58 protein-coding genes (2 of these 58 cut by a window edge) are annotated in these 57671 nt (G+C 42.9%); 25 read left to right on the plus strand and 33 right to left on the minus strand.

Annotated elements, in window-relative coordinates; all coding sequences use genetic code 11:
- Both J8Z24_RS15270 and J8Z24_RS15275 read right to left on the minus strand, forming a co-directional pair.
- Window positions 1-247: the 5' portion of a radical SAM/SPASM domain-containing protein gene (locus tag J8Z24_RS15270; RefSeq protein ID WP_147389088.1), read on the minus strand. The gene continues 1154 nt to the left of window position 1, outside the view; only the first 247 of its 1401 coding nucleotides appear in the window; it begins with the start codon at window positions 245-247; its stop codon lies off the left edge, out of view.
- 474 nt (window positions 248-721) lie between these two features.
- On the minus strand, window positions 722-871 hold the full coding sequence (locus J8Z24_RS15275; RefSeq protein WP_161972740.1) for a hypothetical protein: 150 nt from the start codon (window positions 869-871) through the stop codon (window positions 722-724).
- Between the two features lie 422 nt (window positions 872-1293).
- Here J8Z24_RS15275 and J8Z24_RS15280 point away from each other — a divergent pair, with 422 nt between their 5' ends.
- Together J8Z24_RS15280 and J8Z24_RS15285 are read left to right on the plus strand one after the other, a co-directional pair.
- A complete protein-coding gene (locus tag J8Z24_RS15280) occupies window positions 1294-3354 on the plus strand; it encodes a winged helix-turn-helix domain-containing protein (RefSeq protein WP_252094943.1) in 2061 nt (686 codons plus the stop codon).
- Between the two features lie 34 nt (window positions 3355-3388).
- Window positions 3389-3562, plus strand: coding sequence for a hypothetical protein (locus tag J8Z24_RS15285; protein WP_167508221.1), 174 nt, complete (start codon window positions 3389-3391; stop codon window positions 3560-3562).
- Window positions 3563-3683: 121 nt separating this feature from the next.
- Here J8Z24_RS15285 and rsmI read toward each other — a convergent pair whose 3' ends face one another.
- The gene (rsmI, locus tag J8Z24_RS15290; RefSeq protein WP_252094944.1) at window positions 3684-4541 is read right to left on the minus strand and encodes a 16S rRNA (cytidine(1402)-2'-O)-methyltransferase; all 858 of its coding nucleotides are present in this window, start codon (window positions 4539-4541) and stop codon (window positions 3684-3686) included.
- A gap of 60 nt (window positions 4542-4601) precedes the next feature.
- Between rsmI and J8Z24_RS15295 the strand changes: the two genes are divergently transcribed.
- The 4 genes from J8Z24_RS15295 to dolP are packed head-to-tail and all read left to right on the plus strand — an operon-like array spanning window position 4602 to window position 8014.
- Entirely contained in the window at window positions 4602-6488 is a 1887-nt protein-coding gene (locus J8Z24_RS15295; protein ID WP_252094945.1) for a penicillin-binding protein activator, read from the plus strand.
- An 8-nt stretch (window positions 6489-6496) separates the two neighbouring features.
- The gene (locus J8Z24_RS15300) at window positions 6497-6862 is read left to right on the plus strand and encodes a YraN family protein (RefSeq protein ID WP_125251155.1); all 366 of its coding nucleotides are present in this window, start codon (window positions 6497-6499) and stop codon (window positions 6860-6862) included.
- A 1-nt stretch (window position 6863) separates the two neighbouring features.
- Window positions 6864-7451 carry an SIS domain-containing protein gene (locus tag J8Z24_RS15305; protein WP_252094946.1) on the plus strand — a complete coding sequence of 196 codons (588 nt, stop codon included), beginning with the start codon at window positions 6864-6866 and terminating at the stop codon, window positions 7449-7451.
- A complete protein-coding gene (gene dolP, locus J8Z24_RS15310) occupies window positions 7448-8014 on the plus strand; it encodes a division/outer membrane stress-associated lipid-binding lipoprotein (RefSeq protein ID WP_125251157.1) in 567 nt (188 codons plus the stop codon). Before J8Z24_RS15305 ends, dolP begins: the two co-directional genes overlap by 4 nt.
- Window positions 8015-8127: 113 nt before the next feature.
- Here the strand turns inward: dolP and J8Z24_RS15315 are convergent, their stop codons facing one another.
- The 8 genes from J8Z24_RS15315 to zapE all read right to left on the minus strand — a co-directional run bounded on the left by J8Z24_RS15315 (window position 8128) and on the right by zapE (window position 14672).
- A complete protein-coding gene (locus J8Z24_RS15315) occupies window positions 8128-8553 on the minus strand; it encodes a ClpXP protease specificity-enhancing factor (protein ID WP_125251158.1) in 426 nt (141 codons plus the stop codon).
- On the minus strand, window positions 8553-9179 hold the full coding sequence (gene sspA / locus J8Z24_RS15320; RefSeq protein ID WP_125251159.1) for a stringent starvation protein SspA: 627 nt from the start codon (window positions 9177-9179) through the stop codon (window positions 8553-8555). Before sspA ends, J8Z24_RS15315 begins: the two co-directional genes overlap by 1 nt.
- A 96-nt stretch (window positions 9180-9275) precedes the next feature.
- On the minus strand, window positions 9276-10013 hold the full coding sequence (locus J8Z24_RS15325) for a cytochrome c1 (RefSeq protein ID WP_125251160.1): 738 nt from the start codon (window positions 10011-10013) through the stop codon (window positions 9276-9278).
- Window positions 10010-11311 (minus strand): cytochrome b, encoded by a 1302-nt coding sequence (locus J8Z24_RS15330; RefSeq protein WP_252094947.1) that lies wholly within the window; start codon window positions 11309-11311, stop codon window positions 10010-10012. The genes J8Z24_RS15325 and J8Z24_RS15330 overlap by 4 nt, the downstream gene beginning before the upstream one ends.
- On the minus strand, window positions 11311-11901 hold the full coding sequence (gene petA, locus J8Z24_RS15335) for a ubiquinol-cytochrome c reductase iron-sulfur subunit (protein ID WP_125251162.1): 591 nt from the start codon (window positions 11899-11901) through the stop codon (window positions 11311-11313). The genes J8Z24_RS15330 and petA overlap by 1 nt, the downstream gene beginning before the upstream one ends.
- 502 nt (window positions 11902-12403) lie before the next feature.
- Window positions 12404-12796, minus strand: a complete 393-nt coding sequence (rpsI, locus tag J8Z24_RS15340) for a 30S ribosomal protein S9 (RefSeq protein ID WP_161568695.1) — start codon at window positions 12794-12796, stop codon at window positions 12404-12406.
- Between the two features lie 8 nt (window positions 12797-12804).
- Complete coding sequence (gene rplM, locus J8Z24_RS15345; RefSeq protein ID WP_010376694.1) at window positions 12805-13233, minus strand: 50S ribosomal protein L13; 429 nt, start codon at window positions 13231-13233, stop codon at window positions 12805-12807.
- Between the two features lie 350 nt (window positions 13234-13583).
- Window positions 13584-14672 (minus strand): cell division protein ZapE, encoded by a 1089-nt coding sequence (gene zapE / locus J8Z24_RS15350; RefSeq protein WP_128731596.1) that lies wholly within the window; start codon window positions 14670-14672, stop codon window positions 13584-13586.
- Between the two features lie 122 nt (window positions 14673-14794).
- On the opposite strand from zapE, the gene J8Z24_RS15355 reads away from it, so the two are divergent.
- The 3 genes from J8Z24_RS15355 to J8Z24_RS15365 all read left to right on the plus strand — a co-directional run bounded on the left by J8Z24_RS15355 (window position 14795) and on the right by J8Z24_RS15365 (window position 17896).
- The gene (locus J8Z24_RS15355; RefSeq protein ID WP_125251164.1) at window positions 14795-15250 is read left to right on the plus strand and encodes a Z-ring associated ZapG family protein; all 456 of its coding nucleotides are present in this window, start codon (window positions 14795-14797) and stop codon (window positions 15248-15250) included.
- 110 nt (window positions 15251-15360) lie between these two features.
- Window positions 15361-16713: a DegQ family serine endoprotease gene (locus tag J8Z24_RS15360; RefSeq protein ID WP_147389370.1), complete on the plus strand. Its 1353-nt coding sequence runs from the start codon at window positions 15361-15363 to the stop codon at window positions 16711-16713.
- A gap of 103 nt (window positions 16714-16816) precedes the next feature.
- Complete coding sequence (locus J8Z24_RS15365; RefSeq protein WP_125251166.1) at window positions 16817-17896, plus strand: trypsin-like peptidase domain-containing protein; 1080 nt, start codon at window positions 16817-16819, stop codon at window positions 17894-17896.
- Window positions 17897-17960: 64 nt separating this feature from the next.
- Here the strand turns inward: J8Z24_RS15365 and murA are convergent, their stop codons facing one another.
- The 7 genes from murA to J8Z24_RS15400 are packed head-to-tail and all read right to left on the minus strand — an operon-like array spanning window position 17961 to window position 22618.
- Window positions 17961-19220, minus strand: coding sequence for a UDP-N-acetylglucosamine 1-carboxyvinyltransferase (gene murA / locus J8Z24_RS15370; protein WP_125251167.1), 1260 nt, complete (start codon window positions 19218-19220; stop codon window positions 17961-17963).
- Window positions 19221-19232: 12 nt separating this feature from the next.
- Entirely contained in the window at window positions 19233-19490 is a 258-nt protein-coding gene (locus J8Z24_RS15375; protein ID WP_099643171.1) for a BolA family protein, read from the minus strand.
- A gap of 5 nt (window positions 19491-19495) precedes the next feature.
- Window positions 19496-19801: an STAS domain-containing protein gene (locus J8Z24_RS15380; RefSeq protein ID WP_125251212.1), complete on the minus strand. Its 306-nt coding sequence runs from the start codon at window positions 19799-19801 to the stop codon at window positions 19496-19498.
- Window positions 19788-20474, minus strand: coding sequence for an MlaC/ttg2D family ABC transporter substrate-binding protein (locus tag J8Z24_RS15385; protein ID WP_125251168.1), 687 nt, complete (start codon window positions 20472-20474; stop codon window positions 19788-19790). Before J8Z24_RS15385 ends, J8Z24_RS15380 begins: the two co-directional genes overlap by 14 nt.
- Before the next feature lie 2 nt (window positions 20475-20476).
- Window positions 20477-21022: an outer membrane lipid asymmetry maintenance protein MlaD gene (gene mlaD, locus J8Z24_RS15390; RefSeq protein WP_125251169.1), complete on the minus strand. Its 546-nt coding sequence runs from the start codon at window positions 21020-21022 to the stop codon at window positions 20477-20479.
- A gap of 13 nt (window positions 21023-21035) precedes the next feature.
- A complete protein-coding gene (gene mlaE, locus J8Z24_RS15395) occupies window positions 21036-21815 on the minus strand; it encodes a lipid asymmetry maintenance ABC transporter permease subunit MlaE (RefSeq protein ID WP_128730851.1) in 780 nt (259 codons plus the stop codon).
- A 2-nt stretch (window positions 21816-21817) separates the two neighbouring features.
- Window positions 21818-22618, minus strand: a complete 801-nt coding sequence (locus J8Z24_RS15400) for an ATP-binding cassette domain-containing protein (RefSeq protein WP_176033140.1) — start codon at window positions 22616-22618, stop codon at window positions 21818-21820.
- Between the two features lie 174 nt (window positions 22619-22792).
- On the opposite strand from J8Z24_RS15400, the gene J8Z24_RS15405 reads away from it, so the two are divergent.
- The 12 genes from J8Z24_RS15405 to mgtE all read left to right on the plus strand — a co-directional run bounded on the left by J8Z24_RS15405 (window position 22793) and on the right by mgtE (window position 32426).
- Window positions 22793-23752, plus strand: a complete 960-nt coding sequence (locus tag J8Z24_RS15405) for a calcium/sodium antiporter (RefSeq protein WP_125251172.1) — start codon at window positions 22793-22795, stop codon at window positions 23750-23752.
- 9 nt (window positions 23753-23761) lie between these two features.
- Complete coding sequence (locus J8Z24_RS15410; RefSeq protein WP_128730850.1) at window positions 23762-24733, plus strand: KpsF/GutQ family sugar-phosphate isomerase; 972 nt, start codon at window positions 23762-23764, stop codon at window positions 24731-24733.
- A complete protein-coding gene (gene kdsC / locus J8Z24_RS15415) occupies window positions 24733-25284 on the plus strand; it encodes a 3-deoxy-manno-octulosonate-8-phosphatase KdsC (RefSeq protein ID WP_125251213.1) in 552 nt (183 codons plus the stop codon). Before J8Z24_RS15410 ends, kdsC begins: the two co-directional genes overlap by 1 nt.
- Complete coding sequence (lptC, locus tag J8Z24_RS15420; protein WP_176033138.1) at window positions 25281-25835, plus strand: LPS export ABC transporter periplasmic protein LptC; 555 nt, start codon at window positions 25281-25283, stop codon at window positions 25833-25835. Before kdsC ends, lptC begins: the two co-directional genes overlap by 4 nt.
- Entirely contained in the window at window positions 25825-26379 is a 555-nt protein-coding gene (gene lptA / locus J8Z24_RS15425; protein WP_128730848.1) for a lipopolysaccharide transport periplasmic protein LptA, read from the plus strand. The genes lptC and lptA overlap by 11 nt, the downstream gene beginning before the upstream one ends.
- A complete protein-coding gene (lptB, locus tag J8Z24_RS15430; RefSeq protein WP_125251176.1) occupies window positions 26376-27101 on the plus strand; it encodes an LPS export ABC transporter ATP-binding protein in 726 nt (241 codons plus the stop codon). Before lptA ends, lptB begins: the two co-directional genes overlap by 4 nt.
- Window positions 27102-27147: 46 nt before the next feature.
- Window positions 27148-28647 carry an RNA polymerase factor sigma-54 gene (locus J8Z24_RS15435; RefSeq protein WP_252094948.1) on the plus strand — a complete coding sequence of 500 codons (1500 nt, stop codon included), beginning with the start codon at window positions 27148-27150 and terminating at the stop codon, window positions 28645-28647.
- A gap of 29 nt (window positions 28648-28676) precedes the next feature.
- Window positions 28677-28964, plus strand: coding sequence for a ribosome hibernation promoting factor (gene hpf / locus J8Z24_RS15440; protein WP_010376661.1), 288 nt, complete (start codon window positions 28677-28679; stop codon window positions 28962-28964).
- Window position 28965: 1 nt separating this feature from the next.
- A complete protein-coding gene (locus J8Z24_RS15445) occupies window positions 28966-29424 on the plus strand; it encodes a PTS sugar transporter subunit IIA (RefSeq protein ID WP_125251178.1) in 459 nt (152 codons plus the stop codon).
- The gene (rapZ, locus tag J8Z24_RS15450; RefSeq protein WP_128730847.1) at window positions 29417-30289 is read left to right on the plus strand and encodes an RNase adapter RapZ; all 873 of its coding nucleotides are present in this window, start codon (window positions 29417-29419) and stop codon (window positions 30287-30289) included. Before J8Z24_RS15445 ends, rapZ begins: the two co-directional genes overlap by 8 nt.
- Window positions 30279-30551 carry an HPr family phosphocarrier protein gene (locus J8Z24_RS15455; protein WP_252095643.1) on the plus strand — a complete coding sequence of 91 codons (273 nt, stop codon included), beginning with the start codon at window positions 30279-30281 and terminating at the stop codon, window positions 30549-30551. The genes rapZ and J8Z24_RS15455 overlap by 11 nt, the downstream gene beginning before the upstream one ends.
- Before the next feature lie 516 nt (window positions 30552-31067).
- The gene (mgtE, locus tag J8Z24_RS15460) at window positions 31068-32426 is read left to right on the plus strand and encodes a magnesium transporter (protein ID WP_125251181.1); all 1359 of its coding nucleotides are present in this window, start codon (window positions 31068-31070) and stop codon (window positions 32424-32426) included.
- Window positions 32427-32479: 53 nt separating this feature from the next.
- Here mgtE and pmbA read toward each other — a convergent pair whose 3' ends face one another.
- Window positions 32480-33829, minus strand: coding sequence for a metalloprotease PmbA (gene pmbA, locus J8Z24_RS15465; protein ID WP_176033134.1), 1350 nt, complete (start codon window positions 33827-33829; stop codon window positions 32480-32482).
- A 137-nt stretch (window positions 33830-33966) separates the two neighbouring features.
- Between pmbA and yjgA the strand changes: the two genes are divergently transcribed.
- A complete protein-coding gene (yjgA, locus tag J8Z24_RS15470) occupies window positions 33967-34485 on the plus strand; it encodes a ribosome biogenesis factor YjgA (RefSeq protein ID WP_125251183.1) in 519 nt (172 codons plus the stop codon).
- Window positions 34486-34552: 67 nt separating this feature from the next.
- Here the strand turns inward: yjgA and tldD are convergent, their stop codons facing one another.
- From tldD to J8Z24_RS15515, 9 genes are all read right to left on the minus strand, one after another.
- Window positions 34553-35992, minus strand: a complete 1440-nt coding sequence (gene tldD, locus J8Z24_RS15475) for a metalloprotease TldD (protein ID WP_128730845.1) — start codon at window positions 35990-35992, stop codon at window positions 34553-34555.
- Entirely contained in the window at window positions 35989-36804 is an 816-nt protein-coding gene (locus J8Z24_RS15480) for a carbon-nitrogen hydrolase family protein (RefSeq protein WP_252094949.1), read from the minus strand. The genes tldD and J8Z24_RS15480 overlap by 4 nt, the downstream gene beginning before the upstream one ends.
- Entirely contained in the window at window positions 36797-40723 is a 3927-nt protein-coding gene (locus tag J8Z24_RS15485; RefSeq protein ID WP_252094950.1) for a YhdP family protein, read from the minus strand. Before J8Z24_RS15485 ends, J8Z24_RS15480 begins: the two co-directional genes overlap by 8 nt.
- A gap of 13 nt (window positions 40724-40736) precedes the next feature.
- Window positions 40737-42209 carry a ribonuclease G gene (rng, locus tag J8Z24_RS15490; RefSeq protein ID WP_125251187.1) on the minus strand — a complete coding sequence of 491 codons (1473 nt, stop codon included), beginning with the start codon at window positions 42207-42209 and terminating at the stop codon, window positions 40737-40739.
- Window positions 42202-42777, minus strand: a complete 576-nt coding sequence (locus tag J8Z24_RS15495) for a Maf family protein (protein ID WP_147389362.1) — start codon at window positions 42775-42777, stop codon at window positions 42202-42204. Before J8Z24_RS15495 ends, rng begins: the two co-directional genes overlap by 8 nt.
- Complete coding sequence (gene mreD, locus J8Z24_RS15500) at window positions 42777-43256, minus strand: rod shape-determining protein MreD (RefSeq protein ID WP_125251189.1); 480 nt, start codon at window positions 43254-43256, stop codon at window positions 42777-42779. Before mreD ends, J8Z24_RS15495 begins: the two co-directional genes overlap by 1 nt.
- On the minus strand, window positions 43249-44091 hold the full coding sequence (mreC, locus tag J8Z24_RS15505) for a rod shape-determining protein MreC (RefSeq protein WP_128730842.1): 843 nt from the start codon (window positions 44089-44091) through the stop codon (window positions 43249-43251). The genes mreD and mreC overlap by 8 nt, the downstream gene beginning before the upstream one ends.
- Complete coding sequence (locus J8Z24_RS15510; protein WP_010376642.1) at window positions 44091-45134, minus strand: rod shape-determining protein; 1044 nt, start codon at window positions 45132-45134, stop codon at window positions 44091-44093. Before J8Z24_RS15510 ends, mreC begins: the two co-directional genes overlap by 1 nt.
- 67 nt (window positions 45135-45201) lie before the next feature.
- Window positions 45202-47214 carry an SUMF1/EgtB/PvdO family nonheme iron enzyme gene (locus J8Z24_RS15515; RefSeq protein WP_176033131.1) on the minus strand — a complete coding sequence of 671 codons (2013 nt, stop codon included), beginning with the start codon at window positions 47212-47214 and terminating at the stop codon, window positions 45202-45204.
- A 299-nt stretch (window positions 47215-47513) separates the two neighbouring features.
- Here J8Z24_RS15515 and J8Z24_RS15520 point away from each other — a divergent pair, with 299 nt between their 5' ends.
- Window positions 47514-48419 (plus strand): 1-aminocyclopropane-1-carboxylate deaminase/D-cysteine desulfhydrase, encoded by a 906-nt coding sequence (locus tag J8Z24_RS15520; protein ID WP_176033130.1) that lies wholly within the window; start codon window positions 47514-47516, stop codon window positions 48417-48419.
- A gap of 72 nt (window positions 48420-48491) precedes the next feature.
- Here the strand turns inward: J8Z24_RS15520 and J8Z24_RS15525 are convergent, their stop codons facing one another.
- The 4 genes from J8Z24_RS15525 to J8Z24_RS15540 form a co-directional block, all read right to left on the minus strand.
- The gene (locus J8Z24_RS15525) at window positions 48492-49964 is read right to left on the minus strand and encodes an EAL domain-containing protein (RefSeq protein WP_252094951.1); all 1473 of its coding nucleotides are present in this window, start codon (window positions 49962-49964) and stop codon (window positions 48492-48494) included.
- A 502-nt stretch (window positions 49965-50466) separates the two neighbouring features.
- Window positions 50467-51117 (minus strand): single-stranded DNA-binding protein, encoded by a 651-nt coding sequence (gene ssb, locus J8Z24_RS15530; RefSeq protein ID WP_125251194.1) that lies wholly within the window; start codon window positions 51115-51117, stop codon window positions 50467-50469.
- A 17-nt stretch (window positions 51118-51134) separates the two neighbouring features.
- Window positions 51135-52502: an MFS transporter gene (locus J8Z24_RS15535; protein ID WP_176033128.1), complete on the minus strand. Its 1368-nt coding sequence runs from the start codon at window positions 52500-52502 to the stop codon at window positions 51135-51137.
- A 109-nt stretch (window positions 52503-52611) separates the two neighbouring features.
- Window positions 52612-53358, minus strand: a complete 747-nt coding sequence (locus J8Z24_RS15540) for a substrate-binding periplasmic protein (RefSeq protein WP_125251196.1) — start codon at window positions 53356-53358, stop codon at window positions 52612-52614.
- 180 nt (window positions 53359-53538) lie between these two features.
- On the opposite strand from J8Z24_RS15540, the gene uvrA reads away from it, so the two are divergent.
- Both uvrA and J8Z24_RS15550 read left to right on the plus strand, forming a co-directional pair.
- Entirely contained in the window at window positions 53539-56361 is a 2823-nt protein-coding gene (gene uvrA, locus J8Z24_RS15545; RefSeq protein WP_147389515.1) for an excinuclease ABC subunit UvrA, read from the plus strand.
- 50 nt (window positions 56362-56411) lie between these two features.
- Window positions 56412-57485: a hypothetical protein gene (locus tag J8Z24_RS15550; RefSeq protein ID WP_125251198.1), complete on the plus strand. Its 1074-nt coding sequence runs from the start codon at window positions 56412-56414 to the stop codon at window positions 57483-57485.
- Here J8Z24_RS15550 and J8Z24_RS15555 read toward each other — a convergent pair.
- Window positions 57475-57671, minus strand: partial view of an acyl-CoA thioesterase gene (locus tag J8Z24_RS15555; RefSeq protein ID WP_252094953.1) — the 3' portion only. It continues 193 nt past the right edge of the window; the window shows 197 of its 390 coding nt (coding positions 194-390); its start codon lies beyond the right edge, outside the window; the stop codon is at window positions 57475-57477. The genes J8Z24_RS15550 and J8Z24_RS15555 overlap by 11 nt on opposite strands.

Below are 57671 nucleotides of genomic sequence, written 5' to 3' on the forward strand. Positions count from 1 at the left end.
AAAATCGATTAAGAAGTGTTTCGACAATATCAACCGCTGCTTGCGGTTCGATACTCATTACCTCTGCTATCACTTGTGCAACTTTGCTTTTGTCGTTCTGTCCATCAAATAACACCATAATGAACGCTTGAATTGGATGTATTCTAATTTCGGCTTTTGACCCATTTGGTAACTCACGACAAAGAACAACTAATCCCTCTTCTTCGCGTGGCACAAATTGAATATCCTTTTTGAGCAATGGAACCATTGCAAACCCCTTATTATTGTTTTACACGGCGCGGTATTTTCCCTAACAATCACCAAGTGACGGCTGATAATCATTAAGATAACGGTGAACAACAGCACCAATCTATTGATAAAACTGATGCTGTATTGGGAGCGGATTGATGACATCAGTCGCCTAAGCACTCTCCCTGAAATAACTCAGTGTGGTCTTAACCCACTTTGCTACTTCATTTCTTGCGAGTTACCACCGCCACTGAAACTACAGCAGCTTGAGCAACCTTGTGTACGCATAATGCTTAAAGCATCTTTGCTTACTTGAACTTGTTTTAGTTTTGATAATTTCTTTAGTTTTTGAATACTCATTATTCTTCTCCGAATAGTATTTATCTCAATGCTAAGTACAGTCCCTATCCACCATTGAATTAACATGCCGACCAACATGGTGTGTGACGGCTTGTCGACACAAAGAGAGTAGCGGCGACTGGCTTAAGGATGCTTACTGAATATTTTTCGCTTCTTGTGAGTTACCACCTTCACTAAAGCTACAGCAGCTTGAACAGCCTTGAGTACGCATGATCTGCAGTACTTCTTTAGAAGCATTGATTTTTTGTTTTTGTGCAATTTCTTTAAGTTTGTTGATAGACATTTTTGTATTCCTTTAAATCTCACCCATCTTGTTTAAAACAATGCACGCTGGGTGATAAAACATGCACTGCTATTTGGAAAATCGATTTAGCTGTTAGGCGCCTCGGGCGAAGGCTCTGATGATTTACACTGACCAGACTCGGGACATTCACTACAACCATTTTTAAACCACTTAATCTCATTCATTTTTTGCTGTTGAAATATTTTGGGTTGAGATAGCGCTATTGATTTTAGTTTCTCGAATCGCTTCATATTCACACCCCAATAACAAGCGTTAATCTTTGTGATAATTTATGTTTCACAAACAAACTTATATCCCTTAGAATCATTAATGGAATAACTAAATCCTAATTTTTCAAAAACCGAAACGTACGATATTGTTTTATATGGTTTTATTTTTTAACTCTTACAAGAATGACAATTATGAAAAGAATAATCTTGTTAAAGGACGAGCATAAATTATGTATAGAGGAAGAATTAATAGAGCTAGAGCCGAAGGTTTTTGAAGTTTTAGAGTACTTATATAACAATCAAGATCGATACATTAGTATCAATGAGCTACATGATGAAGTATGGGCCGGGGTGCTTGTCAGTGACGCTGCTGTAAGGCGCTGCATTAGTAAACTTCGTCAAGCATTTAAAGACGACCCTAAACAACCACACTTTATCCAGCATGTATCAAAAAGAGGATATAAGCTGGTGTGTAATGCCAACACCTGTAAAACAACACAGTGCCCTTCACAAGGGCATGGCAATCACCAATGTTCACAGTGGCAAGCAAAAAAGTCGTCTCATCTGTCCCCCTATTTACTGTTGCTTGCATTACCCCTATTGGCGTTATTTATTCCACTTTCGCAACAAACCTCAATTTCAGCTCAACCACTAGTACAAACAACCGTAGGCGCAGATCAGCTGTCATTTGCTGAGTCAACTTCGGGGCTTTCTGCCTATGCAGCAAAGCTTAATGGAGAACAGGATTATTCCATCATACTGAGCAATCAAGGCACAGGTACAGAAAGTGTCATCATGGAGAACGTTAATTGGCCTGATGCAATGGCATTTTCTCACTCTGGTGAGCGTTTATTTATCTCTGATGTTGTGAAAGGCAACTCGACTATCATCGAGTATAATATTCAAACTGGTCAAACGCGGCATATTATTGACCCTCAATTTCTTATTGCTGATATTTTCCTTGGACCAACTGAAGACACCTTATACTTTCTCGGCGCTTCACACGCACAAAGTGCGTTTCATCTTTATCAGTACAGCCATAAAACAGGCACGATTGAGGCGGTAATTAAAAATGCGGAATCCTATATTAACTTTTTCGCAGGCGCAGTTTCGACACAGCAAGATAAAATCGCGCTGCTTGTTTTCGATAGCTTAGCTGAGCACTCTTATATAGAAATATATGACCTTCGCAGTTTACAACGTATCGGGTTAGTGCCACATTCAAGTAAACTGATAGACCTTGACTGGCGAGACAACAACACCCTCTTAATCGCAACAGAGCAAGGCCTCATAGAGCACAACTTAGAGCAACAAATGCAAACCCATCTTGCCGATGACTTTGTGTACATGTTGAGTTATCAGCCTCAGAGCCAGCAGCTTCATATGCTGTCAGAGCTAAAAAAAGGGGCGTTCTTTTTGGAGCTAACACTACCTCTTAATAGTACTCCAAAACGTAAGCTGTATCACTTTGATAGCGACATTCAATCACTTATCAACATAAGTGATGACGGTAGCTTTATTGCCAAAATTCAACATCAAGACAATACACAAATAGTCAAGTTTCAAAGCTCAATACCAAATGAGAAAGGTGTTTTATTGCAAAGCACAGATAAATTAACCGACCTGAGCCACGCTCGTAAAGCTCAAGCATTTGCAGTCAAACAAGATAAAACCATTATAAAAGTTGACTACACTCACTCCTCCCCGATAACTGAGTCTATCCGCCATACTGCGACCCCTCACAGCGTAGTGATCGCCAGTGATGGGAAAGCCGTTTATTTTACCGCTAAGTCAGACTCCCAATGGCTGGTATATCGCTGGGAGCATAACGAGTTAACGCACCTCTTCAGTGGTTTTAAGTTTGTGCGAGAATTTGAGGGAAACTTATTGCTGGCGAATATAGAAGGTGAGCTGTTTATCAAACCAAAAGATGCAAGTATTCTTCCTCTACATACTAGAGCAGTATTAGAGTCCAATTCAGAAATACAGCTATATGAAGATCTGGTCATCTGGACTGAACATGATTTATCACGTGTTAGCTATCATCAACTCGATATATCAAAAACCGAACCAGAGCACAAAAAGTTTGAGCTACCGTACGACTCAAGCGCTACTAATTTTTACATAAGTAACAGAAACAATGCGTTAATCATCAAAAAAGACACTCAGACCCAAAGTAGCCAACTGATGGCTCAGGTAAAAGTTACAAAAAAGTTCACTCTTAATTATTTATTGGAAGCATTAGAAATGTAGAGATGTGGTGGTAGCAAAAAACAAGGAAAAACAAATGAAAAAGCTAACTGCCATTTACATCATATCTCTGTTCTTTACCTCAATGACCCAAGCTAGTTCTCTTGGTATGAAACAAAGCGAGCAAGTACTACCAACACATAAGTACAACAGCACTCTACAATCTGGTATGTGCCTTGTGACACCATGGAAATGCAGTAACGACAAGTGATCTGAGTTTGGAATAACAAGGTGTAGTTACGTTGTTGTTATTCCGTCTCTATAAAGTAGATAACTTAAGCTTTGAACAATAAAGTTTCTCTCAATCCAATATTGTTCAAAGCAACCGGTTATTACGCTCGAGTTTCCAGCCAAGCTTTATATAACGCATTCTTTTTCAGTCCTAGGTATTCAGCCGCAACCCCACATGCTTTTTTAAGTGGCATTTCGGACTCCAGTAACGCAATCAACTTACTTGCCTCTGGAGTCAGAGCTTGCTCATCGCGCTCCTCACCAGGTAGCATCAATACCAGCTCACCTTTTTGCTTTTCTGGTGTGTCATGCAAAAAAGTGATGAGCTCTGTTACCGTACCACTAAAAAAAGTTTCATACGTTTTTGTTAATTCTTTTGCAAATACTACCTTTTGTGTTTCGCCAAGGGCTGCTTTTATATCTTCGAGGCTGGCCATAATCCTATGGGTGCTTTCGTACATGATGCTAGTGATCCCTGACGTCACAACCTCTTTAAAAAACTGCTGACGCGCTTGGCTCTTTGCTGGAGTAAAGCCGACGAATTGAAATTTATCGGTTGCGAGCCCAGAGCAACTCACCGCAGCAATAGCTGCACATGCCCCAGGAACAGGGGTGACATTTGCCCCCGCGTCACGACATAAATTAACCACCGCATAGCCAGGATCGCTGATAAGTGGTGTGCCTGCATCTGAAACCAGCGCAATATCCTTGCCTTCATTAAGCCAATCCAAAATTTGCTGCGCTTTTTGCTTTTCATTATGATCATGTAGGGCAAAAGTTTTTGCTTTAATACTAAAGTGGCTTAATAATTTACCCGTGTGACGAGTATCTTCAGCAGCGATTAAATCAACTTGACTTAATACTTTCAGTGCACGTTCACTGATGTCCTCTAAATTACCTATTGGTGTTGCAACAATATAGAGGGTGCCGATTTTATTTTCGTTGTGAAGATTAGCCATTGAGCTCTCCAATGTCAGTCAGTAAGATGTCCACTTAGTCGTGAAATAGAAGGTTTGCCAGTGCAGTTTAAAAAGATAGCGCTTTTAGTTGCCATATTGTCGGGGTTATCCGCCTGCAGTACAAGCACAAATGTCACCAAATTGCCTCAACAAAGCGAAACAGCAACCACCATCAATCAGACAGATGATAGTGCTGCCTCACTCTTTGCCAAAGCAAAAAGTAAATCTGGCATCACAAAAATTCAGCTACTTTACGTAGCCAGAGACGCTGCGATTGAAGAAAAAAACTGGCTCATGCTAGAGCAGATAAGCTTGGCAATGGGAAGCAAGGCCAGTGTCGATCACGTACAAAATAAATTATATGTAGCCTATGCTCGTAAAGAGCTGAAGCAATATGAAAGCGCCTTGGCTATATTGCATACATTAGAAGGAAGGTTAAATACACCTGAACACCAAGCATGGTATGAATATCTACTCGGTAGCATTTATGCTTCACAACAACTTCCTAAAAAAGCGCTCGTTGAATTTTTCAAAGCGGCAGACATTGCTCAACAAAACAACCTTAATGTCGCAGGGCTAGACGATGAGATTTGGCGAGCCCTGCAACAGCTCTCTAGTTATGCACTAGAGCGCTTTGATTCTGGAAGCGTATTGCAACGTGGCTGGGTCACATTGGCTAAATATCAGCAAATTTATCTCGGCTCTAGCATTGAATTAGACCAGGCTATGAATAACTGGCGCCGTCGCTTTGCTAACCACCCAGCCGCAGCCTTGCTACCAAAAGATCTACAGGGTGCGGTTGCACTAGAGCCTTACGATGTAAGAAAGCTTGCGGTACTCATTCCACAATCAGGAGCAAGCGAGCGTCTTGGTACCGCGCTTAAAAATGGTTTTTTAGCAGCAACGGATAGTAGCACCATTGAAGAAGTTTTTTTTATTGATGAAATGTCGTCAGAGCAAGATATTCTGGCACAACTTGCCAAAGCGAATGCGGACTTCGTTATAGGTCCTTTGCTGAAATCTAACGTCGAAAAACTAGTTGATAATCCTGATTTCTCTCTCTACCCGACACTCTTTTTGAACGCTCGAGAGAGAATTACCCCACGCACTAATGAGCAGTACTTTTTTGCGCTAAACCCAGAGCATGAAGTCGAGCAAGCGATGAAGCACTTTTTAGCTAAGGCATACAAAAAGCCAATGCTACTGGCACCAGCTAGTGCATCGGGCAAGCGTTTAATTGAGCATTTTGTTGAGGGCTGGAAGCACTATTCTGAAACTGCACCTGAGATTGGCTATTACACGAACAGCGAAGACATGGCTGAGGTGATCACCGACCTACTTGAAGTCGATGCCTCAAAAGCCCGTACCAACGTAATCAAAAACCTCTTTCGCAAGGAAGTAAAAAGTGAAACTCGCTCACGACGCGATATAGATGTGGTTTATATCTTAGGCGATGCGATGGAAACGCGCCTACTTAAGCCTTATTTAGATGTGAATGTAAGTACTTTTGCCAATAAAATTCCTCTGTACGCAAGTTCACGTAGTTACAGTAAACAAATTGATGTAACTGATAAAGGGGATTTAGAAGGGCTTTATTTTACTGAACAGCCTTGGATGCTACCAGGAGCGATAGATAGAAATGCCATTAGGGAGACATACCAAGCGCTTTGGCCTGAGCAAGCTGACTTGGAGCAACGCCTATTTGCCATGGCATATGATGCGACTAACCTTATATCAGAGCTGCGCCAACTTGCTTGGTTATCGGGTAAAAGCTTTGAGGGCCTGACCGGGCAGCTCAGCATCCGTGATAATGCCGACATTGTACGCAGCCTCAGCTGGGCACAATATCGCAACAAGCAGATCCGTTTAGTTAGCTTGGATGAGCAACCCCCACTGCCATTGTTTATGCAAAAAGAGGAAGCACAGAGCACCTCACTAATAAGATAGGATTTTGTATGTTTAAGGGACTATTTAATAACACACGGAATAAAGGTGAACACTTTGAGTTAATTGCGGAACAATACTTGGTAAAGCAGGGACTAACACCTGTAACGAGAAACTTTCATTGCAAGTATGGTGAAATTGACCTCATTATGAGAGAAGCGCAAGTGTTGGTGTTCGTCGAAGTTAAATACCGTGACAGTAAAAATTTTGGTGGTGCAATTAATGCACTTTCCAAAACTAAGCTTCAAAGATTAAAGCGTAGTATTTATAATTACTTGGCACAACACAATTTGCATAACACACAGCTGAGAGTCGACTTTGTTGCAATTCAAGGGGTAGCTCCTTCTGAAATAAACTGGATTAAGAATATTTTTTAGCATGCAAGAATCTATTAAGTCTATATTTACAGAATCAATTCAAGCGCAGATTGCCGCTGGGGAAGTGCTACCTAAGGCCCTGGAGATGGCAGCAATGACAATGGCGCAAAGCCTTATTAATGGCAATAAGATAATCTGCTGCGGCGCGCCAAGCAATCATATGCTAGCGCATCATTTGGCAACAATACTTAGTAACTTTTATGAAACAGAGCGCCCTTGCCTACCAGCACTCGCACTGACCAATGAACAGTATAACTTAGCAACACCCGAAAATGACAAAGCGCGAGAGCGCTTTGCCAAACAAGTACGCGCTTTTGCACAACCAGGTGACTTACTTGTCGCATATGCCATTAATGGACAAGAAAAGGCAGTAATTAGCGCGGTTGAAGCCGCATTAACTCGAGATATGAAAGTGATAGCATTAGTCGGGGATGACGGCGGAGAATTAACAGGCCTACTTGGCCCTCAGGATGTAGAAATCCGGATCCCCAGTAAGCGACCTAGCCGGATCATTGAGTCACAACTATTTAATACTCACTGTCTCAGTGAATTAATTGATGCCATTTTATTCCCTCAGGATGAAGTATGATGATGAGAATAGCTTCCTTACTTGCCGCGGTATTACTCTTGCAGGGCTGTGCTGCTGCTGTGGTAGCAGGTACTGCTGGCGCAGTATCCGCTGCCAATGACAGACGCACGATTGGTGCGCAAATTGACGACAATAATATCGAGATTAAAGGCACATTGGCGATTAAAGAGGTTAAACGTCTTGCCGATCATGCCAATATCACACTCGTTAGTGTCAATGGTGTTGTACTGATGATTGGTCAAGTAGCCAATCAAGAAATGAAAACTGAAGCCGAACGTGCATTACACAATATCGCGGGGGTCAAGCAAGTCCATAACCAGCTTAGAATAAGCACCAATATAGGCATCACCACAAAAACCCATGACACTTGGCTAACTTCTAAGGTAAAAACCAAACTATTGGCGGCTGATGAGGTCAATGGTGCAAATATTAAAGTGGTTACTGAAAACTCAGAAGTATTTTTGATGGGTTTAGTATCAAAGCAAGAAGCTAACTCAGCTGTTGAGATAGCTCGTCACATTAATGGCGTCAAACGGGTGGTTAAGGCCTTTGAATATATTTAACCTGAGATTTAGATATTAGTCTTAATACTTGCTCTACTTGAAAGAGTGACCAATAACCACATGGTAAAGAGCATAAAATGCTGACATAAAAAAACCTGCATTCGCAGGTTTTTTTATTTTATTACTCTAAGATGCGAGCCTTTCTTCTTTTCTGGCTCAGGTTTAGCGTCAAGCTCTGGTGAGACTTCAGTCTCTTCTACCAACTCTAAAGCTTCATCTTCAAAGACTTCTTCTTCAGGCGTGAATACGGTGCCTTCACCATTTTCCCGTGCATAGATAGCCAATACAGCACCATTAGGCACATACACCTGCATAGGCTGTCCGCTAAAGCGCGCATTAAAGCTGATTGCATGGTTATCCATGGAAAAGTTCGTTACCGCCGACGGATTCACATTCAACACAATTTGCCCCTCTTGAACAAATTGTGCAGGAACCTGTACAGAGGGATAGTCTGCATTGACCACTAAATGTGGCGTGCATTCGTTATCTACTATCCACTCGTAAAAAGCGCGGAGCAAGTAAGGACGATTAGACGTCATTATGATCTTATCTCACGCTCAGCATCCGTTAGTGATGCTTGGAATGAATCACGCTCGAATAAACGTAACATGTACTCTTTAAGCTCTTTGCTTCCAGCGCCATTTAGTTCAATACCAAGTTGTGGTAAACGCCATAACAGTGGTGCTAAGTAGCAATCTACAAGACTAAATTCTTCACTCATAAAGTAAGGCGCTTCAGTGAAGATAGCCGCAACAGCGAGTAAAGCTTCAGTTAACTCTTTGCGAGCTTGAGCAGCATCGTCACCACCGTCACTAATCTTTTCAGCTAGTGAGTACCAATCAGTTTCAATACGATGCATCATTAGACGACTACGACCACGCATTACCGGATATACAGGCATCAGCGGAGGGTGCGGGAAGCGCTCATCTAGATATTCCATAATGATATTTGCTTGATACAAACCAAGCTCACGATCGATTAGCGTAGGTACAGTACCATACGGATTAATCTCATGTAACGCTTCCGGTAAGTTGTCCTTTTCAGCCTGATGAATATCAACACTTACACCTTTCTCAGCAAGTACGATACGTACTTGGTGACTGTACATACAGTTTGACCCAGAAAAAAGTGTCATTACAGGGCGCTTATTGGCAGCAACGGCCATGCCTACCTCCATTAAAAAACTAAAAGTAATTAAATCACTTTAAACAGCAAAAGGGGCGAACGCCCCTATTGCAAAAACTACCTTTGAATATTCAAATTAATGAACATCTCTCCAGTATTCTTTCTTCAAGAAGAATGCCAAAATGAAGAAGATAACCAAGAAGCCAATTACTTTGATACCTAGCGCTTCTGACTGTAGGCGAGATGGCTCACCAACATACGCTAAGAAGTTTGTAATATCTCGAGCTGCTTGATCGTATTCATCAACACTCATCTCACCAGTACCGTCAGTCTCTACGCCAACCACTTTAGTTACTGTCTGACCATTTTCTTCCACTTCTTCAGTGATAGGTGTTGGTAAACCCTGTAACTCTTGTAATACGTGAGGCATCCCCACCAGTGGGAAAACAACATTGTTTACACCAAATGGGCGAGAATCATCTTTGTAGAATGACTTCAAGTAAGTATAGATATAGTCCGGTGACTTAACGCGAGAGATAAGCGTTAAGTCTGGAGGAGGAGCACCAAACCACTTAGCGGCGTCATCCTGATCCATTGCGTTCAATATGTGGCTACCCACTTTTGAACCATCAAAGATAAGGGTTTCTTTACCAATTTCGGTTGGAATACCAATATCTCTGAAAGTACGCTCATAACGCTGATACTGCATTTGGTGACAGCCTAAGCAGTAGTTCATAAATAGCTTAGCGCCACGCTGCAAAGATGCGTTATCAGTTAAATCATTATTTGCTTCCATCAGCGGTACTGACGGGCCAGCTGCCATCGATAGTGTTGGCAACAATGCGAATAAACCGATTACTAGCTTTTTCATCATTTCGTCAACCTCGTTGGTAGTGGCTTCGTCGTTTCATTCTTCGAGTACACGAATAGTAAAACGAAGAACATGAAATACGTCACAGTACAGATCTGCGACAAAATTGTCGAGAACGTTGTCTGCGGTGTTGCACCTGCCCAACCTAGGATTAAGAAGGTAACAACAAACTGTGCGATGTTCACTTTATGGAAACCACAGCGGTAGCGAATTGAGCGAACTGAACCACGGTCAATCCACGGTAGCAACGCTAACACTACGATCGATGCACCCATCGCCGCTACCCCTAATAATTTATCAGGAATTGCACGTAGAATCGCATAGAATGGTGTGAAGTACCATACTGGGAAAATATGCTCAGGTGTCTTAAGCGGGTTCGCAGCTTCAAAGTTTGGCGCTTCAAGGAAGAAACCTTTCATCTCTGGAGCAAAGAATACAACAGCACAGAACAAAATTAAGAAACCAGCAACACCCAGCACATCTTTTACTGTGTAGTAAGGGTGGAACGGAATTGCATCCACAATATCTTTCCTACTTGTGTAGTACTCGTGGAACTTGAACTTAGGCTTGTCTTCTTCAGCTACTGAACCTTTCTTGCGCTTGATCTCAACGCCATCAGGGTTGTTGGAGCCAACTTCATGCAATGCTACGATATGCAAGAATACTAAGATAACCAATACCAGAGGAAGTGCGATTACATGTAATGCAAAGAAACGGTTTAGTGTGGCACCTGAAATTACGTAGTCACCACGGATCCACTGTGTTAAATCTTCACCAATTACTGGGATAGCACCGAATAGTGAAATAATTACCTGAGCACCCCAGAATGACATCTGACCCCATGGTAATAAGTAACCCATGAAAGCTTCAGCCATTAGTGCAAGGAAAATAAACATACCAAACAACCACAGTAGTTCACGTGGTTTTTGGTAGGAACCGTAAATCATGCCTCGGAACATGTGGAGATAAACCACCACAAAGAAAGCGGATGCACCGGTAGAATGTAAGTAACGCAGTAACCAACCGTATTCAACATCACGCATGATGTATTCAACAGACGCGAACGCACCTTCGGCTGAAGGTACGTAGCTCATGGTTAGCCAGATACCAGTAACAATCTGGTTTACTAGTACTAGAATGGCAAGCGAGCCAAACAAGTACCAAAAGTTAAAGTTTTTTGGTGCTGGGTACTGTGCGATGTGCATATTCCAGACGCGAGTCATAGGAATACGATCGTCAATCCAATCAACAACTTTACCAACAACACCCGTATTTGCAGCTTTATCTACTTGACCAGACATTATGCAACCCCTTCTTCTTCACCTACCAAAATGGTAGTGTCGTCAATAAAGGTATACGGAGGGATTTCTAAGTTTAGAGGTGCAGGTACGTTTTGGAATACGCGCCCTGCCATATCAAATCTTGAACCATGACATGGACAGAAGAAGCCACTATCAGTACCTTCAACTAACTCACCAAAACTACCATTTAAGAAGGTTGGTGAACATCCCAAGTGAGTACAAATCCCAACCGCAACGAAGATTTCAGGTCGCTTAGAACGATACCCGTTCTGAGCTGATGCCAACTGTTGTGGCTCTTCTGAGTTAGGATCACGAAGATTACCTTCGTGTTGCTTCATTTGTTCTAGCATTTTTGGTGTACGATTAACAATCCAAACTGGTTTGCCTCGCCACTCAACACGAATAAGTTGTCCAGACTCAAGCTTGCTGATATCTACTTCTACAGGCGCACCTGCAGATTTAGCTCGCTCACTTGGATTCCAGGACGCAATAAAAGGAACAGCAGCTCCAACCGCACCAACGCCACCTACAACAGAGGTAGCGATAGTTAAAAAGCGACGTCGGCTGTTGTCTACAGGCGCATTGCTCATCCACTTATCTCCACTTGATTCCCAACACTTGCTATATTGAGAACATCAGTTACAGCAGGTTAATTTAAGAAATTACAAAATAGACGCGATCATAAATAAATACCTTGATTAAAACAAGGTTATTCCAGATCCATGCCCGAATAAACCGGAAGAAAGTCATCTATGATTACTTCGAGCATGGAACCGCGTATTTATAATATCGCATCTGACACAACAATATACTGACTAAGATCAACCCCCGACTAAGGATACGCACCAAATCGCATGACTGGATCTCAGGTCTTTCTACTTGCTCCGCCAATTGTAGCAAAAAAAACCGTCAAGTTACCGTTCGATTTGCACTAATTATTATATTTATTGAACTTTTTTAATCTGACACGATATTTTTAGGCAAAATTAAGCGGAATTTTGTAACAGTGCTCACTTTGATGTGAGTATTGAGAGCATAGAAAACAAAAAACCCAGCATAAGCTGGGTTTTTGAATTCTTGAAACGTAATAAATTAACGCTTTGAGAACTGTGTCTTCTTACGTGCTTTCTTAAGACCAACTTTCTTACGCTCAACTTTACGAGCATCACGAGTAACAAAGCCAGCTTTACGTAGAGTTGGACGTAGAGACTCGTCAAACTCCATTAGTGCACGTGTGATACCGTGACGGATAGCACCTGCTTGACCAGTTGTACCACCACCTGCAACAGTGATGTATAAGTCAAACTTTTCTGTCATTTCAACTAACTCTAGAGGCTGACGAACAACCATGCGAGAAGTTTCACGACCGAAGAACTCTTCTAAAGAGCGCTTATTGATTACGATGTTGCCAGTGCCTGGGCGTAGGAATACGCGAGCACTTGAACTTTTACGACGACCTGTACCGTAGTATTGATTTGCCATGATAGTGCTCCTTAAATGTCTAGAACCTGAGGCTGCTGTGCAGCGTGGTTGTGCTCGTTACCAGCGTAAACTTTAAGTTTACGGAACATTTCACGACCTAGAGGACCGCGAGGTAACATGCCTTTAACCGCTTTCTCGATGATCATTTCAGGCTTTTTAGCTTGAAGTTTCTCAAAGTTGATAGACTTAAGGCCACCTGGGTAACCAGAGTGAGCATAGTACATTTTGTCCTGAGTTTTGTTACCAGTTACAGTAACTTTCTCAGCGTTGATTACGATGATGTAGTCACCAGTATCAACATGTGGAGTGTACTCAGCTTTATGCTTACCGCGAAGGCGACGAGCGATTTCAGTAGCGATGCGACCTAAAGTTTTACCTTCAGCGTCAACTACGTACCAGTCACGTTTTACAGTTTCTGGTTTAGCAACAAACGTTTTCATTATAAAAATCCAAAGTTTTCAATTTTAAAACCACAGGCAGTCCTTGGACTACCGCTCTACTTGTATTTGCTTTAACCCCTTCGAGTTGAAGACTTTTTTGCCGCTCAAGTCAGTGGCTAAGCCGACGAGGGCAATAGAACGCAACGTGGCAGGCCGCGGATTATAGCAAGCCTTCTGGGTGAAAACCAGCGCTTGATGTTTTTTTCTACAAGAAAATCTCAAGAATTTTGAAAAAAATCAAAAAGACGAAAAATCCGTCAGTGCGACGTTGCGGGTATGCTGCAAGCTGCGTTTACAGTACCTTTCAACTGACACCCCACACAGCGCTGCAACATAAAAAAATGCACACCTTAAGCTAAGTGTTCTCTCGCAAGGTACTCATGCGACTGCATCTCTTGCAATCGACTAACACAGCGTTTGAATTCAAATGTGAGTGTACCCTCGCTGTATAACTCTGTGATCGGTGCAGCAGCAGAGATAATAAGCGTCACATTGCGCTCATAAAACTCATCGACTAAAGCAATAAAACGCCGCGCTGCATCATCGTTTTGCTGCCCCATTTGCTTCACATTAGACAAAATCACTGTGTTGTATAAGCGGCTGATTTCCATATAGTCAACTTGGGAGCGCGCCGTTTCGCAGAGTGCCGAAAAGTCAAACATCACGATACAATCTGAGACCATACGAGTTTGGATCATTCGCCCTTCAATTTCTATCGCTTGGTTTTCTTGGCCCGGCTCAGGTGATAATTTACTGAAATACTCAAATAAATTTTTATCTGCTTGCGCATCTAACGGGCTGTGGAATATTTCAGCTTGCTCCAAAGTACGCAATCGATAATCAATACCAGAATCTACGTTAACGACTTCAGTGTTTGCCTTTACCAAAGCAATTGCAGGTAAAAATCGTGCTCGTTGCAGTCCATTTCGATATAACTCATCGGGAATGATATTAGAAGTCGCAACCAATACAATGCCTCGCTCGAACAAGGCTTCCATCAAACCACCTAACAACATAGCGTCTGTTATATCTTGAACAAAAAACTCATCGAAACAGATTATGTCGGTTTCTGACTTAAAAGTATCAGCGATACTTTCAAGTGGGTTTTTAACATCTTTGAGCTTTTTTAACTCGTTGTGTACACGATGCATAAAACGGTGGAAGTGCACGCGCATCTTACGCTCTGTTGGCAATGCGTCATAAAAAGTATCGACAAGGTATGTTTTGCCTCGCCCAACGCCTCCCCAAAAGTACAAGCCCTTCACTTTTGGTTGCTCAGCCTTGCCAAACAGGCGCGAGAAGAAACTCTGCTTGACCACTGGCTGATTGATAAGATCATCGTATAAGCGCTGTAAATGCTTTACCGCATTTTCCTGTGCACTGTCATATTGAAAATCATCACGTTGTAGATCTTGCTGATATTTTTCCCAAGGCGTCATCGACTTAAATATTTTTTACGATTTGTTTGTGGGTTATATTAACACGACTGCATTCACAGCGTATATTTAACTCTATCAGAGTTTTTATTTTTATTTGCCTTAGGGCATACAGGGAGAAACCTATGACTACCGTTACTTGGCTTGGATTACTGATCATTGTTGCCGTGGCTGCATTTTTTCTTGGTGGTTTTGTCACTAAGAAGCAATTCAAGCATGACGAGTTAGAAGTACAAGCACAGCAAGCAAAACATGATTTAGAGCAATATCGACAGGATGTTTCTGACCACTTAGCTAGCACTAAAAAGCTAGTGAACAGAATGCAAGACAGTTACCAACAACTGCTGACTCATGTTGAAGAGACCAATCAGCTACTAACGCAAGAACGCCCTTCTCATCCTGCTGATCCATTTTTCTCAAAGGAAACTACTGAGCAATTACAAGCTTCTCTTCAAGCTCGTCCAGAAAGACGACGTAAGCAAGATCCGAGCTTTGAAGTACCTCCTAGTGACTACGCAGAGGGCGAAACTGGGTTGTTTTCTGGTCAAAAAAAAGAAAGTGAGCAAATTAAAGCCTCTTGATGAAACTTTTTGTAGACCCCATAGTCTTTAAAAGAAGTTATTGATTCTAGGGGCTAGTTAGCAGCCCCTTACGAACTATATAAACGCTAATAGCGGAGTACTTCACGACTATGAAATTTAATTTATCTTTGTTATCGGCCGCTTTACTTTCTTCAAGCCTGTTGTTAATACCACAACAGAGCGTGGCCAAACTTCCTGTTGCCGTTGATGGTCAACAATTACCGACACTTGCACCTATGTTAGAAAAGGTAGCGCCGGGTGTTGTTAGTATTCAAGTAAAAGGTGCAAAAGAGGTGCGCCGCCGTGTTGACCCATTTGACTTTTTCTTCGGTCAACCCCAACCTCGCAGCCAAAAGCGACCTTTCAGTGGATTAGGTTCGGGTGTCATCATTGACGCAAATAAAGGATACGTGGTTACTAATAACCATGTAATTGATGATGCCGACGAAATGCTGGTAACTTTAAAAGATGGCAGAGAATTTGAAGCAAAGCTCATTGGTAGCGATGCAGAATCTGATATCGCGTTGTTGCAGATCGATGGTGAAGACCTTACAGAAGTTAAGTTGGCGGACTCAGACAGATTAAGAGTGGGCGACTTTTCGGTAGCAATAGGTAACCCATTTGGCTTAAGCCACACAGTAACCTCAGGTATCATCAGCGCACTTGGTCGAAGTGGCTTGAATATAGAAGGCTATGAAGACTTTATTCAAACCGACGCTGCTATCAACCAAGGTAACTCTGGGGGAGCGCTTGTTAACCTCAATGGCGAGCTAATTGGTATTAATACCGCTATTCTTGGTGCATCCGGTGGGAACGTAGGTATTGGCTTTGCTATCCCATCAAATATGATGAAAAGCCTAGTCGATCAAATCATTGAATACGGTGAAGTGCGTCGCGGCTCTTTAGGGATCCATGGTCGTACTCTTGATGCAGGTCTTGCTAAAGCACAAGGCTTTGATGTTAAGCGCGGTGCTTACGTAATGCGCGTTGTTGAAGATTCAGCTGCAGATAAAGCAGGACTAAAAGCCAATGATGTAATTGTCAGCCTCAATGGTGATGAAGTCGAAAGCATGGCAGAGCTTGCTAGCAAGGTTGCCACTTTAGGTGAAGGCCGAGAAGTCAGGCTGGGCGTTTATCGAGATGGCAGAACCAAATTTATTGACGTAGAACTTGGCGGCAAACAAGAAGAGCAAGCCAATGCTGAAGATGTGCATCCAAACCTTCGTGGTGCCGTGCTTGAAAGTGGCGAGCGTGATGGTAATGAAGGAGTCGTAATTACTTCAGTTGAACCTCGCTCTCCTGCGGCTCGCGTCGGTCTCGAAGAAGGTGATGTGATCATGCAAGTGAACCGCAAGCGTGTCACCAGTGTCAAAGAGATGTCCAAACTAATTGATGGGATCAGAGGCAATATTGTACTTGGGATCAAACGCGGTCGTGAAACTGTATTCTACCTAATTCAGTAACACTTTGACCCAATATTAAAAAATGAAACACAGCGAAGCTTGTCGCTGTGTTTTTTTTTGTGTCATTATTAGTAATATTAAATAACGATAAATATAAACACGCGTGTTCAAATTAATTAAATTCATTTTTCCACCTCTACTAGCTGGACTTGGGATAGCGTTCATCATCATTTGGTTTAACCCTGAACTCAGGGCAAATCTACCAACACTTGAAGCGCCCCGTATTAAATCTCAGCATATGAGCTTTGCCGATGCTGTTGAAAAAACAGCTCCTGCTGTGGTAACGATTTTTTCTGAGGGGTTTAGTACGCAGCCAAGGTATCAACGCCAAAGCACGGTTCGAGAGCTCGGCTCCGGTGTTATCATGAGTCGTGACGGCTATATTCTCACGAACTACCACGTAGTGAATAATGCCGATCAGATAATTGTATTGCTTCCAGATGGCCGCCAATACAGTGATACTCAACTTATTGGTTTTGACACCATTACGGATTTAGCGCTACTGAAAATTCCTGGTGAAAACCTTCCCGTTATTCCCATTGACCCGAGCTATCAACCGCGGGTCGGGGATGTCGTACTTGCCATTGGTAACCCGCTCAATATAGGACAAACGATTACACAAGGGATTATTAGTGCGACCGGCAAACAAACGCTGACAGAGAGCCAGTTTAATAGTTTGCTGCAAATGGATGCTGCCATCAATGTTGGTAACTCAGGAGGAGCGGTCGTCAACTCAAACGGCGCACTTGTTGGGATCACCTCAGCGCAGTTTCGTACCCGCCTCAATATTGATATTCAAGGCATATCTTTTGCGATCCCTTATGATCTCGCCATGGATGTAATGCATAAACTCATCATGGACGGTAGAGTTATCCGGGGTTATCTAGGGTTTAGAGGTACACCTGTTGATAGCACAGGAAAAAGCGTCACCGACCTTTACACACCAATCATCGGCCTAGCCGTCAGTGAATTAGATCCATTGGGACCGGCGTGGCAAGCTGGTATGAAAGAGCATGATATTGTGGTGAAAGTCGGTGGGGAGTCTGTCACTAACCCACAAAGAACGTTGAAGCGAATAGGTAACACAGCCCCAGGCACAGAGCTCGAGTTTGAAGTGCTAAGAGCAGGTCAGCGCCTTACTATTACAGTTGAAGTCGCAGAGCTAGAAACGGGACTATATTGACCTGAACTCAGGTTATATTAAGCAAAAAGCGTCCAAGTGGACGCTTTTACTCAGACGATTAAGTTCAAGTTTTACGGCGCTTTATATTAGCTCCTAACCGACTCAATTTATCTTCTATCTTTTGATACCCTCTATCAACATGATAGATACGGTCAACAATAGTCTCACCTGTAGCGACGATCCCTGTGAGGATCAAACTTGCTGATGCACGTAAGTCCGTTGCCATTACTTGTGCACCAGACAAAGAAGCAGTATCGCCACAAATCGCTGTATTCCCTTCTAAGCGAATATTCGCTCCCATACGCTGCAATTCTGGCACATGCATAAAGCGATTTTCAAAGATGGTTTCTGTAATTGTTGCGCTCCCTTCTGCTACTACGTTTAGTGCAGTAAACTGAGCTTGCATGTCTGTTGGAAACCCTGGATGTGGCATAGTCTTAATATTTACCGCTTTCAACGCGCGCTGACGCATGTCCACATAGATACTATCATCATTGACTTCAACGATAGCATTGGCAGCTCGAAGCTTTTCAAGAACGGGTTCAAGACTATGATAATCCGTGTTTTTACAAAGCACCTCGCCCTTTGCCATCGCCGCTGCAACAAGGAAAGTCCCCGTTTCAATGCGATCTGGAAGGATCTTATGCTCACACCCGCTGAGATGTTCTACACCTTCGACTTCAATTCGGCTAGAACCTGCACCACTTATTTTTGCTCCCATAGCAACCAAGCACTGGGCTAAATTGATGATTTCAGGTTCTCTGGCAGCATTTTCTAATACGGTTTTACCATCAGCAAGTGTGGCAGCCATCAGCAAGTTTTCGGTCGCACCAACACTGACCGTTTCCATGAAGATCTCTGCACCACGCAATCGCCCTTCTGTCGTTGCATGAATATAACCATTCTCAACTTTGATGGTTGCACCCATTTTCTCTAGGCCTGAAATATGTAGATCAACAGGACGAGCACCAATAGCACAACCACCGGGTAACGATACCTGTGCATTACCAAATCTAGCCACCAAAGGACCGAGCGCCAATACCGATGCGCGCATCTGCTTCACCAGATCATAAGGAGCAAGCACATTGTTTACCGTCGCGCCGTTGATTTCAAGCGTGTCGCCATCCCACTCCACTTCGGCACCTAGAGTCTTTAGTAATGCTTCTGTCGTACCGATATCACGTAAGTGCGGTACATTAGAAAAACGGCTTTTACCTTCGCCTAATAGCGCAGCAAATAGGATAGGAAGGGCTGCATTTTTAGCCCCAGAAATAGTGACTTCACCGGCAAGAGTGGTGCCACCTTGGATAACAAACTGATCCATTGCGGCACCCCGTTATTGTGGAAGAATAAATTTACGCTCTTTTTGCCACTCATCAGGCGTGAATGCGCGAATGCTCACCGCATGGATAGTCCCATCTTTGATGGTATCCATTAGTGGTCCATAAATTAACTGTTCCCTTTTTAGCCTTCTTAATCCGTCAAAACACGTTCCAACAGCAATGACTTCGTAGTGACTACCGTTTGCTTTTACGATAATTTCGTCAAGCGATAGCGCATCTTTTAATAAAGTTTCGACTTGATTTGTTTCCATTAGACTCACTCAAATAGGGTTGTCACCTGCCCCAACTCCATTAAATTTTGCAGTTGCTCAGGTGTATTTCTCAGCTCGAGACGAATGTCGCGCTGCTTTAATTGACCTAAAGAGTGAATTAACCAAGCTAAGCCCGCGGTGTCAACCCTTGAGACCTTAGAAAGGTCAAAATAGACGGTTGATTGTGCATTTTTCAGCAATTGAACGATAGCCGACTGTTTCAGTGCGCTTGGTAAACTCGCTCTTGTTAGTTCACCAGTTAACACGATTTCACCTTTACTTTCGGTGAATGAAATTTTAGGCGTCACCATCATCCCCTCTAAATTGCACAGGAAGCTTGCTCTTTTTGTCCAACAACTGGATCACATGTTCAATACCTTGTTGGCGCAAGATACCATGTAACTCACTTTGTTTGGCATCTAATAGGCTGATCCCTTCTGCCATCATATCAAAGGCACGCCAATCATTGTCTTTACCGCGCCTAACTTTAAAATCAATTTTAATATCCGGTTTACCAGCCTCAACTATTTTTGTTTTTACAATAGCAATATCTTCTTTATCAAATGGCCGATGTTCACCGAATTCTACTTTTTGATCTTTATACTGAGTAAACACACCTGCATACGTTGCTACTAGATAGCTTTTAAACACCTCAATAAAGGTTTTAATATGCTCAACTGCAGCTGCTTTTTCCTGTTTATCTTCAATGTTACGTACTGTTTGAATGTAGGATCCCAAAACGCGATATGCGGCATATTTGTAATCGATGTAAGGCAAAAGCTCTTCTTCGACGATAACACGTAGGTGCTCTTTATCCTTTTCGATAATGCTCTGCTCTTTTGTTACACGCTGAAAAGTTTGTGCTGCAACTTGCTCAACCATTTTATATGGATCGCTTGAGTCCACTTCTTTTGCCTGCAATGACATCGTAACCATAATGGCAACTAGCCAAATCAGGCATTTGGTATAAAGATTCATTAACATATTTACTCGCTCCCTTGATTAAATAGGAACTGACCAATCAACTCTTCTAATACAAGCGCTGACTTTGTGTCTGTGATCATATCGCCGTCTTTAAGCGCTTTTGTTTCCACCCCGAAGAGAGACTCAAGATCAACACTATCTTCGCTCGTCACTTCTTGACCTAAACACTTTTGCTTAGCTGACTCAGCGGCAATTACTGGAGAAATACCAAGATATTGCTCACCTAAAATGCCCGACGTTAATATGGAAACTGATGAAGTATCAGAAAACTGACATTCATAGTTTTTGTCGATACTCATCGAAACCACAGGTACAAATTCCTGCGGGTGTATCTGAATGCCATCAACACGGCCAATAACAACTCCGCCCACTTTGATTGGTGCACGTGTTTTCAGTGAACCGATATTCTCAAACTTAGCTTGCAGCATGTAGGTTTCACCATTACCACTCAAGCCTGAGTTTGCCACTTTGAGCGCTAACATGATAAATGCAGCGACACCCAACGCTACAAATAGCCCAACTAAAATTTCAATTTTCCGTGTATTCATTTTTTAAAACCTTTTAACTTGAGAACATAACCGCTGTTAATACAAAGTCGAAGCCAAGTACAGCCAGTGAAGAGTGTACTACTGTCTCTGTCGTCGCCTTACTTATCCCTTCAGATGTAGGGACACAGTCATAGCCTTTGTACAACGCGATCCAAGTCACCAATAGTGCAAATACGAAGCTCTTAATAAGACCGTTTAAAATATCTTTTTGGAACGATACCTGTGATTGCATGATAGACCAGAAGCTACCAGAATCGACTCCTAACCAATCCACCCCAACCAAATGTGCACCTAAGATAGCGATTGCTGAAAATATCAACGCAAGCAGTGGCATACTGATAAAGCCTGCCCAAAATCGTGGTGCAATAACGCGCTTTAATGGGTCAATAGCCATCATCTCTAAACTAGATAATTGCTCAGTTGCTTTCATTAAACCAATTTCAGCAGTCAGTGCACTACCCGCACGCCCAGCAAATAACAGCGCCGTAACAACGGGACCTAATTCTCTTAGTAGACTCAACGCCACCAACGGCCCAAGGCTATCCTCAGCGCCATATCCTACTAATACGGTATAGCCTTGTAGCGCTAAAACCATACCAATAAATAACCCCGAGACCATAATAATTAACAGTGACTGATGACCTACCATGTAGAGTTGTTTGATTAATAGCGGTGTGCCTTTGCGAAAGTTAGGTAAACTAAATAACGCCCCAAATAGCATATTGGTTGCACGACCAAGAGCAGCAAAGCGACTTAGTGTTTTATGACCTATTTTTTGTAGAAAATCGACCAACTCTACTCTCCTTGCAACAGTGCTTGTTGATAATCAGGGGCATTGAAGTGAAATGGTACAGGGCCATCGGCAAGCCCTTGTAAAAACTGCTGCACTAGCGCTGAGTCATGCTTTAGCATTTGCTCAGGCGTCCCTTCACCTATCACGCCTTGCTCAGCGATAATGACAACATGATCCGCGATACTCAGTACCTCTGTCACATCATGGGTTACGATTAAGGATGATAGACCTAACACTTCATTTAGTGACTTAATTAAACGTACCAACACCCCCATCGAAATGGGGTCTTGCCCAGCGAATGGCTCATCATACATGATAAGTTCGGGGTCAAGCGCTATCGCACGCGCTAGAGCAGCGCGCCTCGCCATGCCGCCAGAAAGCTCTGCAGGCATTAAATCCTTTGCACCACGAAGTCCTACTGCTTGCAGCTTCATCAATACTACTAACTGAATGAGCTCTTCTGACAATTCCGTGTGTTCGCGCAAAGGAAAAGCGACATTGTCAAAGACACTCATGTCTGTGAACAACGCACCGCTTTGAAACAACATGCTCATGCGAGTTCTTGCTTGATATAATTCACTACGGGACATACTTGGGATACTGTTTCCAGCAAAAAGAATATCACCACTATTAGGTTTTAACTGGCCACCGATCAATCGCAGCATAGTCGTTTTACCTATGCCACTTGGCCCCATTATTGCGGTGATTTTGCCTTCTGGTACGGAAAAGCTCATGTTTTTGTAGATGATCCTTTCACCCCTGGAAAAGGTTACATCCTTGATTTCTACAATTGATTGCGACAAGTCGCTCTCCAGATCAAGACTATATTCATCGGAGTATGATACTTTTTTTTCAAACAAGATGGAAAATCGTTTTGGTAAAATTTTGTAAGTCGTTAAATGTGACGGTTTGCTTATACTTTCCAAGGCGCATTTGGTAGTATCTAACGAAATTTTAATCCTATTGGCTAGAGGTTCATGGTTTTATCGTTTGTTATTCTCATTCTTGGCTTTATTGCACTGGTTTGGAGTGCCGACCGCTTCGTTTTTGGCGCAGCAGCTTTAGCTCGAAACTTTGGTGTACCAACATTAATTGTTGGCTTAACCATTGTCGCCATGGGCTCTTCAGCCCCCGAAATGATGGTTGCTGCACAGGCCGCTCTTGCAGATAAAACAGACACAGCCGTTGGTAACGCCGTAGGTTCTAACATTGCCAATATATTATTAGTCCTTGGGATCACCGCCTTACTCCGGCCACTTTCGGTTGGCTCAGGAATTTTACGTCGAGAAATGCCACTTCTTATCATTGTTTCCTTGGGAGCTTGGTATATTGTCAGTGACAATAACTTCAGTTTTGTTGAAGGTATATTACTGCTTATTGGCTTCGCAGCATTTCTCCTTACCTTAATTATCATTACCAAACGCAGCGGCAACAGCAATGACGATCCTTTCGTTAGTGAAGCGTGTGAAGAGGTGCCGGATAATGTCCCCACACAAAAAGCTATTTTTTGGCTTGTTGTTGGTATGATTTTGCTCCCCGTTAGCGCCGATTATCTGGTGGGTGCAGCTGTTGATATTGCAAAGTACTTTGGGATGAGCGACTTATTGATTGGGTTAACTATCATCGCGGTAGGAACCAGTTTACCTGAACTCGCAGCCTGTGTAGCTGGCGTATTAAAAAATGAAGACGACTTAGCGCTAGGTAATATCATTGGTTCGAATATTTTTAATATCCTTGCGGTACTGTCTATTGCGGGGATCATCAATCCCTCCGTATTAGATACCAATATCGCGGCTCGTGATATATTTATTATGCTTGGTGCAACACTATTGCTACTTATTATGAGCTTAAGCATTACTGGTAAACGTCGTATCAACCGCTTTGAAGGTGGTTTGTTACTCGCCTGCTTTATCGGATATATTTACTACATCATTTAAGGAATACACGTGACAACGACCCCATTTATTGAATCTGCTAATCAAGTGTTTGCTACTGAGCTTGCAGCAATAGAGGAAGTGCAGCAGTTTGTCGATCAACAGTTTGAGCAAGCTTGTAAAATAATGTTTAATTGCCAAGGTCGAATTATTGTTATTGGTATGGGTAAGTCAGGTCATATTGGAAATAAAATTGCCGCTACACTCGCCAGCACAGGAAGCCCTGCTTTTTTCGTGCACCCAGGTGAGGCTAGTCATGGCGATTTAGGTATGATCACCAAAGATGATGTGGTTTTGATGATATCAAATTCAGGTGAAACCCAAGAAGTTATCTCAATCTTACCGATAATTAAACGTTTAGGTGCACCTGTGATCTCTATGACAGGCAACCCAAGCTCAACCATGGCTCGCAACGCTAGTGTTCACCTTTGCGTTAAAGTGTCAAAAGAGGCGTGCCCACTAGGATTAGCGCCCACAGCAAGTACCACAGCAACGCTGGTTATGGGAGACGCATTAGCAGTTGCTCTACTTGAAGCCAGAGGATTTACTGCCGATGATTTCGCGCTTTCTCACCCGGGAGGAAGTTTAGGCAAACGACTATTACTCACAGTCGCTGACATCATGCACAAAGACAGTGCCATTCCTATGGTCAGTAGCAACTGTACCGTCAAAGAAGCCCTTTTCGAAATGTCTGCAAAAAGTCTTGGAATGACAGCGATTGTCGACGAGCAGACACAATTGCAAGGTATTTTTACAGACGGTGACTTGCGCCGTATCATAGAACAAAAAGTAGACATACACACAACGCCAATCACACAAGTTATGACCGCAAAAAGTACCACCGCACGCGCCGATATGCTCGCTGCTGAGGTGCTAAATATTATGGAAAATAAACGCATCAATGGACTAATTGTGGTTGACGAGAATAATGTCCCTGTGGGTGCATTGAATACCCAAGATTTACTTAGAGCGGGAGTGCTATGATGCAGTTTAGTGACCTTTATCAAGATATCTCAACAGATGCTTGGCAAAAAGCAACTCAAATTAAACTCTTAATTTGCGATATTGACGGTGTATTCTCTGACGGACGCATTTATCTAGGTAACAACGGTGAAGAATTAAAGGCATTCAATACCAAAGACGGCTTCGGTATCAAAGCGCTAGTAAACTGCGGTATTGAGGTTGCGGTCATCACAGGTAGACATTCACAAATAGTTCAGCAACGCATGACTAGTTTAAATGTAACGCATATTTACCAAGGTCAAGAAAACAAGCTAGTGGCATATGAAGCACTAAAAACGCAGCTTAATCTGAAGGATGCAGACATTGCCTATATTGGCGATGATGGCCCTGATCTGCCAGTGATGGAGCAAGTTGGCTTTGCTGTCGCCGTGAATGATGCACATCCGCTGATAAAACGCATTGCCCACTATACCACTTTGATGCCGGGAGGCTTTGGCGCCGTCAGAGAGTTAACAGATCTGCTCATGCTCAGCCAAAACCACCCTCTTACCACTACAGGGTCAAGTACATGACTGTGCTTCGTGTCATTCTGCTCATTACTTTTAGTGCGCTGATGATTTGGCTGTGGTCGCCGATGTTTAACGCATCAGAAATCAACAAGAAAAGTGACGATGAACCACTTGCTAAACCCGATTATGTGGCGACCGCATTAGAGCAGACTACCTACAGTGAAAATGGCTTACTAAACTACCATGTGACTGCTGATAAAATGGAACTTTATCAAGACCTTGGTTTTAGCCACTTTGCAAAACCCATTTTTACATTATATAACGGTGAGCAAAATTGGCAGATAAGCGCATTGGAAGCCACATTATACGAGAACAACACCCTGATTTTAGAAGGGGATGTTTTAGCAAAAAACCTCACACCAGACGCAATGATCAGTACTATCAATGCCGACAATGTCAGGGTTGAAATTAAACAAAAGTTGATGAAATCAGAACACCCCGTCATTATCACAGGCCCTAGCCTTAAAATTACCGGTAAAGGCCTACATGCAGACTTGCAAAAACAGCTGATTGAGCTCATCAACCATACAAAGACAATTTATTATGACCAGTAAAATAATTAACAAATTAGTTTTCGTCGGCTTGCTCGCAAGTTCCACTTTCGCAGCTGCTGCAGAGCAAAATGAAGTCATTATCGATGCTGGCCGTCAGCAAGCTCAACTGCAAAGTAACATAGGCATTTTCGAGCAAAACGTTGTCATTATTCATGGCACAAGAAAAATCAATGCTGATCGTTTGGAAGTGCACCGCCGCGCTGAGCTTGGTTCAAATAAGCAGCTACTAATTGCTACTGGCAACCCTGCGGTTTTTGAAGAAGCTCAGGCAGATGGTACAACCTTACGCGCAGCGGCTAATGAAATTCGCTATGATGTTGCCGAATTAAAATTAGTACTTACTGGCAATGCTGAAATATCGCAAGCGGGTCAAAAAAGTAGTGCACAAGTCATTACTTATCATATCGAAAAGCAACTCATTAGTGCCGAGCGCTCTGAACAGGGCGACTCTCGGGTTAGAACAATTCTGGTTCCTGTTGAAAAGAAATCTGACACCAGCGTGGAAAAAAGTGAAGATCCACAGGAAAAAGGTAACAATTCATGAGCGAGCTCAAAGCAACAGGCTTGGCAAAAAGTTATAAAGGTCGCCAAGTTGTCAAAAATGTAGGACTGAGTGTCGAAGCAGGTAGCATCGTTGGTTTACTTGGCCCTAATGGTGCGGGGAAAACCACTACTTTTTATATGATTGTGGGCTTAGTACCAAGTGACAAAGGCTTTATACAAATCGATGATGAGGATATCACCCTACTCCCGATGCACAGTCGCGCACGCCTAGGGATTGGATATTTACCTCAAGAGTCATCCATATTTAGGAAGCTAACGGTATATCAAAACCTCATGGCTATTTTGGAAACCCGCAAAGATTTGTCTAAAGTTGAAAGAGAAGCTCAGCTTAATGAGTTGTTGGATGAATTTAATATCCAACACATCCGTGATTCTCAAGGGATGGCATTATCTGGAGGAGAGAGAAGACGGGTAGAAATTGCTCGTGCTTTAGCCGCTAATCCTAAGTTTATCTTGTTAGATGAACCTTTTGCTGGCGTTGATCCAATTTCAGTGTTAGATATAAAGACAATCATTGAGCACCTTAAAAATCGTGGGATCGGTGTACTGATCACCGACCACAATGTAAGAGAAACGCTGGACGTATGTGAAAAAGCCTACATCGTTTCACACGGTGAATTAATCGCCGCTGGTACGCCAGAACATGTTTTAGCGGATCAAACCGTAAGAGATGTCTACCTAGGCGAACAATTCAAGCTATAGTTAAGACGTAGTATTAATAACTGTTAAAAGGGATTGTTAGAGATACATGAGGCAATCATTACAGCTGCGCATGGGGCAGCAACTTACAATGACTCCACAACTGCAACAAGCCATACGCCTGTTGCAGCTTAGTACGTTGGATCTACAGCAAGAAATACAAGAAGCGTTGGACAGCAACCCACTATTGGAAGTGGAAGAAAGCGATACCGCAGACGCAGAAAGTACTGAACAACACAGCCAAGATAAAAATAATACGGACGATAGTCAGCAAAGCTCAGATGAAGCGCCTGTCAGCGAGTATGAAATGGACTCAGATACCGCCATGAGCAAAGAAACGGTTAGTGATGATCTTGCCATGGATGTGACTTGGGATGAATATATGAGTGCTGCACCAGCATCAAGCGCAGCTCCTTTACCTGATGATGATAACGTCTACCAGGGAGAGACTTCCGAATCACTACACGACTACCTAATGTGGCAGTTAGAACTTACGCCATTTAGCCCAACAGATAGAGCCATTGCTATTGCCATCATCGAAGCGGTAGATCTGTCTGGCATTTTAACGCTTTCCTGTGAAGATATTTTAGAAAGTATCAATGATGAAAACAGTGAAGAGCCGGTAGAGTTGGATGAAGTCGAAGCCGTACTTAAACGTATCCAGTTGTTTGACCCTGTCGGTATTGCTGCACGAAGTTTGCAAGAATGTTTATGTATTCAGTTAAATCAATTTGCACCTGACACACCGTGGATCACCGAAACCAAGATGATCCTGACCGAGCACATTGATTTACTTGCGAGCCGTGATTACCGTACCTTAGCGAAAAAAACACGCTTAAAAGAAGCTGAGCTAAAAGAAGTTATGACGCTGATCCACAGTCTTAACCCTAAGCCAGCTGCGAGTATTATTCATGAAGAACCAGAATACGTTATTCCAGATGTGTCGGTAAAAAAAGTGAAAGGCCGCTGGGTTGTAGAGCTAAACCCTGATGCGATGCCTAAGATTAGAGTAAATGACCACTACGCTGCGATGTCGAGAACTGCTAAATCGAGTACTGATAGCCAGTTTATTCGCTCACACCTTCAAGAAGCAAAGTGGTTTATTAAGAGCTTAGAAAGTCGCAATGACACTTTATTGAAAGTTACCAATTGCATTGTGCAACAACAACAGGCATTCTTTGAACATGGCCCCGAAGCGATGAGACCTATGGTGTTAAACGATGTCGCAGAGATGGTTGATATGCACGAATCTACGATTTCTCGTGTCACCACCCAAAAGTACATGCACACACCAAGGGGCATATTTGAGCTGAAGTATTTCTTCTCAAGCCATGTCAGTACCGAAAATGGAGGTGAGTGCTCCTCAACAGCAATACGAGCACTCATCAAAAAGCTAATAGCTGCGGAAAACACTGCTAAACCATTAAGTGATAGCAAAATTGCAGATATTTTAGCTGAACAAGGAATTAAGGTAGCGAGACGCACGATTGCAAAATATCGTGAATCCCTAGCCATTCCACCGTCAAATCAGCGTAAAAGCTTGATATAAGACGTTAAACACAAGAAGGAAAAATGCTTATGCAACTAAATTTAACTGGTCGCCATGTAGAAATCACTGACTCTTTAAGAGATTATGTCACCAACAAGTTTGCGAAGCTTGAGAGGCACTTTGATCATATCAATAACGTTCATGTGATCCTTGATGTCGAAAAACTAGTTCAAAAAGCAGAAGCAACATTGCACGTAAATGGCGGCGAGCTATTTGCATCAACAGAGCATCAAGACATGTATGCAGCAATTGATGGCCTGATTGACAAACTAGACCGTCAAGTAATTAAACACAAAGAGAAGCTCACTCGACACTAAAATGAAATTAAGTGAATTAGTGAATAAGGACTGTAGCAAAGCTGCGGTCCTTTTTAGTAGCAAAAAACGTATTCTCGAGTACATTAGCGAATTAGCGCATAGCCAAATCCCTGATACCAGCCAGCACACTATCTTAGATGCCCTTATGGCACGAGAAAAGCTGGGAAGTACAGGTATAGGTAAAGGGATCGCAATTCCTCATGGGCGACTTGAAGGTATTGATAAAATACTGGCGATGGTCTTGGTAAGCGAACAAGGGATCCCGTTTGAGGCGATCGACAAACAGCCTGTCGATATTTTTGTCGCATTCATCGTACCTGAAGGAGATAATCAACAACACTTAAAGACCTTAGCTGCGATTGCTGATACACTCAAAAATAAGTCATTTTGCAAAATGCTCAGGCAAGCGAAAAATGACGATGAGTTATATGCAGTGATCCAAGGTGAATTTGATGAGTGATGAAGAAAAAGGACTCGAGCTTATCATTATCAGTGGCCGTTCTGGTTCTGGTAAGTCTGTAGCACTTCGAGTATTAGAAGATTTAGGCTACTATTGTGTCGACAATATTCCGGTTAATTTACTCCCCTCTTTAGTTCGTAGTGTTTCTGACAACTACAACAAAGTTGCTGTTAGTATCGATGTCCGCAACCTCCCCAAAGAACAAGATGAGTTCAACGATATACTCGAGTACTTACCAGGTTTTGCTAAACCAATCCTGTTTTATCTAGACAGCGATGATCAGACGCTCATTAAACGTTTTTCAGAAACGCGCCGTTTGCATCCATTATCAATACACAACCTGCCTTTAGACGTTGCAATTAAAAAAGAGCGTGAGCTGTTAGATGTATTGACGACTAGAGCTGACTTCTTAATTGATACTACCAGCCTTAGCGTGCACCAACTGGCAGAAGATATTCGTGAAAAGATTTTAGGTCAGAAAAATAAACAACTTATCATTACCTTTGAGTCTTTTGGCTTCAAGCACGGTATTCCAAAACAAGCAGATTACGTATTTGATGCGCGTTTTTTACCAAACCCGCACTGGGAACCAGAGCTAAAGCCATTAACGGGGCTAGATCAGCCGGTAAAAGACTATCTCTCAAGTCATAGCATAGTGCAGAAATTTACTTGGCAAATTCAAACGTTTGTCCAAACTTGGTTGCCACACCTTGAACGAAACAACCGTAGCTACTTAACCATAGCTATAGGCTGTACTGGTGGCCAGCACCGCTCTGTTTATTTAGCACAAACGATTGGTGAGCGCTTTGCAAAAACACACTCTAACGTAAAAATCCGCCATCGTGAGCAAGAGAATAATGTGTGAAGATACATTTTTAATCCAAAATAAGCTTGGATTACATGCTCGAGCAGCGACTGAACTGGCTCAGCTTGCCGTTCAGTTTGATGCAGAGGTGACTTTATATCAGGGCGATAAAAGCGCGTCAGCGGATAGCGTTCTGGCACTGCTACTTCTGGAGAGCAGCCGAGGTAAAGAAGTTAAAGTTGTGTGTAGCGGCCCTGATGCGCAGCCCGCACTGGATGCTATCGGTATGCTGATCCATAATAAGTTCAATGAATCAGAATAACTCCCCACAACCGTAACAGGTATTGTGTCAGCACCAATTCATATAACATGTGCTACACTTCGATACGCAAATTCAATTAAATAAGTCTCGCCTACTCGCCTGTAAACCTTGGTAGAACAAAGAAAACTGCGTTACACTGTAGTGGCTGTTAGCGCTAAAACTGGCTGCTAGAAGGGCGTGATACCAACTGTCTTAATACTTGCTCAATTTGAAGGGGTAAGCCTGACGCTAGTAACTGCGTTAAAAAACTCTTATTTAGAATAAATTAATGCTCCTAAGCTGAGGTTGATTATTTCGATACATGAGGCTAAACGAAGCTAGTATGGTATATCCCAGTTTTGAGTCGGTTGAGGTGGTAATTCATTTATAATAAATAAAGCTAGAATAAACCGGCAGCCCACCCACGGAAATATATTGTGTCACATTTTTACAAGACATGGTTTCTGAATACATTACAGCATGTTGGGGCGAGCAAAACACTATCATTTACTGTCAACATTATCAAAAAGGACGCGTATGCCTGAAGTATTTGAACAAGACTATACACTGGAGCAACTTCAAAAGGTTACCAAAGCCTTAAACAGTGGTCAGTTTGTTCAAGTAAGGCGTATGCTAGCAGAAACCGCTCCTTGTGATACCGCACTCCTGCTAGAGTCATCACCTCATAAAGTTCGCTCTATGCTCTGGCAACTTGTTGACCCAGATATTCAAGGGGATGTGCTCGAGGAACTGTCTGAGGATGTAAGGCTGGGGATCATCGCTCAGATGGAACCTGAGCTTATCGCAGCTGCAACCGAAGACATGGATGATGATGACTTAGGTGATGTCCTTCGTAGCCTTCCTGATACCGTTTATCAGGATGTTATCGGTGCGATGGATACACAGGATAGAGAGCGTGCTACACAGGCATTATCCTACAAGGAGAACTCCGCTGGCGCTCTGATGAGCACAGATACGGTCACTATACGGCCAGATGTCACTTTGGAAGTGGTATTTAGGTACCTTCGCCTCAAAGGTGAGCTACCTGATGGTACTGATGAGCTGTATGTCGTGGATAAAGATAACTGCTTTTTAGGCACGCTACCTGTCAATATTTTACTCACTAATTCACCAGATAGTATTGTTCGCGAGTTGATGGATGAAGATAAGGAAACCATTCCTATCTCCATGGATGAATCTGAGGTTGCACAACTGTTTGAGCGTCATAACTGGATTTCAGCTCCTGTCGTTGACGATAATGCCCACCTTCTCGGCCGTGTTACCATTGATGATGTGGTCGATGTTATTCGTGAAGATGCCGAGCACAGTCTATTAAGTATGGCCGGTCTTGAGGACGAGGAAGACACCTTTGCTCCTGTTCTTAAAAGTAGCAAGCGCCGTTCAATTTGGCTGGGCATAAACTTGCTTACAGCGTTAATGGCAGCATTCGTCGCCAGCTTTTTCGAAGGTACTTTAGATATTTTGCCAATCCTTGCAGTACTAAATGGCATCGTACCAAGTATGGGTGGGGTTGCAGGTAGTCAAACGTTAACACTGGTTATTCGTGGTATAGCCCTTGGTCATATCAATCAAACCAACCAGAAGTTTTTAATGGGTAAAGAGCTGGCCATTGGTGCGTTAAATGGGTTGCTATGGTCGTTGTTAATCGCGGGTGTCATTGCAGTGTGGCAGTGGGATTTCACACTCGGTGCAGTCATCGCCTTCGCTATGTTTATGAATTTAGTCGCAGCGGGTATTGCTGGTGCAAGTATCCCAATTATGCTGAAAAAAATGAATATCGACCCTGCTCTAGCAGGAAGTGTGGTGCTAACAACAGTCACTGATATTGTCGGAATTTTTGCATTCCTTGGCACTGCAACTTGGCTGCTCGTTTAACAATGACAGATAATGCTGGCAATACCGCCAGCATTACTTAATAGGGTGCAGTGTTATTCTCCTGCAATCTGCATGCTATTGAGTAGCACCGAACCAGTTTGTACCGCGCCTCGACATTCGATATCACCACCTAACCCTTCAATGTTGGCAAACATGTCTTTTAGATTACCTGCAATCGTGATTTCACTGACAGGATACTGTATCACACCATTTTCTACCCAAAACCCTGCTGCACCTCTTGAGTAGTCACCAGTTACCGTATTGACCCCCTGTCCCATCAACTCGGTTACCAGTAAACCTGTGCCCATAGTCGCCAGTAAAGCGCTCAAGTCATCATGGGTAGGTTTTACTAGCCAATTATGTATACCACCAGCATGCCCTGTAGCTTGCATATTCATCCTGCGCGCCGCATAACTTGCCAATAAGTAAGTATTCAGTACACCGTCTGTGATAATTTCACGATCTATTGTTTTCACTCCTTCACTATCAAATGGGCTTGATGCTAACCCTTGCAGCAAATGAGGCTTCTCTTCGATATTGACACAAGTATTAAAAATTTGAGTATCTAAAGAGTCCATTAAGAAACTTGATTTTCGATACAAAGCGCCACCACCAATGGCTGACACTAAGTGTCCAAATAAGCTATTGGCAATATCAGCGCGGAAAATCACAGGCACTTTGCGTGTAGATAGCTTTTGACTACCTAGCTTCGCTAACGTCGACTGAGCCGCTTCAAGTCCAACAGCATTAGCAGATTTAAGCTCAGTATGTACGCGGGAAAGCGTAAACGCAGAGTCTCTTTGCATTTGCTCTGCTTCTTTCCCTATTACCATAGTGCTTAAACTGTGTCTTGTTCGTGGAAAGCCCGCGATCAGTCCATGACTATTACCATACACTCGGATCCCTTGGTGACTGGATAAACTCGCACCATCCGAGTTAACTATTCTGGGGTCGTAGTCAAGCGCTGCTTTTTCCGCCGCGATACACTGCTCTATGGCTTCATCCGGAGAAACTTCCCACGGGTGAAATAGATCTAGTTCAGGAGGAGACATTTCCAATAGCGCCTCATCTGCGACCCCATTACAAGGATCATCCGATGTAAACTTGGCGATATCGATTGCCTTTTCTACAACCGAGCGCAATGCCTTAGGGCTAAGATCAGCTGTCGATGCAGAACCTTTGTGGTTGCCAACATATACACTTATCCCCAGCCCACCATCTTGGTTAAATTCAATGGTTTCAACCTCTCCCATACGCGTACTTACAGATAACCCTGAGGTACTTGACATTGCAGCCTCAGCGGAGGTTGCTCCTAGTTTTTTTGCCTGTGCAAGTACTTCAGCAACAGCATTTTTTACATCATCAATTTGGCTAAATATTGGGTGTTGTTGAGGTTGAGTCATAGATACCTTGTCCGCTTGCTCATCTGACTAAAGCTGATTAAGTTAATATGCTAACACAGCTACTCACTATTGTAGTGATCAATTGTGGTATACTCTAGGGTTAGAGACCTTAATTATTCAAAGTATAGACAAGAGCAATGGCTAAACACGAGCAACCGACTGAAGAAGAGATTATTTACGTTTCCAAAAGTGAGCTAAAACGTGAGGCGCAGGAATTACACGAGCTTGGCTGTGAGATTGCAGGGCTGGGTAAAAAACAGCGTGAGAAGCTCCCTTTAACCGATGAGCTCAAAGAAGCAATGGCCGTTGCTGATAAGATCCGAGCCAAAACAGATGCTTATCGCCGTCACATGAATTATATCTCGAAAACGTTACGTACCACTGCAAACATTGATGATATTCAAGCGGCAATGGATTTACTCCTTAATAAGAACAACCAAGCAGACGTTTTGCTCAATAAAATTGAGCATATTCGAGATGATGTTATTGCCAAGGGTGACAGTAAAATTAACGAATTATTGCTAGAGTACCCTGAACTTGAGCGCCAAAAAATGCGCCAAATGGCACGCCAAGCAAGCAAAGAGTTAAAGGCAGAGAAACCTGGTAAAGCGTACAGAGAGCTATTTCAATATTTAAAAGAAGTGATTATGCCATAGCTCACCCGGGCCAATGAATAAGGACAAAAAGGCGCATCAGCGCCTTTTTATTGTCTACAAAATAGTATTAAGCGGTGCCACCCACTGTTAGCTCATCAATTTTCAAGCTTGGCTGACCAACACCAACAGGAACGCTTTGGCCATCTTTACCACACACACCAACACCTCTATCTAACGATAAATCATTACCAACCATAGAAACTTTTTTCATCACTTCAGGGCCATTGCCAATCAAAGTGGCTCCTTTAATCGGTTGGGTGATCTTGCCATTTTCGATTAGGTAGGCTTCTGAAGCTGAAAATACAAACTTACCAGACGTAATGTCGACCTGACCGCCACCAAAATTATTAGCAAATATGCCTTTATCAACGCTGCGGATGATTTCCTCTTGCGTATGCTCTCCCGCTAACATGTAGGTATTTGTCATTCTCGGCATAGGTAGATGCGCATATGACTCGCGACGAGCATTACCTGTTGGCGCAACTCCCATCAAGCTCGCATTTTGCTTGTCCTGCATGTAGCCTTTTAAAATACCGTTTTCAATCAGGACATTGTAAGCTGCTGGAGTCCCTTCATCATCTATATTTAAAGAGCCTCTGCGATTAGCAAGCGTACCATCGTCAACCACAGTACATAAGCTAGAAGCAACTTGTTCACCAATACGGCCGCTAAATGCTGATGCACCTTTACGGTTAAAGTCACCTTCTAAGCCGTGTCCAACAGCCTCATGCAACAAAACTCCAGGCCAACCAGAACCGAGGACGACAGGCATAGTGCCTGCCGGAGCATCAATGGCTTCAAGATTAATTTGAGCTTGCCTTACCGCTTCTTTTGCAAACTGCATCCATCTAGGTTCACCATCTACCAATTCCTTAAAGTAGCCATAATCTAAACGCGCACCACCTCCAGCACTGCCGCGTTCACGGCGACCATTTTTCTCTAATAGTACTGAGCAATTTAAGCGAATTAATGGACGAATATCGGTCGCAAATGTACCGTCACTCGCAGCAATTAATACCTCTTCATATACCGCGGATAATGAGCTAACGACTTGTTGTGCTTCTGGTGCTAAGTCACGGATACATTGCTCCATTTCTCTTAACAGAGACACCTTATCAGCATCAGCCATGCTAGTAATAGGTTGTGCTGGTTGGAATTGGATTGGTGCTGATACATCGCTAAATACTTGCACTTTATGACTTTCACCAGTTTGTGCAATACTACGCGCAGCCTCAGCCGCTTTATTTAATGCTTCAATATTGATGGCATCTGAATAACTAAAACCCGTTTTTTCACCACTGACGGCACGCACACCAACGCCACGCTCAATATTGTAGCTACCATCTTTGACTATACCGTCTTCAAGTACCCAGGTTTCGTGGTGACTCGATTGAAAGTATAAATCGGCATAATTTACTTTGTGCTGGTGAATATAATCAAGCGTTTGTGTAAGTTGCTCTCTCGTCAGCTGGCTATTGGTCAGTAAATTTTGCTCTACATTACTCATAAAAACTCACTTTTAAATCGGTTGTGATCCATTACCGGCATGTTTCTTCGGATAGAATCAAGAAGTGCTCTATCAATCTTTTGGGAGATGGGCTCCAAACTCGTCTTTGTGTCTGCCAAAATCTCACCCCAAGGTGATACGATTAAGCTATGACCGTATGTTTCTCTACCATTTTCATGGTTACCAGACTGTGCAGCCGCTACCACATAGCACTGATTTTCAATTGCTCTTGCTTGTAACAAGGGCTGCCAATGCGCTGCCCCTGTTGCACAAGTAAACGCACTAGGAACTAAAAATAGCTCAGCGTCTAATACTCTCATCGCTTGATATAAGCTTGCAAAGCGTAAGTCATAACATACACTGAAGCCAATTTTACCGAATGGACTGTCAGCAACCACTATCTCCTGTCCAGGAAGGGTTCGCTCAGACTCTCGGTATTGTTTAGTCTTGTCACTTATATTGGCATCAAATAGGTGGATCTTATTGTAGCGTGCTACTATCTCTCCACACGAGTTAAATAAATAGCTGGCTGCCAAGTACTTTTCATCAACACCCAGTGTTGCAATAGTGCCAGCAGCAAGCCAAATGCCATATTGACGACAAAGAGCTGATAGCTCTGTAAGGTACTGCTCACTGTGATGTGCACCTTCCCAAGCTTGCTGCGCATTCTCACAAAATGCCAGCCAGCTTTCAGGCAAGCAAACTAAAGTTTCTTCCTCAATGACCAACAAAGCTAACTGACGACGCAGATAAGCTAGGTTTACCTCTGCGGTCTGTGCCGAGCACATCGGTAATGCGATGACTTTAGCCATTGCCACCTTCCTTATTTTGCGGCTCTATGGACTGCTTTTCTTGTTTAAGTGTAGCATCCCCACTTTGAACTGGGGGCTCAGTTGCTTCGTTCTGGTTGTCACTTTTTATTGTTTCGTCGTCTGGTAATTGCTCACTTACCGGAATAATAGGCGTCGGTAACTCGACCTCTTTACTCTTACGATCAACCTCTGTCACTATGGGTTCTTGCATCGTGCCGGTGATCTTAAAGTTTATTTCAGAGATAACCCGTGCAGAGTGGATCACTTTGTCTAGTGCCAATGCCGCCAACCCAGTAACGGGATTCACCGCCCACGCCATTATCACAGGTAAACTGGAGGTGACTTGGGGTGCTACAGCCAAATCATAATTAATTTCGTACGTATTGAGATCAGTATAACCCCGTATAGCTAAATCTGCTGGTACGCCATCTAATTTAGTGTCTTCAGTGACTGCTACACCATTATTTAAGTGTACTGAGCCACTCATACCATTGTAAAAAAAACCTTTGGAGAACACGTCTCTGAAGTCAAGGCGCAGTTTTCTAATCAACGAATCTAAACTCAATAATGAAAATACCCGCGTCCCTTTATCGCTTATCTCTGCCAAATGCCCTTCCCCTAAGCGCCATGTTACGGTTCCAGCAAGACTTGGCATGTCCAAATCATAGGGCGCACCTTGCCAGTCCATAGCAAACTCTATATTGGCGCGAGAGTCTTTGATAGTAGATGTAATATCAAATTCATCCATTAATTCCCCAAAATCATCACTGGCAAGTACGCCCGTTAGGCTCGTTTTCCCTTGTTCAAACCGGCCACTGGCATTTAATTTATGTTCTTTTTTATCAATAACTAACTCGGAAATAATCAGCTTGTTACCGTCACCAAATAAAGAAAGGTTCACCTTGTCTAATTGATAGTCATCAACCTTACAGTCGGCACATACAAATTCAGTGGCAGGCAATTCGAGTAACCAGTCAAGAGAATCAATCTCTGCGGGTAAACCTTGCTGTGATGACGCCTCTTTGGGCAAATTAAGTCGTAAATAGTCACTATTAATGTGTATCGGTCGGCTAGAACTAGACCTTGGTATTGCTACCTGAGTGCGCATTTCTTTACTATTGATTTTAAGCTGCATAGCGCCATTTAAAGGCGTCATTGCAAAATCAACATCGTAAAATGGAATATCCGAAAAAGTTACTTTTGAAAACGTCCCACTAACCTGATTCAATGCAGGCAAAAATGCGCTGTCGGTATCACTACTTGGTACCGAAACAATACGGTCAATCAAAGGTAACCAAGGAAGCAGTTCGATCTCTTGTTGTTTTATCGTAATATCAAACCCTTCGCTATTTAAGCCTTCGTCTTTACTTCCGATTATCAGATGCGCATTGCGCATGGTCCCCGTGCTGTTATCTATGATGCCATTAAAATACAATTGACTGTCTAGTCTTGCCGTGATCAGGTTAGAAATATCATCACCTAGCACCGTACCACTTAGTAGTTTGGTTTGATGTGCTGGTTTAGCAAACTGATCAGGTAAATAACTAGTTATACCACGTAGATCACTATCAAACGTTGCTTTGTAGTTGAAGCCAGAGTCAGCAAAGTTGAGTGTTAACTTAGTATTGAGCATGCTAATCCCCTCAAAATAGCCATCAATAATGCCATTTGCATAGGGTGTTAGTTGGGTGATTCCAGCTTGTAAGCCAATCTTGCTACTCACTTGATAACTTTGCTTGTTACCTGAGCCGGATAAATTCATAGACAGTGGCATATCAAGCCAAGTCGCAGTTAACTCATTCACCTGAATATTGTCATCATCGAATGCGATGATGCCATTTACCTTCTCCAACTGCATACCTGGTTTTGCTAAAAAAACCGAATTATCTTTAAGATAAACATCGCCTTGAGCACGCACAGCGCCATCATGTAAATCCACAGTGAGAAGCACTTCTCCTGTCGTGTTCCCTTTTGCCTGAACAATTTCTAATATATTTTCGAGCGGATCAGCAATTGGCGTTGCACTGAAGAAAGGTTGTAATGTACTGGCTTCAGTGTTGTGAAGAATATCTACAGTGAGTACATCTGCTTGATTGAGATCTTCAATGCTAACCACCACACCTTGATCAACTGTCTGATTAACCAGTTCACCACGATGTACATAAATATCCATTCTTTCATTTGCAAAGTGTAAAGTAACATCGCCAGACGTTACGCTTGGCCAACCGGGTGCAAAGTTAAATTTAACTTCATTCAAACGTGATTTAACTTCAAACTGGCCTTGCTTATCAGCAAACGGGAAATGCGAGAGAGGACCATTAAGTAACACTTGGGTTTGTAAATGCTGACCGCCCTGTATACCTGATTCTAGATAGTCGACTAGGCTTTTACGCATGATACTTACCGGATAATATCGAGACGCTATCTCACCTCGCCCACCCGATAACTCTGCATATAAGTCTAAAGTAGGATCGTCATTTAATTGTAATGAAAACTCCGCAGCTAACGCCACGTCTTGATTACTTATCCAAAAATTAGGGCTAGAAACTTGCCACCCTCTTAGCTGTTGTTCTCGGATGAAAATATCACCACTTAACTGTTGAATTTCAATATTATTCTTAAAGGTTTCTTTTGATAAAAGCTCACTTTGATCAACACTAACATTTAACCTAACTTGATTATCCAACGCCACAACTTCTAATCGTGCGCCATAAATACCTGGGATCCCTTGATACGGTTCCACTGCAATATTTTCAACGACCCCCCATGCTGACCATGAAGCGTCATCGCTAATACTGAACTTAGCCGCACTCAGTTGGCCATTAGGATTCATACCATAAAGTAAGTCCCGCCCAGGAAACTGCGCCAGTTGGGCCAACTCCGCCAGTAAACTAGCGTTGATATTTTCGAGCCAAAACGTTTTATTGTGCTTAAGCCATTTTGCTTCAAGCTGGATTGGTTCGAGTGCTTTTTGGTTATGCGTAAACTGAATACCACTACTTTGGATCCACAGGCCTTCAGAATCGGGGGTGAGTAGAAATTGTGCGTCATCTAATACCAGCGTGCGCTCACGCTCATCCTCAACCCATGTCAACGCACTTGGTTTAATGTCTACCGTGATGTCTTGCAGCTCGCCCTGTTCAAACCCAAGCCATAGTTGCGCATTAATGTCTGCACTGAGGTTGGGATAGGTTAACGTCACAAGTTCTTCTAACCAGTCAACAGGATCTACTTTGTCAGCAGACACATAAATATCGCCCGCCAGTTCACTTAGCTTTCTTCCGGATAAAGATATGCGAGCATTGAACTGTCCCTGCGAAAACCCCGGTAATGCAATTTCCCCTATCCCTTCATGCAACGCGCTGGAGTTTTGCCATACCAGGTCTTTAAGCAGTAAGCGATGTGTTTTACCACTGGCAAAGGTAATGTTAAGGCGACTGCTTTGCACAGCAAAGTGCCCCACATCTCCCAAAAACAGACTTTCAAGCAGTGCTTGCTGCTCAAATTCATTTTGCTCTTGGGTATTACTGAGCTTGCGAAGGTCAATATCAGCTTCAAAACCTTCCAACACAAAGTAATTAGATGCGATTTGCATCTGCCGCACAGACTCAAACACATTCAGCTGTAATGAAGTTTTCGCAATATTAATGGAAATAGGCGAATTCTGGTTATCTTTAAAAGAGAGTGATTCCAGCACTAAAGCTGGGCCATTACCCTCCCAGCTTGCACTAATTTGTCCTATACTGATGTCAACATTGAGCTGCTTTTGGATAAGCGCTTCGATGTTACTTTTATAATCATTTGCATAGGGCAAGGCATACTTTAACGCAGACACCAGCACCGCAAGTGTCACTAAAGTGATCGCAAAAATTTGCCATGCTTTGCGCAGGCAGAAAAAACAAACGGCCTTAGCCTGCATGTACCACTACCTTTTACATCATTACTACATCAAACTGTTCTTGGCTGTATAAGCTCTCAGTTTGAATACTGACCTGTTTACCTATAAATAGTTCAAGCTCAGCCAAGTTATGGTACTCATCATTAATCAAAGCCTCACTCACTGCAGGAGAGGCATACACCATGAACTTATCAGCGTCATACGCTCGATTAACACGGACTATTTCACGTAAAATTTCATAGCATACGGTTTCAACTGTCTTTAACGATCCTCGCCCAGAGCAAGATGGACATACATCACAAAGAATGTGCTCCAAGCTTTCACGCGTGCGTTTTCGCGTCATCTCAACAAGCCCTAGCGCAGAAAGTCCATTAATATTGGCTTTTGCTCGGTCTTTGGACAACGCAGTTTCTAAAGAGTGCAATACGCGGCGTTTATGCTCATCCGATACCATGTCGATGAAGTCAATAATGATGATACCACCAAGGTTTCTGAGCCTGAGTTGCCTTGCAATAGCAGAAGTCGCTTCAACATTGGTATTAAAAATGGTTTCTTCTAAGTTACGGTGGCCAACAAACGCTCCAGTGTTGACATCAACCGTTGTCATCGCCTCAGTTTGATCTATGATCAAGTAGCCGCCTGACTTTAATTCTACCTTGCGATGTAGTGCTTTTTGTATTTCAGATTCGACATCAAATAAGTCAAAAATGGGGCGCTCACCAGGATAGTATTCCAGTGCGCTTGCCAGCTGTGGAACAAACTCTTCGGTAAATAATTTTAACTCTTGATAGGTCAACTTTGAGTCAACACGGATGCGCTCCATGTCCTCACCGACATAATCACGCAATGTTCTAAATGCCAAAGTCAGATCTTCGTGCAAGATCCTTGCTTTACTGGTTTTGCGGCGGCGCGTCACTATCTTCTGCCATAACTTTTTCAGAAATTCCGCATCGTGTTTTAGTTCTGCTTCTGAAGCACCTTCGGCAGCGGTGCGAACAATAAAACCGCCATTTTCATCATTATATTGAGCAACGATTTCTTTTAATCTATCTCGTTCTTGTTCTGTTTCAATACGCTGGCTCACACCGACATGTGTCGCATCTGGCATAAATACTAAATAACGAGACGGAATGGTGATATCTGTGGTTAGCCTAGCGCCTTTAGTACCCAGCGGATCTTTCACCACTTGCACCATGATAAATTGCCCTTGCTTTACCAGTTCGCGAATATCTTGTACTTTTTTAACTGGTGAATCTGCAACTCCTTCTTCGATAGAAGCACTGTTGACAATATCAGAAGCATGTAAAAACGCAGCTTTCTCCAAACCAATATCAACAAACGCAGCTTGCATACCGGGCAACACTCGGCTCACTTTTCCAAGATAGATATTGCCAACTATTCCCAAGTTGCCGATGCGCTCAACCTGTACCTCTTGCAGCACACCATTTTCTATTAAGGCTACACGACTTTCACTGGGGGTGACGTTAATTAGTAGTTCGCTACTCATAATTATTTAAAAACCGTTGTATTAATTCATCCGTCTCATATAAAGGTAAGCCCACAACTGCAAAATAGCTACCTTGGATCTCAGTAACAAAGCGCCCGCCTAGCCCCTGGATCCCATAACCACCCGCTTTATCTTGCGGCTCTTTGGTCTGCCAATATGCTTCAATTTCAGTGTCATCTAATTCCTTAAAGGTCACATCCGTTGTCACTACCTGACTCAATACTTTATTAGGATCAGCAAGTGCGATTGCGGTCATTACCTGATGAGTATTGCCTGATAGGCGTCGCATCATGCTGATAAAATCAGCTTTATCACGAGGTTTTCCAAGTGCCTCGCCATCAATCACCACAACAGTATCACTGCCCAATACAGGTCTGTCGGTATAACCTTTTGCGACGCCCGACTGCGCTTTTAAACGCGCGAGCCGCTCAACCAATTGTATGGCGGTTTCACCAGCCAATGGGCTTTCGTCAGCATCAATACTAAACTGCTCAAAGGCATAACCTAGTTGCGATAACAATTCACTGCGTCTTGGAGAAGCCGAAGCGAGATATAAATTGGTTGGCATTATCGGATCCTAAACTGTCTACGGTATTTTCTCAGTAGCGGGAATATCCACAACCAGCACACCATGCCTGTAACTGCAGGCCACAAATAATGCGGGTTAAAGTAGATATCAAGCAAGAAATGATTAAGCCAGAATTGTAACAAATGATAGAGAGCCAAAAACAATCCAATTAATACTGCCTGCTGCCAAATAGAGAAGTTACGAATTTTTTGAAAATTACTGGCTGTGATGTAAATGCAAATTGAGTAAGTTAGTGAGTTTACTCCAAGTGGTGCCCCCATAGCCAAATCAATGATTAATCCGGTTACCCAAGCCCAACCAATATTAACACGGTGCGGTACAGCCAAAGACCAATACATTAGCACTAGTAAAACCCAATCAGGGCGAAATGGCTCTAGGGAAAAAGGTAGTGGCATCAAGGCCATGATCAGAGCTACAAATACGCTGAGCGCAATTAATAAACCACTATTTTTACTCATTATTAATTGCCTCTTGCCTGCGCTTACCTAGCACCACTAACAATCGGATCCGATCAAGTTGTGCCACAGGCTCAGCCTGCACTTGTGCAAATGGCAGCCCTTCATCACGGTCAATTTCAGTCACAACTGCGACAGGGTAACCCTCTGGAAATGTCCCACCTAAACCTGATGTCACTAATATATCCCCAATTCGAATATCCATACTATGGGGGACATGCGCGAGGCGTACACTGTTTATTTTACCGGTTCCCTCTACTACTGTTCTTACGTCATTTCTTAAGATCCTAACCGGTGTTGCATGGGTAGTATCCGTCATCAGCAAGACACGCGATGTTGTAGTACCAACTTGGGTAAGTTGCCCGACTATACCCATTTCATCGATCACAGCCTGGCCTTCACTAATGCCATCAATAGTGCCGCGATTGATTACGACCTGGTGACTGTATGGATTTGAATGTACAGACAACACCTGAGAAATAAGCCTTTGGTTGCCTTCTCTAGCAGAAGCTCGCAGTAAGGCACGTAGTTCCTGGTTTTCCTTTTGCAGAAACTGTAATTGTTGCAGTTGCTCACTTTGTAACAGTTGTTTTTCTCTGAGTAACTGATTTTCTTGTTGTAATTTATCTCGCGTATTTAGGCTCTTTAACCCAAAACTAAATGCTTCATATGGAATATTGGCAACGTACAATAAAGGACTCACGAGCGTATTCAAACTCGTTCTTACCATCGTGCCGCCAGCTGTGTAGCGATCGCCAATGATCAGAATAATACTAAGCACAACTGCGACAGTAAGTCGCAGTTGTAATGGGATGGTTCGGCCAAAGAGTAAATTCATCAGTCGTAGCTAAAAACATCACCACCGTGCATATCAATCATTTCTAGCGCTTTGCCTCCCCCTCTGGCGACACAAGTCAATGGATCATCAGCAACGACAACTGGTATCCCGGTCTCTTCCATTAGCAAGCGATCGAGATCTTTTAGCAAGGCACCACCGCCTGTGAGCACCATACCATGAGCAGAAATATCAGATGCCAACTCTGGTGGGGACTGCTCAAGAGCAACCATAACCGCACTGACAATCCCCATTAATGGCTCTTGTAACGCTTCTAGGATCTCATGCGAGTTTAGGGTAAAGGAACGCGGCACACCTTCAGCAAGGTTACGGCCACGAACCTCGATTTCAATCGGCGTTTCACTCTTAAAGGCAGAGCCAATTTCATGTTTAATATGCTCGGCCGTTGCTTCACCAATTAAACTTCCAAAGTTGCGACGCACATAGTTGATAATAGCTTCATCAAACTTATCACCACCGATACGTACTGATGAAGAATAAACGACACCATTTAGCGAGATAATCGCCACTTCTGTAGTACCGCCACCAATGTCGACAACCATTGAACCTGTGGCTTCAGATACCGGTAAACCAGCACCAATTGCCGCGGCCATCGGCTCCTCAATCAAGTATACTTCGCGCGCGCCTGCTCCCATTGCTGACTCACGGATAGCACGCTTTTCAACCTGAGTTGCACCACACGGTACACAAATAAGTACGCGTGGGCTAGGACGCATAAAGTTATTATTATGTACTTGCTTAATAAAATGCTGCAGCATCTTTTCTGTCACATAAAAGTCAGCGATTACACCATCTTTCATTGGACGAATGGCTTTTATATTACCCGGTGTTCGACCCAGCATTTGCTTTGCAGCAGTACCAACAGATGCGACACTTTTTGGTCCACCGGCACGCTCCTGTCGAATAGCAACGACTGACGGTTCATTCAGTACTATGCCTTCTTCTTTTACATAGATAAGTGTATTAGCTGTCCCTAAGTCGATAGAGAGATCGTTAGAAAATAATCCGCGTAATTTTTTAAACATGAGGCTGGGTGACCTTTCAGAATTCTGTCAAACAAAGCAGCGTTAATCGCTGCTCTTAATTTACTACTTAACGCTCTCGAACAAGTCGAAAGCCTATATAATTCGCTCTAAAATCTGGTGCTAAAGCTAAGCGAGTTGATACTCTTGCCAAGCTCGGAGCAAAATTCCACGCACCACCACGTACAGTAACATCCTGTTGAGATGCACGCTTCTGCGTCCACTCCCATACATTTCCAACTGTGTCATACAGACCGTAACTATTTGGTGAAAACTGACTGACTGGAGCTGGGCTTTTATTTGACCACTCACTTCCGCACCAGCCACAATTTGCTAAATTTCTACCAATTTCATTTCCCCAAGGGTACTCTGAAGTTGTACCTGCGCGAGCAGCATATTCCCACTCGACTTCATTGGGTAATCGATATTGTTGTCCTTTTTCACCAGATAACCAATTAGCGTACGCTTTAGCGTCATCGTAAGCAACGCAGACAACGGGAAAATTATCTGATTGCTCATAGCCTGGGTTTTGCCAGTTAAATTCAAGTTCCCAAACAGGTTCACCGTTTTTATAAAATGCGCACCCTTTACCCTGCTCAGCTAACGTTTTATAACCCGTGCTTTGTGCAAAACGCCGAAAGGCGGCAACCGTGACTTCAGTACTTTGCATTGCATATGAGTGGCTTAGCACTTTTTCCACAATTGGACGCTCATTTGGCAAGCCATTACCCGTTAAGTCTCCCATCTTGAAAGTGCCAGCTGGAATAATCGCGAGTTCATTTTCAGTAGGTGACTGAGCAATAGACTGAACCGGTGAAGTGTTAGTTCCTGTTTTTTTACTGACTAACTGAGTAACTGACTGACGCTTTTTGACTAACTTTGCATTGATAGTTTGTGCTGCTTGTAGATGAATTCGCGCTTTGTAAGGTTCGTAACCGATTTTTCTGATTTCAACATCATAGAAGCCCGTTGGGATAGCAACCGTCGTTTTGGTCGCACCATAGCTCACTCCGTTGATGAATACTTCGTCATCGTAAACATTAGACCGTAATGTCAGCTCGACTGTTTTATCAGCCGTTTGTGACTTTTTTACAAGGGGGGTCTCCACGATGGGTTGTTTAGCAATAGTAGCCACATCCACCGTCGTGCTTTGTTTATCTGTAAAAGTCAGTTGGTCGTCGCTGTATATTGCCGTGTAATTTGATTGGTAATTGACGGCCAGTGGAGTGCCATATTCAACACAATAACGGTTATCTAAGCTTAACAAGTTACATAAACGACTGCTGTTTACATCGCCACGCATCGTCACACTTAAATTCACGCTGTAATTGCCTTGACCACTAAACCCGCTATTTACAACATGACTACTAACTACGTGTACCTGCGCTCCGGCCATATTGCGTTTTGGCTCAACCACTCTGCTTTCTGTCAAGTTAGCAAAGATTTGGTCAATAAAGCGTTTCGTTGCTTTTTGCAAACCCATCTGTTGACCACGCTGTTCACAAGCAGCCAAGGTTTCTGTGCGTTTACAATTAATCGTATGCTCTATCTCTAATGTACCTTCGCGAGTAAATTCGTTGCGAAGCCTTTCAACTCGTGCAGTACCGAGTTGATCCTTGAGGTTTTCAAGTGTATTCACCAAAGTATGTTTGGTGATGCGAACCTGCTCAATATCTTTTCGTTGAGATGCAATTGCCGCTATTTGCATCGCAATATCTTCTTTGTTTTGCTTGTGATCTGCTACCGCTTGTTGATAACGAGACTGCGCTGCGGAAATATCAATAGAGGGATCGTCAATCAACCTTCTATACAGCTCATTCATCGCATCCAATGCTTGATTTTTCTCTTTGTCTAACTCTCCAGACCGTTTGCGCAGTAATTCAAGCTGAGATTGTAGACGTGTTTCTTCTGCTAAGTGCTTTTCCAACACAACCGAGTATTTATCTAATTCAGTTTGCTTAGTAGACAGCTCAGATTCAATGGCTGTGACCGTCGCAGTGTCTTGCGCCATAGCGCTTGAAGCAACAGTACTCATGGCCAGAATAGAGGCCGAGACAATAAAAGTTAAAGGAGCAATTCGCATATGTTCCATTCCCAACAGCGGCAGTTGTTTGGTCTTGTTATTTCTTATAGTTAGGGCTCTATGCTATGTACTTACAAAGTAAAACACAAGCTTTGCACAATTAATATCTGAGTTTACAACTATTAACCAGCGTCTTGCCAGTTTTTAGATGAGATTTTGTCGATTTTTCTCTCTCATTACGCTGCGTTACACATTTAACATGACAATCTTCGCATCACTTAAAAAAGTAGTAACAAACACTGGAGTGAAATGTTGATGCTGTTTACCATAACACAGTGTCTGTTCATACCAACCTCGTCATGTTAGCAATCAAAGATATTAAAGAATCGCCAATTCAAATCATCAATCATCCGATACTGGAAAAATATGGTCTTACATTGCAAGTGAAACGTGATGACCTGATCCATCCAGTAATTCAAGGAAACAAATGGCGGAAGTTGAAATATAACTTACTTCATCTACAAAAATCCGGACTTGAAGAGCTGATCACCTTTGGCGGTGCTTTTTCTAATCATTTATACGCTACGAGTATGGCATGTAAACTATTTGGAATAGCAGGCCACCTGATTGTCAGAGGTCCAGAACTGGACTATCACAACCCTACACTAAAAATGGCGAGCGCATGTGGGCTAACCCTACACCCCGTCAGTCGCATAGAGTATAGACAAAGGTCGAATCCTGATTATTTACTGCGGTTGCAAGCCAAGTTTGAAAATGCCTTTATTATACCTGAAGGAGGAAGCAACCACTTTGCTTTACAAGGTATTCAAGAGCTTGCCACTTCACTACCACAGAGTGACTATATAATGACAGCTGTCGGTAGCGGAGGCACACTCGCAGGCCTGATAGCTGCATCGAAAAGTTCCCAAGTACTTGGTGTTACCGTGTTAAAAGGCGCGCAATACTTAGAACAAGAAATAAAAGCGCTACTACCCAACGATTGCTTTAATACTTGGGGACTTCTACATGACTTTCATCATGGCGGATATGCCAAAACCACACCGGAATTACTCTCATTTTGCGCTCACATGAAGGAAAAGTACGCACTCCCCTTGGAACCTATTTATACAGGCAAACTATTTTTCGCTATATTCTCTTTGGCACAGCAGGGTTATTTTGATAGCGGCAGTGTGATCACCGCTATCCACACAGGTGGATTACAAGGACTTGATGGGATGCGTTACATGCAGCAGGACCACCGTTAATCCTTGCGACACGGTGGTGTAAGTACATAATCAATATGTTGTGAGGATATTTATTGCTACCGCCACATCGGGTTAGTGAATATCCGCAAGCTGTTCCAGAGGCGCTGAAAAATAATGTCCTTGTGCGCCTTTAACGCCTAAGCTTTTAATACAACTTAACTCGCTTTGTGTTTCGATGCCCACAGCGTATACAGGGATCCCTAACCCTCTAGCTTGTGTAACAATTTGCCTTACGGTTCGTTTCCGATAAGCCGATTTCTCAATTTCATGCACCAATTCATAACTCAACTTAATCGCTTTGACCTGTTTGATAAGTGGGGTAGAAGCCAGAGATACCGTTTGTGTTACATTGTCCAAGTAAAGGTCACAACCTAAGCCTTTGAGCCGTCTAAAGGCTTGAAGCAATCTTTCTCCATGTAAATGCACATCTTCAATACTAAGCTCAAAACCGATTGCAGAGCCACCATGGGCAGCGACTATTTGCTGCTCTAACCAATCAATAAAAGTTTGATCTAGCCAGCTATTGATATGCAAATTTATACTGACCTTACCAAAGCTCTTTTCTTGTTGATAAACCGAAAGTACTTGCTTAACAATAGCCCTATCAAGAAATTGAAATTGCTCTGGTGTGTATAGATGCTGCATCACTTGTTTTGCAGAAATGCGTCCCATTTCCTTATGAGAGACCCTTAACAAGGCTTCGCTCACAATGACATCTTCCACCAAAAAATCGAACAGCGGCTGAAAAAACAATGAAAATTGCCCTGTTTTAAGATGAGTGAGCAGCATTTCACCATCTTCATTTAATCTTCTTGCGAGTAACTCTGTCAGGTGAACTAAGTGGGTATGTTGCCACACTTGATTTTGCGCAATCGCAAGTGCAGACTTTGCACTCTGATAAACTTGCGTTTGTTGCTTATTCTCTTGATAAAGACACGCCCCAAGCTTTACTTTGCTACGCGATAGGTCACCACGAAACGCTAACATGACTTTAAAAACGATTTCATGCATCTGCTTCGCCAATTCCATGCCTTTACTGGTATCAACCTGCTTTACGGTAACCGCTAATGCACCCGATGGTAAGTATTTTACCGCCACCGTACCAAACTCACTGAGCCCCTTAACCAATGCAAGCTGAAAGTGTAGCTGTAGATCAACCTCTTTTGGTGAATGACACTGCCAATGTACTAGTGCAAACAACGCATAACCTTCTTCAGATTTTATTGGTAACAATGTGCGCTCATCGTTATCTTCTTTGGGCTCAGGCTTACCGTATAAGAACCACCAGCGATGAACGAAAAGAACAAGACCAAAAAAAAGCAAATTGAAAAAAATAAGTAAGTGACCATGACTGACCCAGACAGGTTCATGATAGAGCACAACCGACCTTTCGTTAACCACAAACCGGTGAGCTTCGTGCTTTGCCAGAGGTAAAGTGCTGAAACCATGATTTGCCGCAATGCTCTCAGCATCCTGTTCCACTTTACTGGCTGTTAATTGAGTTATTTCAGCAGCAGCCGCTTCTCCTTGGCTGTGAATTTGCATGTGCAGCAAGTGTTGAATTAGAAAATTTAAGCATAACAACACAACCAAGCTGACCGCGATTAACTTGTTCCTGTATTGACTACTACATCCATCTAACAGCTGACTTGGCATAAGGCTTGATTTGGTTTGAAAGATAACTGAAGTGTTGTTCAAAATTGCACAAAACTCAAGCAAGGTTGAAGGTTATACCAATTTTCTTAATTAAGTGGACTATTTTGAGGCGAGAAAATCTTGTCGATAACCAGGCAAAAATTTTGCTATTTAGTTGTTCTAAATAAGAAATTTTTAACGCTGTTAGCGTCAGATTTACTCCTTCAAATTGAGCAAGTATTAAGTCAAATTGGTATTAAATTACCTCTATAAACTAAGCACCTGAGAACAAGTCAGAAAAGTGGTCGCGTTCAATATCAATTTATACGGAAAGGTTCCTATGAGGAAATCAATTACAACAACCCCAGCACGAGGCTGGGGTTAGAAAAAATTACACTATTTCACATGTTCTTTAGAACGGAATATCATCATCAAAATCGATTGGTGGCTCCATAGGGTTTGAGCTACCGCCTGACTGTGACTGGTTTTGATTCTGTTGCGGTGCAAACCCACCTTGCGATTGACCACCAAAGCCAGAAGATTGTTGTGTATTCTGCTGCGATTGCTGAGGTGCAAAGCCACCTTGTTGCTGGTTTGACTGCTGCTGTGGCTGCGCATACTGTTGTTGTGGCGCTTGATTATAGCTTTGTTGGCCATAGTTATTTTGCTGTTGCTGACCACCTTGGTATTGACCGCCGCCTTGGCCTTGCTGCTCACCACGGCCACCCAACATCTGCATTTGACCACCCATGTCTACAACAATTTCTGTTGTATACTTTTCTTGGCCGCTTTGATCTGTCCACTTACGAGTCTGCAAACGCCCTTCGATGTATACTTGTGAGCCTTTTCTCAGGTACTCACCAGCCACTTCTGCTAGCTTGCCAAATAGTACAACTCTGTGCCACTCAGTGCGCTCTTGTAGTTGACCGGTATTTTTATCCTTCCAGCTGTCTGTTGTCGCGATGCTGATGTTAGCCACACCATTACCATTTGGCATATAGCGAACTTCAGGATCTTGGCCCAGATTACCTACCAAAATTACTTTATTAACACCACGTGCCATGGCATTGTCTCCTCACATTATGACAAGCCTAGCAGTTGCTTGGCTTGCTTCAAATCAAAAACTTTATCGTCTACTTTCAAGTAACTACGATTCTCGTCACTCACGACTGTCGCTTCAAGCACACCTGGCAATAGAACTAGCTGTTCTGCTAACTTCGATGCTTGCTGTTCACTACCTACAGCAGCAACCAGACTAATCGTTTTGCTTTTTGGTGGCACTTGCATGCCCCAAGCGATAACGAACCATATTACCCCAATAATAGCCGTTGCGGCAAATATCGTATCGATCGCAAAATTTTGTGCCAACACTCCACCAAGTGCACCACCAATAAAGGCTCCCATAAATTGTCCAGAGGAGAATATCCCCATCGCAGAGCCCTTTTGATTTGCAGGAGCAATACGGGAAACCAGCGCAGGCATCGTTGCTTCAAGAAAATTGAATGCAATAAAATATATTAGCATCGCACCTGCAATAACCCATAAGGAATCAACGTAACAATATAAAATAGCTGAGCTTACTACTAACATTGCTATCGACAGTAAAAAGGTTTGCTTCTCTTTTTGTTTACGGATAGCCACTATCATCATCGGAGCCATTAATAAAAAGGCTAACAAGAAAACTGGGATATAAAGTTGCCAATGTTTGTCAGCTGCTAATCCATCTCGAATTAACTGACCAGGTAAAGCAACAAAAATAGTCGTTAGGGTTAGATGTAGAAGAAGCACACCAAGATCAAGCCTCAGCAGCTGTGAGTGTTGCAACAGACGTCGAATATCTGAAAAACTGGCGACCGTATCGCCTTTTGGCGCTTTATTAACGGCGTTAGGTACCATAAAAATAATAATGGCAATGCCGACAAACGCCAGTAGTGTCGTTAACCAGAAGATCCCGGCAATACCAAATGAAGCAGCAACCATAGGTCCTAAGAGCATAGCAAAAGCAAAACTCATACCTATGCACATACCAATAACAGCCATTACTTTAGGACGCTGCTCATCACGACTCAGGTCGGCAGCTAAGGCAAGTAGCGCGCTTGCAATTGCCCCCATTCCCTGTAAAGCACGACCAAGTGTGACCCAATAAATACTATCTGCTAACGCAGCAATAATAGAACCTAATGCAAATACCAGTAAGCCTGCAATGATAATAGGTTTACGACCAAACTTGTCAGATAACCACCCCATGGGAATTTGCAACAATGCTTGAGTTAAACCATACGCACCAATAGCTAACCCTATCCATAACGGTGACACATCTTCTAGGGATTGACCGTAAATAGCCAATACCGGCATCAACATGAACAAGCCAAGCATACGAAAAGCAAATACACCAGCAAGAGAAATAGCGGCTCGCTTTTCTATCGGATTTAAAGAGTCAGTAGACATAAGGCGGAATTCGTCCCTAGCAAAAATCACGCGCAAGTTTAACAAACTCTAGTGCTAACTTACACTAATTAGCAGAATAAAGTGTGTGATAGAAAAGCACGGTTAGACCTCAGTTTACGCTATATTTTTCAGTTATCTGATTTAATTTACCACTGCGCTTTAAGCGCTCAAATGCCTGTGTTAAGCGCTGTAATCGCTCAATCGAAGTGCGCTTTTTGCTGAAAGCAAAATAAACTGGATCTTCGTTGATAATCAGAGAGTTTATTGTAAACATCTCAAAATCTGGGTTGTTTTGACTCTGGTATAGAATATTGAATTTCTCTTCCAAAAAACCAGCAATACGCCCCTTTTTCAGCAAATTAAGTTTTACTTGATTATCTGGAACAAAGATGAATTGTGTTTCATTGTCTTTACGTTGTTTGAGCCGCTGAGTAAATGCCTCACCGTAATAGGCGTTACGTTGAATGGCAATTGGCTTTGAGAGGTGGAACAACGACTCTAATGAATCTAATTGATATGGCGCATGTGCATTCATTGCAAATACAATCGTTTCCATTCTTTGAGGACCAATAAAATAGGCATACTGTTCACGCAAAGGTGTTTTGGTAACACTTAAAATAAGATCTATTTCTCCTTCTTCTAGCAGCTTTAATGCCCGCCCCCAAGGAATACTCACAAAACGATAACGGCAACCCGCTTCATCCAGTAAAGCCTTAGCAAAATCCACATCCATTCCATGCCACACTAAATCCTCATCCAATTTTGATTGTGCCGCATAATTTTCAAACCTTACCACCAGCTCACAAGCCATAATACCCTGACAAAACAGCGCGAATAAGAGTAATAGTCGATACAAAGTACTGATCTCTGACTGATCGGTTTAATAAGTTTAGTTCGTTTAGCACAGATAACTTAATTTTATATTCGGGATGCGGTAATCTGTTCACTTCACATCATGTTATGACTGGTTCATATTTCATTTTGATGAATTAGTATCGCTCACTCACTACAGCACACGAGAAGACACAAGGGTCGTATGGATAAAATAGAAGTCAGGGGTGCCCGCACCCACAATTTAAAAGACATTTCTCTCACCATCCCTAGAGACAAGTTAATAGTGATCACAGGTCTCTCAGGTTCAGGTAAGTCGTCGTTAGCATTCGATACTTTATACGCGGAAGGTCAGCGACGCTACGTTGAGTCATTATCGGCATACGCGAGACAGTTTTTATCATTAATGGAAAAACCCGACGTCGATCATATCGAGGGGTTATCTCCAGCCATCTCTATTGAACAAAAATCGACCTCTCATAACCCACGCTCAACGGTCGGCACAATTACCGAGATATACGATTATCTTAGGTTGCTATTTGCTCGTGTAGGAGAGCCGAGATGCCCAACTCACAATTTGCCTTTAGCCGCGCAAACTATCAGCCAAATGGTAGACACTGTTTTAGCATTGCCACAAGACAGTAAATTAATGCTGTTGGCACCGGTGGTGAAAAATCGTAAAGGTGAGCATGTCAAGCTACTAGAGGAACTTGCCAGTCAAGGTTTTATACGGGCGCGTATTGATGGTGAAGTCTGCGATTTATCAGATCCACCAACACTTGAACTTCAGAAAAAGCACACTATCGAAGTTGTAGTCGATCGCTTTAAAGTCAAGCCTGGACTTGAACAACGCCTAGCAGAATCCTTTGAAACGGCACTGGAGCTAGCTGATGGCATCGCACAAGTTGCCTATATGGATGACAACCAAGCGGAAGAATTGGTCTTTTCAGCTAATTTTGCTTGTCCAAGCTGTGGCTACGCGATGACCGAGTTAGAGCCTCGACTCTTTTCTTTCAACAACCCAGCCGGAGCTTGTCAAAGCTGTGATGGCTTAGGAGTAAAGCAATACTTTGATCCAAAACGAGTCGTCCAAAATCCGGAGCTCAGTTTAGCTGGCGGGGCAATCAAGGGATGGGATAAGCGCAGCTTTTATTATTTCCAAATGCTAAGCTCTGTTGCAGAACAATACGGTTTTGATCTTGAAACTCCATTTAAAGAGTTACCTAGTAAATTCCAAAAAGTCGTATTGGAAGGATCAGGAAAAACCAAAATCGCTTTTAAATATCGCAACGATAGAGGCGATTTGATCACGCGTAATCACGAGTTTGAAGGTGTACTGAACAATATGAACCGCCGTTATCGAGAAACGGAGTCTAGTTCTGTGCGTGAAGAGCTTGCAAAATATCAAACCAGTCAAGCCTGCCCTAGCTGTGATGGTTCGCGACTGCGAGAAGAGGCGCGTCATGTATTTATCGGTGCGACCAACTTACCCGCTATCACAACTATGAGTATTGGTGAAGCAAGTCAGTTTTTTACTGAGCTGGCGCTTAGTGGGCAAAAAGCCCAAATCGCAGACAAAGTATTGAAAGAAATTCGCGATCGACTGTCATTTTTGATCAATGTTGGCTTGAACTATTTATCACTAGAGCGCAGTGCAGACACTTTATCCGGCGGAGAAGCTCAGCGCATCCGTCTTGCTAGCCAAATTGGAGCTGGTCTTGTTGGCGTAATGTACGTGTTAGATGAACCTTCCATTGGGCTACATCAACGCGACAATGACCGTCTGCTCAAAACGCTGACTCATCTAAGAGATCTTGGTAATACTGTTATCGTTGTTGAACATGACGAAGATGCTATCCGCGCAGCCGACCATATCATTGATATTGGGCCAGGTGCAGGTGTTCATGGTGGCTATGTTGTCGCTGAGGGTAATCGCGATGACATAATGCAGAGTAAAGACTCACTCACTGGGCAATATCTCAGTGGTGAAAAACGCATAGAAGTACCAGCGCAACGACACCTCAGCGATGACAAATGGTTAGAGTTGAAAGGTGCAACTGGCAATAACCTTAAGAATGTTAACTTGAGCGTTCCAGTTGGTTTAATGACCTGTATTACGGGAGTGTCAGGTTCAGGTAAATCCACTTTAATCAATGACACCCTATTTAAGCTTGCTCACCAAGAATTGAATGGCGCAACGACCCAAGAAGCGGCCCCCTACGAGTCAATCCAGGGTCTTGAGCATTTTGATAAAGTCATCGATATTGATCAAAGCCCTATAGGCCGTACTCCAAGGTCTAACCCTGCAACTTATACCGGTATTTTTACCGCCATCCGTGAACTATTTGCAGCGACCCAAGAAGCGCGTTCACGTGGCTACAAAGTAGGTCGCTTCAGTTTCAATGTCAAAGGTGGTCGTTGTGAAGCTTGCCAAGGCGATGGTGTCATTAAAGTAGAAATGCACTTTTTGCCGGATGTTTATGTACCTTGTGATGTATGTGCAGGCAAACGTTATAACCGTGAAACACTTGAGGTGCTTTATAAAGGTAAAAACATCCACGAAGTACTAGAGATGACTGTTGAAGATGCCAGAGCATTTTTTGATAAAATCCCAGCAATTAACCGCAAACTGCAAACGTTAATGGATGTTGGCCTTTCTTACATTCGTTTAGGGCAAGCCGCAACAACTTTGTCTGGAGGCGAAGCACAGCGGGTTAAGCTTGCGCGGGAGTTATCAAAACGAGATACAGGTAAAACACTCTACATTCTCGACGAGCCGACAACTGGGTTGCACTTTCATGACATACAACAACTACTTGCCGTGCTCCACCGTCTGCGTGACCATGGCAATACAGTACTTGTAATCGAGCATAACCTAGATGTCATCAAAACCGCGGATTGGATTGTAGATTTAGGTCCTGAAGGAGGAGCTGGAGGCGGACAAATATTGGTATCCGGAACGCCTGAGACAGTGGCAAACTTTGCAGGTTCTCATACCGGAAAGTACCTAAAACCTTTATTGTCATAATTTCTAAAAATCTCTATTATTGGTGCATAATAATTATAAACTTGCTTATTATGCACCAACTTCTTGCACCCAAAAATTTTACCGCCTACTTAGCTAAATTACGCTTTGGTTTTCAGCAATTTTGGCAAAGCCTAACACTCGCTCAGCGATACTACTTAATTAGCTTCCTTATTTTCCTCTTCAGTGTTACACAACCCGAAGATCATATTTTTACCGCGTGTTTGATTTTAATCACCACAGTTATTGCGTTGTGTTACGAATTTTGGCCCCGCATCATCACATTTTGGGAAAGCATTCCTGGTAAAACATTAATTCTGTTGTTTTACGCCTTAATCGCCAATTTTGTTCTGGTCCAAGCAGACGGCAGGATAAATGATTTAACTGGAGTCAGTACCGATAACTTTCCTTATACCCATAACCTCAGTGTTTTACTGTCATTACCAACATGGTTTTTTATTACTAGCACTTTCTTGTTGATACTGACGCAGCTTTTAATGACCTTCTATGTGGTGCTGCTATTCTTACTAAAGCCACTTCGTATCAAGCCATTTTGGCATGAAACCCACTATCGATTCCCTGCGACTACCGCAATCATTCGGCTTATCATGTGTTTTGTTCTACTTGCTTTTTTGGTGCTAGGTATAACAAAGTCAGGAGCTTCAAACACCATTGGAGAGCTTTCATCTGATTTTAAAATCGATGAAAATGGCATTACCTTTGAGGCGCGAGGAACTGTACCAGAAGCAGCCGAGTCTCTCACGACGGATATAAAAGCAGCGTCAACTGAGCTGAATGAGCTTCAAACAACGCCACCAGAAACACAAACTAGTGAGTCAACGTCGCTCTCAGTTTCTATTAACAATGGTTCAGAAACAGATAAGTCAGATGCTAGTCAAAACTATGATGAGGTGCTCAACCAAATTCTCGCCTATTTTATCTTTCGTTTTGAATCCGACGGTAGTTCGCGTTGCGAACATACCGAAGGGAGTAACATAGTCGAGCTAAACGATTATGAAATATTGGAGATCATGCCAAACAGCACAGCTAAATATGGTTATACATATACTGTTAAGCCCTGCATCTCCGCAGCCATAGGTCACCAGTTTAAAGGGCTTAAACCATAAAGTGAGCTAACGACTCTCGCTCTTGTTGACTAAGTGATTTTGAAGACTTTGTAGCAAAGTCATATCGAACCATAGTTGTTCTACCTTCAGCGCAGCACTCTTGGTGCTGCCAAGCTTGCTGTAATATCACAAAGGAGCTATTGCCAACACGCTCAATCACGGTCTTTATCTCCACCTCTTGACCAT

This window comes from Pseudoalteromonas sp. SCSIO 43201 (assembly GCF_023716725.1).
GTDB lineage: Bacteria > Pseudomonadota > Gammaproteobacteria > Enterobacterales > Alteromonadaceae > Pseudoalteromonas > Pseudoalteromonas peptidolytica.

What these genes read in the sequence shown, in the direction of transcription:
- J8Z24_RS15275 (WP_161972740.1), bottom strand. Translation starts at nt 871, where the DNA reads ATGTCTATCAACAAACTTAAAGAAATTGCACAAAAACAAAAAATCAAT.
- J8Z24_RS15280 (WP_252094943.1), top strand. Translation starts at nt 1,294, where the DNA reads ATGAAAAGAATAATCTTGTTAAAGGACGAGCATAAATTATGTATAGAG.
- J8Z24_RS15285 (WP_167508221.1), top strand. Translation starts at nt 3,389, where the DNA reads ATGAAAAAGCTAACTGCCATTTACATCATATCTCTGTTCTTTACCTCA.
- rsmI (WP_252094944.1), bottom strand. Translation starts at nt 4,541, where the DNA reads ATGGCTAATCTTCACAACGAAAATAAAATCGGCACCCTCTATATTGTT.
- J8Z24_RS15300 (WP_125251155.1), top strand. Translation starts at nt 6,497, where the DNA reads ATGTTTAAGGGACTATTTAATAACACACGGAATAAAGGTGAACACTTT.
- J8Z24_RS15305 (WP_252094946.1), top strand. Translation starts at nt 6,864, where the DNA reads ATGCAAGAATCTATTAAGTCTATATTTACAGAATCAATTCAAGCGCAG.
- dolP (WP_125251157.1), top strand. Translation starts at nt 7,448, where the DNA reads ATGATGATGAGAATAGCTTCCTTACTTGCCGCGGTATTACTCTTGCAG.
- J8Z24_RS15315 (WP_125251158.1), bottom strand. Translation starts at nt 8,553, where the DNA reads ATGACGTCTAATCGTCCTTACTTGCTCCGCGCTTTTTACGAGTGGATA.
- sspA (WP_125251159.1), bottom strand. Translation starts at nt 9,179, where the DNA reads ATGGCCGTTGCTGCCAATAAGCGCCCTGTAATGACACTTTTTTCTGGG.
- J8Z24_RS15325 (WP_125251160.1), bottom strand. Translation starts at nt 10,013, where the DNA reads ATGATGAAAAAGCTAGTAATCGGTTTATTCGCATTGTTGCCAACACTA.
- J8Z24_RS15330 (WP_252094947.1), bottom strand. Translation starts at nt 11,311, where the DNA reads ATGTCTGGTCAAGTAGATAAAGCTGCAAATACGGGTGTTGTTGGTAAA.
- petA (WP_125251162.1), bottom strand. Translation starts at nt 11,901, where the DNA reads ATGAGCAATGCGCCTGTAGACAACAGCCGACGTCGCTTTTTAACTATC.
- rplM (WP_010376694.1), bottom strand. Translation starts at nt 13,233, where the DNA reads ATGAAAACGTTTGTTGCTAAACCAGAAACTGTAAAACGTGACTGGTAC.
- zapE (WP_128731596.1), bottom strand. Translation starts at nt 14,672, where the DNA reads ATGACGCCTTGGGAAAAATATCAGCAAGATCTACAACGTGATGATTTT.
- J8Z24_RS15355 (WP_125251164.1), top strand. Translation starts at nt 14,795, where the DNA reads ATGACTACCGTTACTTGGCTTGGATTACTGATCATTGTTGCCGTGGCT.
- J8Z24_RS15360 (WP_147389370.1), top strand. Translation starts at nt 15,361, where the DNA reads ATGAAATTTAATTTATCTTTGTTATCGGCCGCTTTACTTTCTTCAAGC.
- murA (WP_125251167.1), bottom strand. Translation starts at nt 19,220, where the DNA reads ATGGATCAGTTTGTTATCCAAGGTGGCACCACTCTTGCCGGTGAAGTC.
- J8Z24_RS15375 (WP_099643171.1), bottom strand. Translation starts at nt 19,490, where the DNA reads ATGGAAACAAATCAAGTCGAAACTTTATTAAAAGATGCGCTATCGCTT.
- J8Z24_RS15380 (WP_125251212.1), bottom strand. Translation starts at nt 19,801, where the DNA reads ATGGTGACGCCTAAAATTTCATTCACCGAAAGTAAAGGTGAAATCGTG.
- J8Z24_RS15385 (WP_125251168.1), bottom strand. Translation starts at nt 20,474, where the DNA reads ATGTTAATGAATCTTTATACCAAATGCCTGATTTGGCTAGTTGCCATT.
- mlaD (WP_125251169.1), bottom strand. Translation starts at nt 21,022, where the DNA reads ATGAATACACGGAAAATTGAAATTTTAGTTGGGCTATTTGTAGCGTTG.
- J8Z24_RS15405 (WP_125251172.1), top strand. Translation starts at nt 22,793, where the DNA reads ATGGTTTTATCGTTTGTTATTCTCATTCTTGGCTTTATTGCACTGGTT.
- kdsC (WP_125251213.1), top strand. Translation starts at nt 24,733, where the DNA reads ATGCAGTTTAGTGACCTTTATCAAGATATCTCAACAGATGCTTGGCAA.
- lptC (WP_176033138.1), top strand. Translation starts at nt 25,281, where the DNA reads ATGACTGTGCTTCGTGTCATTCTGCTCATTACTTTTAGTGCGCTGATG.
- lptA (WP_128730848.1), top strand. Translation starts at nt 25,825, where the DNA reads ATGACCAGTAAAATAATTAACAAATTAGTTTTCGTCGGCTTGCTCGCA.
- lptB (WP_125251176.1), top strand. Translation starts at nt 26,376, where the DNA reads ATGAGCGAGCTCAAAGCAACAGGCTTGGCAAAAAGTTATAAAGGTCGC.
- J8Z24_RS15435 (WP_252094948.1), top strand. Translation starts at nt 27,148, where the DNA reads ATGAGGCAATCATTACAGCTGCGCATGGGGCAGCAACTTACAATGACT.
- hpf (WP_010376661.1), top strand. Translation starts at nt 28,677, where the DNA reads ATGCAACTAAATTTAACTGGTCGCCATGTAGAAATCACTGACTCTTTA.
- J8Z24_RS15445 (WP_125251178.1), top strand. Translation starts at nt 28,966, where the DNA reads ATGAAATTAAGTGAATTAGTGAATAAGGACTGTAGCAAAGCTGCGGTC.
- rapZ (WP_128730847.1), top strand. Translation starts at nt 29,417, where the DNA reads ATGAGTGATGAAGAAAAAGGACTCGAGCTTATCATTATCAGTGGCCGT.
- mgtE (WP_125251181.1), top strand. Translation starts at nt 31,068, where the DNA reads ATGCCTGAAGTATTTGAACAAGACTATACACTGGAGCAACTTCAAAAG.
- pmbA (WP_176033134.1), bottom strand. Translation starts at nt 33,829, where the DNA reads ATGACTCAACCTCAACAACACCCAATATTTAGCCAAATTGATGATGTA.
- yjgA (WP_125251183.1), top strand. Translation starts at nt 33,967, where the DNA reads ATGGCTAAACACGAGCAACCGACTGAAGAAGAGATTATTTACGTTTCC.
- tldD (WP_128730845.1), bottom strand. Translation starts at nt 35,992, where the DNA reads ATGAGTAATGTAGAGCAAAATTTACTGACCAATAGCCAGCTGACGAGA.
- J8Z24_RS15480 (WP_252094949.1), bottom strand. Translation starts at nt 36,804, where the DNA reads ATGGCTAAAGTCATCGCATTACCGATGTGCTCGGCACAGACCGCAGAG.
- J8Z24_RS15485 (WP_252094950.1), bottom strand. Translation starts at nt 40,723, where the DNA reads ATGCAGGCTAAGGCCGTTTGTTTTTTCTGCCTGCGCAAAGCATGGCAA.
- rng (WP_125251187.1), bottom strand. Translation starts at nt 42,209, where the DNA reads ATGAGTAGCGAACTACTAATTAACGTCACCCCCAGTGAAAGTCGTGTA.
- J8Z24_RS15495 (WP_147389362.1), bottom strand. Translation starts at nt 42,777, where the DNA reads ATGCCAACCAATTTATATCTCGCTTCGGCTTCTCCAAGACGCAGTGAA.
- mreD (WP_125251189.1), bottom strand. Translation starts at nt 43,256, where the DNA reads ATGAGTAAAAATAGTGGTTTATTAATTGCGCTCAGCGTATTTGTAGCT.
- mreC (WP_128730842.1), bottom strand. Translation starts at nt 44,091, where the DNA reads ATGAATTTACTCTTTGGCCGAACCATCCCATTACAACTGCGACTTACT.
- J8Z24_RS15510 (WP_010376642.1), bottom strand. Translation starts at nt 45,134, where the DNA reads ATGTTTAAAAAATTACGCGGATTATTTTCTAACGATCTCTCTATCGAC.
- J8Z24_RS15515 (WP_176033131.1), bottom strand. Translation starts at nt 47,214, where the DNA reads ATGCGAATTGCTCCTTTAACTTTTATTGTCTCGGCCTCTATTCTGGCC.
- J8Z24_RS15520 (WP_176033130.1), top strand. Translation starts at nt 47,514, where the DNA reads ATGTTAGCAATCAAAGATATTAAAGAATCGCCAATTCAAATCATCAAT.
- J8Z24_RS15525 (WP_252094951.1), bottom strand. Translation starts at nt 49,964, where the DNA reads ATGCAAATTCACAGCCAAGGAGAAGCGGCTGCTGCTGAAATAACTCAA.
- ssb (WP_125251194.1), bottom strand. Translation starts at nt 51,117, where the DNA reads ATGGCACGTGGTGTTAATAAAGTAATTTTGGTAGGTAATCTGGGCCAA.
- J8Z24_RS15535 (WP_176033128.1), bottom strand. Translation starts at nt 52,502, where the DNA reads ATGTCTACTGACTCTTTAAATCCGATAGAAAAGCGAGCCGCTATTTCT.
- uvrA (WP_147389515.1), top strand. Translation starts at nt 53,539, where the DNA reads ATGGATAAAATAGAAGTCAGGGGTGCCCGCACCCACAATTTAAAAGAC.
- J8Z24_RS15550 (WP_125251198.1), top strand. Translation starts at nt 56,412, where the DNA reads ATGCACCAACTTCTTGCACCCAAAAATTTTACCGCCTACTTAGCTAAA.